The sequence below is a fragment of the Kitasatospora sp. RG8 genome (genome assembly GCF_017813315.1).
Lineage (GTDB): Bacteria > Actinomycetota > Actinomycetes > Streptomycetales > Streptomycetaceae > Kitasatospora.
The window spans coordinates 1-56,676 of the sequence record NZ_JAGIYX010000027.1 but is presented as its reverse complement, the minus strand read 5'-3'; the positions used below and the strand labels follow the sequence as shown (position 1 = coordinate 56,676).

Annotated in this window: 53 protein-coding genes and 3 pseudogenes (1 of these 56 only partly in view); 32 read left to right on the top strand and 24 right to left on the bottom strand. The window is 71.1% G+C overall.

Going from position 1 to position 56,676, the window contains the following annotated elements; translation table 11 throughout:
• From J5Y04_RS31180 to J5Y04_RS31130, 11 genes and pseudogenes are all read left to right on the top strand, one after another.
• Window positions 1-436: the 3' portion of an NAD(P)-dependent oxidoreductase gene (locus J5Y04_RS31180; protein ID WP_209415747.1), read on the top strand. The gene continues 416 nt to the left of window position 1, outside the view; 436 of the gene's 852 nt are visible here — the last part of the coding sequence; its start codon lies beyond the left edge, outside the window; it ends in the stop codon at window positions 434-436.
• Window positions 437-453: 17 nt separating this feature from the next.
• Window positions 454-1,071, top strand: coding sequence for a GIY-YIG nuclease family protein (locus tag J5Y04_RS44045; RefSeq protein ID WP_209415746.1), 618 nt, complete (start codon window positions 454-456; stop codon window positions 1,069-1,071).
• A gap of 1,140 nt (window positions 1,072-2,211) precedes the next feature.
• Entirely contained in the window at window positions 2,212-3,270 is a 1,059-nt protein-coding gene (locus tag J5Y04_RS31170; protein WP_209415745.1) for a helix-turn-helix domain-containing protein, read from the top strand.
• Window positions 3,270-4,109, top strand: coding sequence for a DciA family protein (locus tag J5Y04_RS31165; protein ID WP_209415744.1), 840 nt, complete (start codon window positions 3,270-3,272; stop codon window positions 4,107-4,109). Before J5Y04_RS31170 ends, J5Y04_RS31165 begins: the two co-directional genes overlap by 1 nt.
• Before the next feature lie 62 nt (window positions 4,110-4,171).
• Window positions 4,172-4,522 carry a hypothetical protein gene (locus tag J5Y04_RS31160; protein ID WP_245205795.1) on the top strand — a complete coding sequence of 117 codons (351 nt, stop codon included), beginning with the start codon at window positions 4,172-4,174 and terminating at the stop codon, window positions 4,520-4,522.
• Window positions 4,519-4,779, top strand: coding sequence for a hypothetical protein (locus J5Y04_RS31155; protein ID WP_209415743.1), 261 nt, complete (start codon window positions 4,519-4,521; stop codon window positions 4,777-4,779). The genes J5Y04_RS31160 and J5Y04_RS31155 overlap by 4 nt, the downstream gene beginning before the upstream one ends.
• Before the next feature lie 530 nt (window positions 4,780-5,309).
• Complete coding sequence (locus tag J5Y04_RS31150) at window positions 5,310-6,332, top strand: DUF4190 domain-containing protein (protein ID WP_209415742.1); 1,023 nt, start codon at window positions 5,310-5,312, stop codon at window positions 6,330-6,332.
• A gap of 35 nt (window positions 6,333-6,367) precedes the next feature.
• Complete coding sequence (locus J5Y04_RS31145; protein WP_209415741.1) at window positions 6,368-7,198, top strand: hypothetical protein; 831 nt, start codon at window positions 6,368-6,370, stop codon at window positions 7,196-7,198.
• Between the two features lie 333 nt (window positions 7,199-7,531).
• Entirely contained in the window at window positions 7,532-8,557 is a 1,026-nt protein-coding gene (locus J5Y04_RS31140) for a hypothetical protein (protein WP_209415740.1), read from the top strand.
• A gap of 142 nt (window positions 8,558-8,699) precedes the next feature.
• A pseudogene (locus tag J5Y04_RS31135) lies at window positions 8,700-9,417 on the top strand (IS110 family transposase); the annotation flags it as partial.
• Between the two features lie 500 nt (window positions 9,418-9,917).
• Entirely contained in the window at window positions 9,918-10,298 is a 381-nt protein-coding gene (locus tag J5Y04_RS31130) for a hypothetical protein (RefSeq protein ID WP_209415739.1), read from the top strand.
• Between the two features lie 497 nt (window positions 10,299-10,795).
• Here the strand turns inward: J5Y04_RS31130 and J5Y04_RS31125 are convergent, their stop codons facing one another.
• A complete protein-coding gene (locus J5Y04_RS31125; protein ID WP_209415738.1) occupies window positions 10,796-11,383 on the bottom strand; it encodes a hypothetical protein in 588 nt (195 codons plus the stop codon).
• Window positions 11,384-12,725: 1,342 nt separating this feature from the next.
• Here J5Y04_RS31125 and J5Y04_RS31120 point away from each other — a divergent pair.
• The 5 genes from J5Y04_RS31120 to J5Y04_RS31100 all read left to right on the top strand — a co-directional run bounded on the left by J5Y04_RS31120 (window position 12,726) and on the right by J5Y04_RS31100 (window position 14,708).
• Complete coding sequence (locus J5Y04_RS31120) at window positions 12,726-13,334, top strand: replication/maintenance protein RepL (RefSeq protein ID WP_209415737.1); 609 nt, start codon at window positions 12,726-12,728, stop codon at window positions 13,332-13,334.
• Window positions 13,328-13,708: a MarR family transcriptional regulator gene (locus J5Y04_RS31115; RefSeq protein WP_209415736.1), complete on the top strand. Its 381-nt coding sequence runs from the start codon at window positions 13,328-13,330 to the stop codon at window positions 13,706-13,708. The genes J5Y04_RS31120 and J5Y04_RS31115 overlap by 7 nt, the downstream gene beginning before the upstream one ends.
• 121 nt (window positions 13,709-13,829) lie before the next feature.
• On the top strand, window positions 13,830-14,045 hold the full coding sequence (locus J5Y04_RS31110; RefSeq protein ID WP_209415735.1) for a hypothetical protein: 216 nt from the start codon (window positions 13,830-13,832) through the stop codon (window positions 14,043-14,045).
• Between the two features lie 88 nt (window positions 14,046-14,133).
• Complete coding sequence (locus J5Y04_RS31105) at window positions 14,134-14,418, top strand: hypothetical protein (protein ID WP_209415734.1); 285 nt, start codon at window positions 14,134-14,136, stop codon at window positions 14,416-14,418.
• The gene (locus J5Y04_RS31100; protein ID WP_209415733.1) at window positions 14,415-14,708 is read left to right on the top strand and encodes a hypothetical protein; all 294 of its coding nucleotides are present in this window, start codon (window positions 14,415-14,417) and stop codon (window positions 14,706-14,708) included. Before J5Y04_RS31105 ends, J5Y04_RS31100 begins: the two co-directional genes overlap by 4 nt.
• Before the next feature lie 77 nt (window positions 14,709-14,785).
• On the opposite strand, the gene J5Y04_RS31095 is transcribed toward J5Y04_RS31100, so the two are convergent.
• The 3 genes from J5Y04_RS31095 to J5Y04_RS31085 form a co-directional block, all read right to left on the bottom strand.
• Window positions 14,786-15,004 carry a hypothetical protein gene (locus tag J5Y04_RS31095; RefSeq protein WP_245205826.1) on the bottom strand — a complete coding sequence of 73 codons (219 nt, stop codon included), beginning with the start codon at window positions 15,002-15,004 and terminating at the stop codon, window positions 14,786-14,788.
• A 91-nt stretch (window positions 15,005-15,095) separates the two neighbouring features.
• Entirely contained in the window at window positions 15,096-15,329 is a 234-nt protein-coding gene (locus J5Y04_RS31090) for a hypothetical protein (protein WP_209415732.1), read from the bottom strand.
• A gap of 43 nt (window positions 15,330-15,372) precedes the next feature.
• The gene (locus J5Y04_RS31085; RefSeq protein WP_209415731.1) at window positions 15,373-18,093 is read right to left on the bottom strand and encodes an ATP/GTP-binding protein; all 2,721 of its coding nucleotides are present in this window, start codon (window positions 18,091-18,093) and stop codon (window positions 15,373-15,375) included.
• Window positions 18,094-18,246: 153 nt separating this feature from the next.
• Between J5Y04_RS31085 and J5Y04_RS31080 the strand changes: the two genes are divergently transcribed.
• Complete coding sequence (locus J5Y04_RS31080) at window positions 18,247-18,555, top strand: hypothetical protein (protein WP_209415730.1); 309 nt, start codon at window positions 18,247-18,249, stop codon at window positions 18,553-18,555.
• Here J5Y04_RS31080 and J5Y04_RS31075 read toward each other — a convergent pair.
• Complete coding sequence (locus J5Y04_RS31075; protein WP_209415729.1) at window positions 18,519-20,366, bottom strand: zeta toxin family protein; 1,848 nt, start codon at window positions 20,364-20,366, stop codon at window positions 18,519-18,521. The genes J5Y04_RS31080 and J5Y04_RS31075 overlap by 37 nt on opposite strands.
• A gap of 125 nt (window positions 20,367-20,491) precedes the next feature.
• Here J5Y04_RS31075 and J5Y04_RS31070 point away from each other — a divergent pair, with 125 nt between their 5' ends.
• From J5Y04_RS31070 to J5Y04_RS31050, 5 genes are all read left to right on the top strand, one after another.
• Window positions 20,492-21,007, top strand: coding sequence for a hypothetical protein (locus tag J5Y04_RS31070; RefSeq protein WP_209415728.1), 516 nt, complete (start codon window positions 20,492-20,494; stop codon window positions 21,005-21,007).
• 191 nt (window positions 21,008-21,198) lie between these two features.
• Window positions 21,199-21,495 carry a VOC family protein gene (locus tag J5Y04_RS31065; RefSeq protein WP_245205794.1) on the top strand — a complete coding sequence of 99 codons (297 nt, stop codon included), beginning with the start codon at window positions 21,199-21,201 and terminating at the stop codon, window positions 21,493-21,495.
• Window positions 21,496-21,975: 480 nt separating this feature from the next.
• Complete coding sequence (locus J5Y04_RS31060; RefSeq protein WP_209415727.1) at window positions 21,976-22,884, top strand: CehA/McbA family metallohydrolase; 909 nt, start codon at window positions 21,976-21,978, stop codon at window positions 22,882-22,884.
• Window positions 22,885-23,155: 271 nt separating this feature from the next.
• Window positions 23,156-23,521 (top strand): hypothetical protein, encoded by a 366-nt coding sequence (locus tag J5Y04_RS42305; protein ID WP_245205793.1) that lies wholly within the window; start codon window positions 23,156-23,158, stop codon window positions 23,519-23,521.
• 72 nt (window positions 23,522-23,593) lie between these two features.
• Window positions 23,594-27,778 (top strand): NUDIX hydrolase, encoded by a 4,185-nt coding sequence (locus J5Y04_RS31050; protein WP_209415725.1) that lies wholly within the window; start codon window positions 23,594-23,596, stop codon window positions 27,776-27,778.
• Between the two features lie 79 nt (window positions 27,779-27,857).
• Here J5Y04_RS31050 and J5Y04_RS31045 read toward each other — a convergent pair whose 3' ends face one another.
• The 8 genes from J5Y04_RS31045 to J5Y04_RS31010 all read right to left on the bottom strand — a co-directional run bounded on the left by J5Y04_RS31045 (window position 27,858) and on the right by J5Y04_RS31010 (window position 37,332).
• Window positions 27,858-28,376 carry a hypothetical protein gene (locus J5Y04_RS31045; RefSeq protein WP_209415724.1) on the bottom strand — a complete coding sequence of 173 codons (519 nt, stop codon included), beginning with the start codon at window positions 28,374-28,376 and terminating at the stop codon, window positions 27,858-27,860.
• Window positions 28,369-30,075: a type IV secretory system conjugative DNA transfer family protein gene (locus J5Y04_RS31040; protein WP_209415723.1), complete on the bottom strand. Its 1,707-nt coding sequence runs from the start codon at window positions 30,073-30,075 to the stop codon at window positions 28,369-28,371. The genes J5Y04_RS31045 and J5Y04_RS31040 overlap by 8 nt, the downstream gene beginning before the upstream one ends.
• A 113-nt stretch (window positions 30,076-30,188) precedes the next feature.
• A complete protein-coding gene (locus tag J5Y04_RS31035; protein WP_209415722.1) occupies window positions 30,189-31,739 on the bottom strand; it encodes a type VI secretion protein in 1,551 nt (516 codons plus the stop codon).
• Window positions 31,739-33,271 (bottom strand): SCO6880 family protein, encoded by a 1,533-nt coding sequence (locus J5Y04_RS31030; protein WP_245205792.1) that lies wholly within the window; start codon window positions 33,269-33,271, stop codon window positions 31,739-31,741. The genes J5Y04_RS31035 and J5Y04_RS31030 overlap by 1 nt, the downstream gene beginning before the upstream one ends.
• 3 nt (window positions 33,272-33,274) lie before the next feature.
• Window positions 33,275-35,389, bottom strand: coding sequence for a hypothetical protein (locus tag J5Y04_RS31025; RefSeq protein ID WP_209415721.1), 2,115 nt, complete (start codon window positions 35,387-35,389; stop codon window positions 33,275-33,277).
• The gene (locus J5Y04_RS31020; RefSeq protein WP_209415720.1) at window positions 35,382-36,161 is read right to left on the bottom strand and encodes a hypothetical protein; all 780 of its coding nucleotides are present in this window, start codon (window positions 36,159-36,161) and stop codon (window positions 35,382-35,384) included. Before J5Y04_RS31020 ends, J5Y04_RS31025 begins: the two co-directional genes overlap by 8 nt.
• Window positions 36,161-36,520, bottom strand: coding sequence for a hypothetical protein (locus J5Y04_RS31015; RefSeq protein WP_209415719.1), 360 nt, complete (start codon window positions 36,518-36,520; stop codon window positions 36,161-36,163). Before J5Y04_RS31015 ends, J5Y04_RS31020 begins: the two co-directional genes overlap by 1 nt.
• Window positions 36,517-37,332, bottom strand: coding sequence for a hypothetical protein (locus J5Y04_RS31010; RefSeq protein ID WP_307853386.1), 816 nt, complete (start codon window positions 37,330-37,332; stop codon window positions 36,517-36,519). Before J5Y04_RS31010 ends, J5Y04_RS31015 begins: the two co-directional genes overlap by 4 nt.
• 508 nt (window positions 37,333-37,840) lie before the next feature.
• Here J5Y04_RS31010 and J5Y04_RS31005 point away from each other — a divergent pair.
• Both J5Y04_RS31005 and J5Y04_RS31000 read left to right on the top strand, forming a co-directional pair.
• Window positions 37,841-38,917: a bifunctional lytic transglycosylase/C40 family peptidase gene (locus J5Y04_RS31005; protein WP_209415833.1), complete on the top strand. Its 1,077-nt coding sequence runs from the start codon at window positions 37,841-37,843 to the stop codon at window positions 38,915-38,917.
• Window positions 38,918-38,934: 17 nt separating this feature from the next.
• A complete protein-coding gene (locus J5Y04_RS31000) occupies window positions 38,935-39,549 on the top strand; it encodes a hypothetical protein (RefSeq protein ID WP_209415718.1) in 615 nt (204 codons plus the stop codon).
• Window positions 39,550-39,626: 77 nt separating this feature from the next.
• On the opposite strand, the pseudogene J5Y04_RS30995 reads toward J5Y04_RS31000, so the two are convergent.
• The 4 genes and pseudogenes from J5Y04_RS30995 to J5Y04_RS30985 all read right to left on the bottom strand — a co-directional run.
• Window positions 39,627-39,755 (bottom strand): annotated as a pseudogene (locus J5Y04_RS30995) (IS30 family transposase); the annotation flags it as partial.
• A gap of 57 nt (window positions 39,756-39,812) precedes the next feature.
• Window positions 39,813-40,085: pseudogene (locus tag J5Y04_RS44040) on the bottom strand (hypothetical protein); the annotation flags it as partial.
• Window positions 40,086-40,510: 425 nt separating this feature from the next.
• The gene (locus J5Y04_RS30990) at window positions 40,511-41,014 is read right to left on the bottom strand and encodes a hypothetical protein (RefSeq protein ID WP_209415717.1); all 504 of its coding nucleotides are present in this window, start codon (window positions 41,012-41,014) and stop codon (window positions 40,511-40,513) included.
• A 239-nt stretch (window positions 41,015-41,253) separates the two neighbouring features.
• Window positions 41,254-42,174 carry a DUF6192 family protein gene (locus J5Y04_RS30985; protein ID WP_245205804.1) on the bottom strand — a complete coding sequence of 307 codons (921 nt, stop codon included), beginning with the start codon at window positions 42,172-42,174 and terminating at the stop codon, window positions 41,254-41,256.
• A 250-nt stretch (window positions 42,175-42,424) separates the two neighbouring features.
• On the opposite strand from J5Y04_RS30985, the gene J5Y04_RS30980 reads away from it, so the two are divergent.
• Complete coding sequence (locus J5Y04_RS30980; protein ID WP_209415715.1) at window positions 42,425-42,661, top strand: hypothetical protein; 237 nt, start codon at window positions 42,425-42,427, stop codon at window positions 42,659-42,661.
• Between the two features lie 67 nt (window positions 42,662-42,728).
• A complete protein-coding gene (locus J5Y04_RS42300) occupies window positions 42,729-43,418 on the top strand; it encodes a hypothetical protein (RefSeq protein ID WP_245205791.1) in 690 nt (229 codons plus the stop codon).
• A gap of 29 nt (window positions 43,419-43,447) precedes the next feature.
• On the opposite strand, the gene J5Y04_RS30970 is transcribed toward J5Y04_RS42300, so the two are convergent.
• From J5Y04_RS30970 to J5Y04_RS30950, 5 genes are all read right to left on the bottom strand, one after another.
• Window positions 43,448-43,825: a hypothetical protein gene (locus J5Y04_RS30970; RefSeq protein ID WP_209415714.1), complete on the bottom strand. Its 378-nt coding sequence runs from the start codon at window positions 43,823-43,825 to the stop codon at window positions 43,448-43,450.
• A gap of 46 nt (window positions 43,826-43,871) precedes the next feature.
• A complete protein-coding gene (locus J5Y04_RS30965; protein ID WP_209415713.1) occupies window positions 43,872-44,150 on the bottom strand; it encodes a hypothetical protein in 279 nt (92 codons plus the stop codon).
• Between the two features lie 462 nt (window positions 44,151-44,612).
• On the bottom strand, window positions 44,613-44,861 hold the full coding sequence (locus J5Y04_RS30960) for a hypothetical protein (RefSeq protein ID WP_209415712.1): 249 nt from the start codon (window positions 44,859-44,861) through the stop codon (window positions 44,613-44,615).
• Window positions 44,862-44,895: 34 nt separating this feature from the next.
• Window positions 44,896-45,381: a hypothetical protein gene (locus J5Y04_RS30955; RefSeq protein WP_209415711.1), complete on the bottom strand. Its 486-nt coding sequence runs from the start codon at window positions 45,379-45,381 to the stop codon at window positions 44,896-44,898.
• Window positions 45,378-45,887, bottom strand: a complete 510-nt coding sequence (locus J5Y04_RS30950; protein WP_209415710.1) for a hypothetical protein — start codon at window positions 45,885-45,887, stop codon at window positions 45,378-45,380. Before J5Y04_RS30950 ends, J5Y04_RS30955 begins: the two co-directional genes overlap by 4 nt.
• 311 nt (window positions 45,888-46,198) lie before the next feature.
• On the opposite strand from J5Y04_RS30950, the gene J5Y04_RS30945 reads away from it, so the two are divergent.
• Entirely contained in the window at window positions 46,199-47,437 is a 1,239-nt protein-coding gene (locus tag J5Y04_RS30945; RefSeq protein WP_209415709.1) for a hypothetical protein, read from the top strand.
• Window positions 47,438-47,460: 23 nt separating this feature from the next.
• On the opposite strand, the gene J5Y04_RS30940 is transcribed toward J5Y04_RS30945, so the two are convergent.
• Entirely contained in the window at window positions 47,461-49,068 is a 1,608-nt protein-coding gene (locus tag J5Y04_RS30940; RefSeq protein WP_209415708.1) for a PQQ-binding-like beta-propeller repeat protein, read from the bottom strand.
• 448 nt (window positions 49,069-49,516) lie between these two features.
• Here J5Y04_RS30940 and J5Y04_RS30935 point away from each other — a divergent pair, with 448 nt between their 5' ends.
• The 5 genes from J5Y04_RS30935 (at window position 49,517) to J5Y04_RS30915 (ending at window position 55,368) form a co-directional block, all read left to right on the top strand.
• Window positions 49,517-50,878 carry a hypothetical protein gene (locus J5Y04_RS30935; RefSeq protein WP_209415707.1) on the top strand — a complete coding sequence of 454 codons (1,362 nt, stop codon included), beginning with the start codon at window positions 49,517-49,519 and terminating at the stop codon, window positions 50,876-50,878.
• Window positions 50,879-51,715: 837 nt separating this feature from the next.
• Window positions 51,716-53,251 carry a replication-relaxation family protein gene (locus tag J5Y04_RS30930; RefSeq protein ID WP_209415706.1) on the top strand — a complete coding sequence of 512 codons (1,536 nt, stop codon included), beginning with the start codon at window positions 51,716-51,718 and terminating at the stop codon, window positions 53,249-53,251.
• Between the two features lie 500 nt (window positions 53,252-53,751).
• Window positions 53,752-54,105 (top strand): hypothetical protein, encoded by a 354-nt coding sequence (locus J5Y04_RS30925; RefSeq protein ID WP_209415705.1) that lies wholly within the window; start codon window positions 53,752-53,754, stop codon window positions 54,103-54,105.
• Window positions 54,106-54,163: 58 nt separating this feature from the next.
• A complete protein-coding gene (locus J5Y04_RS30920; protein ID WP_209415704.1) occupies window positions 54,164-54,850 on the top strand; it encodes a DUF402 domain-containing protein in 687 nt (228 codons plus the stop codon).
• Entirely contained in the window at window positions 54,847-55,368 is a 522-nt protein-coding gene (locus J5Y04_RS30915) for an NUDIX domain-containing protein (RefSeq protein WP_209415703.1), read from the top strand. Before J5Y04_RS30920 ends, J5Y04_RS30915 begins: the two co-directional genes overlap by 4 nt.
• Before the next feature lie 309 nt (window positions 55,369-55,677).
• Here the strand turns inward: J5Y04_RS30915 and J5Y04_RS30910 are convergent, their stop codons facing one another.
• The gene (locus J5Y04_RS30910; RefSeq protein ID WP_209415702.1) at window positions 55,678-55,839 is read right to left on the bottom strand and encodes a hypothetical protein; all 162 of its coding nucleotides are present in this window, start codon (window positions 55,837-55,839) and stop codon (window positions 55,678-55,680) included.
• Window positions 55,840-56,676: the final 837 nt, after the last annotated feature.

Sequence of the window (56,676 nt, the reverse complement as noted above, 5' to 3'; positions counted from 1 at the left end):
CCCGTCCAGCGCCACCGCGTTGGTAACGGCGCTGTTCGCCGGTACCGCGGTGTCGACGCCGGTTCTGGGCGAGGAAATCGGCCAGGCCTCCGCGCTGAAGCTGTCCTACACGGCTTACCAGAAGGCCAGCCGCGTGTTGGCCGCGCTCTCGTACGGCCTGGCGCGTCATCACGGTGTCGACCAGGCGCTGTTGGACGTCGCCAGAAAGCGCTCGGGCAGCTACCTGGTCGAGGTCGACTACATCGCCAAGACCGCAGCGAGGGCGTGGCGGTGGGCACCGGAGATGGAGGAGGCCGCCGAAACGCTGCGTGCGGCGGGTCTGCCGGACGAGGTGCTTCGCGCGGTGGCGCACACGCTCCTAGGCTGGACGGATGCGAAGGACGATGAAGGGCTCACCGTAGAGAGCGCCCTGGAACTGCTTCAGGAGTCCAGGTGAGCCGACACCGTGCTGACATGAGTGAACCCTCGGCAGAGGTGCACAGCTGGGTCTACGTGATCGCAAGCGGAGTCGGTGGTCCCGTGAAGATCGGCTGTACCTCGGATATGAAACGGCGGCTGTCTGCACTCCAGTGCGGTTCCCCTGTCAGGCTCACGGTCCTGGCGACCTTTCCTGGCCCTCTGGATCTCGAACGGGCCCTACACCGTTTGTTGAGCGAGTACCGGGTGGCCGGCGAGTGGTTCGATCTACCTGGTGGCGACCCCGTACGCGTCGTTGCCGACGTCATCAAGCAGATCGAGACAGGTAGCCTGCCAGCCCAGCGCAATGCTCGCGTCGCCAGGGTGTTCACAGCATCGATCTGCTCGTGTGGTCATCGTGCTGGTAGCCACGGGTACCACAGCCTGTCAGTCGGCGGGCAACTGATGACCTGCGGCACCGATCATCCCTACTCCACGACCAACGCAGCCTGGCCATGTCGATGCCTCGGGTACGACGGAGCAGGAGGTGAAAGTGCCGTGCCCAAGCGAGAGTCCTACGACCTGCCTCCATCCCGCTACTCAGTTTCGGACAAGCTCGCTGACGGGAGCTGGGGGCCAGATCGGCCCCTCTACGAAGACCCCGCGGGGCTCTGATGATCCATCCACTGGCAGGCCTGCCAGCTCGTCAGTTGACCGCCACCTCAGATCGACACGGCCGCTCGACGGCTGCGTGTGGGGCGCTCCGTAGGGGTAGGCTGGCTCCGCATTTGATCGGCACAAAAGAATTCGCCGTCCGGACCTTGGACAAGTCCGGACGGCGCGAATGGAACGGCGCCCCCTGGCAGGGGCCCTTTCCGTGGTCAGACCTGAATCGTAGGAAGGTCGACGTGATGCAGCGTACCCGTACGCGCTCTCTGGCACACACATGGCACCCCGCCGTGGACGCGATCGCTGGTTGGTCGCTCCGGCGGGGTGCCGTTGTGTCTGTGTGTGGATACACCTCGCCCCCGAAGGGGGTTGTTGAGATGACGTAGCCGTCGAAGGCGGCTCCTGGCCCGTACCACCGGGTCTCCACCGCCTGGCCGCTGCTGGTGTACCACCACCAGCACGTGCGGCCCTCACATCACCGCCACCGAGCTACCAACTCGGGAGCGAAGGCCCGACTCCGGCTACCAACCGGGTGATCAGGCGAATTTTCAGGTTCTAGCCAGAACCAGCACCCACGAGGGGCGCCTTTTGCGTGCCCACCTACTGCTAGGAGGCCCTGCCATTTTGCAGCAGCTCCACGCGGGCTGCCAGTGTCATCGTTCTCGTGGCGTCGTCGTCGACGCTGCGGGTTTCGGTGATGCTGGCGCCGCTCTCGACCGTCCCGTTGGGACGATTCCCGCTTCCTGCCTGGTCTGTGGGGACAGCTCGGTGCTGGCGCAGGCAGCCGCACCGCCGTCTCACCTCCCCAGGGACGTGACGCATCTCACTCTCCTGGGTGAGCCTGGCGGGCTCGCCATTGACGCTCTCGCGGGTGAAACTGCCGCTGCGCCGACGATCCCCGGCCAACGGTCCGCTGGTTGGTGTTCCAAGATCCCCAGCGGCCTGTCCGCGCGGATGCGGGCGCTGGTGGTTGAGGGCGCGGGAATGGATCGGTATCGGGAGGGTGGGTCGGACGGCGGTTCTGGGGCTGGCCGGGACACGCACCGGGTCACCAGTGCGATCGCGTTCGGGTTCGCCCGGGCCGGAGCAGACCGGCTGGCGCTGCGGGACGTTCTGCTGGCCTCGCCGGCGCCTGGTGGTGCGCTGTTGCGGGATCTGTCCCGGGCGAAGGGTTACGACCACGCCGCGAAGTACTTGGACGGTCTGTGGCGGCGTGCGGTGCGTGTGACGGGTGAGTCCGCGCCGATCCGGGAGCGGCGGGACGCGCTGGCGGCCCTGGCAGAGCTGCGTATTGCTGTTGAGGTGTTCCCCTGGGACAGGCAGGCCGGGCAGACGGATCGGGCGAACCTGCTGCACCGGCTGGAGCTGTGTGAGCGGGCCGGGGGAGCGGACCACGAGGTGTCGCAGCGTCAGCTGGCGTTGGGCATCGGGGTGGGGGAGTCGACGGTGAAGCGCTCGGATGCCCGTCTGGTGGCTGCTGGGTGGCTGTGGCGGGCGGAGCAGGGCGGGTCTGGGAAGTCCTCGAAGTGGGTGCTGGGCAAGCCGAGCACGGGGGCGGCTGACGAGGTGTCGCCGGTTGACCCCAACCGCCAGGTGGGGCACGAGGCCCCCGGGTACATGGATGGGGTCAACCGGCGACACGTCCCCGCCACGACGTCCGCTGCCCGCTCAGTCGAGCCCGCTGAGCTGGACTTCCGCCTGCTCTCAGACCTGATGGCCCGGGATGCGTTCCGTGCCCGGGGGCTGGGCAAGACGGCCGCCGAGGTGGTGGCGGCTCTGGCCCACCGGGATGGGCAGACCGCGGTGGAGCTGGCGGCCAGCACCCGGCGGCACCGCGCCACCGTGCACGCCCGCCTGGCTCTGCTGATGGAGCACGGCCTGGTCGTGAAGGTCGGTGAGTTGTACTACCTGGCCGACGGGCTCCTGGACACCCCGGCCAAGCGCCCGCAGGGCAGCCGCCTGCCGTCCTGGCAGCCCGTGGACCGGTGGGACGAGGTGGCCGCTGGCCTGGGTGTTTTCGGGACGGGCTACCGGCAGTGGTGCCTGTACGCCTTCGACCGGATCGCGGCGGACGAGGTGTACCGCCGGGTGCGCGAGCACGCCCGCCCGGCCCGGCCCACCACTGAGCTCACCGACCAGGACTGGGCGTTCCTGAACTCCTGGAGCACCGACTTCGAGGGCACGGACCGGGTGGTGAGCGCCTGATGAGTCAGCCCGCCACCACCGGAGCCGACCTGGCCCGCACCGCCCTGAGAGCCGCCCGCAAAGCCGCCGCCAGCCGCGGCGACACCCCGGCGAAGCGCCCCGTCGTCGGTCTTCGCCGCGCCGACCGACACGGCCGCGAGGCCCGGGAGCCGCAGCCGGTCGCGGACGTGTTCCTCGCCCTGGTCGCCGCCCACGGCTGGACCCTCGGCACCGCTGGCGGGGGCCTGCGCGACCGCTGGCCCTCGATCGTCGGCCCCGACGCCGCCGCCCACTGGCACCTCGCCGGCTACGACCCGCACACCCGCCGCCTGCGCGTGGTCGCCGACTCTCCCGCCTGGGCCGCCCAGCTACGCCTCCACCACCGCCGCATCCTCACCGTCCTCGAGCAGCTGCGCCCCGGCACGGTCCGGGCCATCGAGGTCCGCGTCGGCCCGGCCCCCGTGGTGCAACACGACCAGGACCCCGACGACCGGCCCGCCCGCCGCGACGACCGGCCCACCATGCGACCGGCCCGGCCCCCGCTTGCCGACCACCACGCCTACCAGGAGCTGCGCCGCCGGATGCGTGAGGACGCCGCCGCCCGCCAGGCCGCGCTCGACGAGGCCGCCGCCGAGCGGGAGGCCATCCTGCGTCAGCACTACAACCGGCTGCGTGAGCCCGAGGAAGCCCACCGGCCCGCGATCGAGCACACCCCGGTCACCGACACCAACGAGCACGCCCGCCAGCAGCGCGAGCGCCACCGCGCCGCTCTCGCTGTCGCCCGCGCCACCCAGGCTGGGGCGATCCCGCTGCGCACCGCCTGCCAGCCGAAGCCGGCTCCCGCCCGCGGTGCCGCGTGAGGCAACCGACCGTACGTCCCGGAGCGAGTAGCCTCGCAGCAGACGAGAGATGGAGTGTCGCCATGAGTCAGCCCGTGCACGACGGAGTCGAGCTGATCCCCCGGCCCGAGCGGAGTCCGGCCGCGCTGAAGGCTGCCCTGGCCGTCGTCGCTGCGGACCGCCTTCCCGAGATGATCGACGGGCAGACGAGGGCCATGGCCGAGGCCATCGCCACGGGCAGCGTCCAGCCGATTCGCTCGTTCGTCGCGCACTGGGCCGCTGTCGTGGAGATCGAGCGACACCCGGCCACCGCGCAGGCCTACCACCGGGCGAACTACCTCGCGAACCACGCCGGCACGGTCCAGGAGTGCCGGGAGCACGCCACCACCGTCGCCGAGCTCTACCGTGCCGCCTACGCGGCGGTGAACGCGTGACCTGGAGCTGGGAGTACCTCCCGAGCGAGCAGCACGTCACCGCCGGATGCCCGGCCGGCTTCCTCGCTGCCGTCGAGCAGCGGGCCGCGGAACTCGTTCGCGCTTCCGAGGCGCTCTACCTGGACGGCACCTCCTACCAGGGCAGCGGCGAGCCGATGCGCTACCTCGACGTGGCCGGCGGTCTGCTCGCCTACTACGTCGTCCCGCGCCTGGAACTCGTGGTCGTCTGCCAGGTCACGCCACCGCCAACACCCTGACGCCCGGGTGCGGAGAGGACGTGAGGGCCTGATCCGTGGCAGGACCTATCAGCGGCTGACCCCCGCGCGGGCGGGGGTCAGCCGGTCGACCGGGACATCGACAAGATGACGGTGGACGGCCTTTCCGGTGAGACGTTCGGGCTGTGGCTGGCAGTCGCCGGGACGGCGCTGCAGACGGCGGACGGCTTTGCCGAATCTGACGTGCCATCAGCCGGACAGAAGGCGGCGACGGGGCTTCAGGGGGCGCCCCGTCCACCGTCGAGGACGATCCGGGAGCGTGGTGTCCACGGGGCTGGGGACTCGGCGGCGGAACGGTACGGGAAACGACATTCTGCGGTTCGTCGGTCGGGTTGTATGTTGATCACCTGCCGGCCCTGCCGGTGTCCCGTCCCAGGGGGGGTGACGTGCGGGGTCCGGCCCGGCCGGTGACCGCCGCGCGGACATCGGGACGCCGCAGCCGGGGCCAGAACATATTTCGGCGTCGCGGCCGAACAGCCGCACGCCGCTTCCACGGGCCCGAAGGATTCCGCATGACCGTTCCCGCCCCGCCCGACCACCCGCAGCCCGCCCCGGAACAGGCCGATGCCGACCCGTGGGCACCGCCGGGCCAGGGCCGGGTCGAGGGCCAGGACGCCGCCCCGGCCCCGGCGTCTGCCCCAGCCGCCGCTGCCCAGGGTGCGGCCCCGGGGGTGCCGTACTGGCCGCCGTATCCGGTGCCAGCGCCGCGGCCCCGCAACGGCCTGGGCACCGCGGCCATGGTGCTCGGAATCGTCGGTACCGTCCTCGGCCTGCTCGTCGTCCTGTTCTGGCTGTCCTGGCTGCCGGCCCTGCTGGCCGTGATCTTCGGTGCCATCGGGCTGGGCCACGTACGCAAGGGCCTGGCGACCAACCGGGCGATGGCGCTCGCGGGTGTGATTCTGGGCGTCACCGGCCTGCTGGTCTCGGTCGGCGGCGGGGTGTTCGTCGTGGCGCAGGTGCAGGCGGTCAAGGAGGAGCGGCGGGCGGCCGACAAGGAGCGGCGGGCGCGGGAGGCCGCCGAGCACGACCGCATCGAGTCCGCGCTCGAGGCTGCCAGGGAGCGGGCGGCGAAGGAGAGGGAGCGGATCGAGGCCGAGCGGGAAAAGGCCGCGGCGGACGAGAAGGCCCGGAACCTGACGTTCGGCCAGTCCTACACCTACGGGGACGGGCTGAAGGTCACGATGGCCGCGCCGGTGCCCTACGTCCCTGGCCGGACCACGTCCGAAGTCCCCAAGGACGCCACGGTCATCCAGGTGAGGATCACCGTCGTCAACACCGGTTCGGCGGAGGTCTCGCTCTACGGGTCGGGGCTGCCCACCGTCAGGGACGCCAAGGGAAACCTCGTCTTCACGCTGATCGACGGAAGCGGGCGGATGAAGCTCCTCCCCACCTCCCTCGCCCCCGGCACGGAGACCACCGAGCTGACCGCGTACGCCGTGCCGACCAGCGCGGGCGACCGGTTCTCCGTCCAGTTCACCTACGGATCCGGGCAGGAGCGCAAGGCCGTCACCTGGTCCGGCCCAGCCGGCAGCTGACCAGGGGTGGCCCCCACCTGCAGAGACGGCCGGCGGTGGTCATCGTCACCGGCACCGTCAAAGAGATCCGTTTCCTCAGCCGGCTCGACCCGCCGACCCGCGCCCAGGTCGACCAGGCCCTCCAGAACATCAACCAGTGGTTCGCCACCCAGGCGCAGGCCCGCCGGGACCTGTTCACCCGCCTCGGTCACGCCGTCCGGGAACAGGACAGCGACCGGGTGCACCAACTGCTGCTCCTCGCCAACCTTGAGGGCCGGCGCACCATGATGACGGCTGAGATGTGCGGGCTGGTGGACAGGCTTACCCGGGAGGCGGCCACCGCCGACTCCGAGCACACTTGGGACGACCTGGCTGCCCTGGCTGGCGTCACCGACGAGCGGCTGGAGGATCTGGCCAAGGAGCTCGCCGCCGTCGGTGCGGTCGACTTGCTCGTCCACGGCGCGAGCAAGCGGCGCACCGTAACCCCGCACCGCTTCCGCCAAGACCGGCGACGGCAGGCCTGTACCCGCTGCGCCGCATGCGGCACCTGCGCCTGCTCCACCCATCCCGAGGGCGAGTGCAGCCGCTGCCGACACCGTGCTCACGAGCTGCGCACCGCCGAAGAGGACATCGCCCGTTGGCGCGCCGAACTGGACGCCGGCGCCATCTACGTCATCCCCACCAGCGGCACTCGCCTGCACCGCTGGGACTGCCCCACCCTCCAGGGCCCCGAAGCCCGCCTCGCCACCCTCCAGAAACAGCTGGCCACCGACCCTGACACGGCCAGCTGGGAACGGCTACCGAAACTGCTGGCTACAGAGCAACTGCGCGCCCGCGGCTCCGGACGCCGCCGCTGCGCCACCTACGGCCCGGACCCGGTCGTCTGATCCATCCACCCCGCCCCGCCTCTACCTCGGGCACCTGAAGCGCGATTCCACGGCACCGTCGCCCCCAGCGGCAGCGGCTACCCGCTGTTCACCCCGACACCGGGCCAGCAGACCGGCGACCTCCTGGCCACCACCCCCGCTGATCCCTACACCTCCGTCACCTACTACACCGCCAACGGCACCGCCCAGAGCACCACCTGCCCCACCGGCTGCCTGCTGCTCTACCCCGGCACACCCACCGGGCTCGGTCTGCCCCGACTCGCGTCCATCGGCGACCTGCACACCGTCACCGCCCTCGACGGCGGGCAGAGCCTCAAACTGCCCGTCACCGCGATGACTCGCGCCGCCAACGGCACCCTCGTCGCCGCCAAGACCCTGGCCGACGGAAGCCTGTGGGCCACCAACCAGACCGGCACCAACTCCTCGTTCCGGTCCTGGTACCCGCTCAGCCCCGCGGCCCGGCACACCGGCGACCCCGCCCTGGCTCTCTCATCGGCCGCCGGCGGCACCGTCCACGTCTTCGCCCGCACCCGTGCCGGTGAGATCACCGACTACGCCCAGGCCGACCCGAGCTCCTCGTTCAGCCCGCCGGTCCCGGTCGGCTCCGCGCCGCCGCTGTTCGCCGCCGACCCGGCCGTGACGCTCGCCGCCAACGGCACCATGATCGTCACCGCTCTCGACGGCGCCGGCGACCTGTGGGCGACCAACCAGTCCAGCCCCGGCTCGGCGTTCGGCTCCTGGTACAAGGTCAGCCTCTCCGGCGGCCTGACCGGGCGCACCGCCGAGGTCCTCTCGCCTGCCGCCGGCGGCACCGTCCACGTCTTCTCCCGCACCACCGACGGCCACATTGCCTACTTCGGGCAGGGGACCTCCACCTCCGGCTTCAGTGCCGGCTCCTACCTCGGAAGCAGTTCCCCAGTCTTCGCCGGCGACCCGAGCGCCACCATCTCCGCCAGCGGCGGCATGATCGTCGCGGCCATCGATGTCAACGGCGACGTCTGGGCCATCGACCAGCCACAGGCCGGCGCGGACTTCCGCTCCTGGTACAGGATCAGCCTCAACGGCGGCACCGACGGGGCCACCAGCATCGTCCTGTCCCCCGGCGCGGGCGGCACCGTCAACCTCGTCGCCCGCACCACCAACGGCCACATCGCCGTCTTCGGCCAGGCCAACCCCTCCACCGGCTTCAGCACCGGCAGCTACCTCGGAGACCCGAACATGATCTCCGCCAGCGACCCCCGCGTCACCCTGGCCGCCAACGGATCCATGATCGTCTCAACCGCGGACGCCACCGGCACCACCTGGGCCATCGATCAGCCCGAACCCGGCGCAGCCTTCCGCGCCTGGTACCAGGTCTGACCGCTGGGGGCGCCTCTCCAATGGGGCGCTCCCAGCCATCCCGCCGAAAACTCCGAACCACTTGGGCGACACAGGACGGGAAATTGGTGCGTCCAAAGAACAACGGTGTAGCTCGGTTGGCCAGCGACAGCACAGCTCGTCACTGCCCGTACCGACCATTGACCGCCCCCACGGACTGGACGTCGGCAAGGGCGAACACCACGCCACCGCCGTCACCCCGGCCGGGAAGAAGGCGTTCGACAAGCGGCTGCCCAACAGCGAGCCCAGGCTCCTCGGCAAGCTCCAGGCCAAACGTGCTGGTGGTCGTGGACCAGCCGACCTCGATCGGAGCCCTGCCGCTCGTGGTCGCCCGTGACATGGGCTGCCCGGTCGCCTCCCTACCGGGCCTGACGATGCGGCGGATCGCCGACCTCTACCCGGGCGAGGCCAAGACCGACGCGAGAGACGCGTTCGTCATCGCGGACGCCGTCCGCGTCATGCCCCACACACTCCGTTCCATCGAACTCGAAGATGAGACCGTCGCCGAGCTGGAGATGATCGTCGGGTTCGACCACGACTTGGCCAGCGAAGCCACCCGCGTCTCCAACCGGCTGCGGGGCCTGCTGACCCAGATCCACCTGCACCTGGAGCGAGTCCTCGGCCCGCGCGTCCAGCACCCGGCCGCCCTGGCACTGCTGGAGCGGTTCGGGTCCCCGGCCCAGATCCGCAAGGCCGGACACCGCAGGCTGGTTGCGTTGATACCGCCGCAGGCCCCGCGCATGGCCGAGCGGCTCATCGATGACCTCTTCACCGCGCTTGACGAGCAGACCGTCGTCCCGGGCACGGACGCCGCCGCACTGATCGTCCCGAGCCTGGCCCGGATGCGCCGCGGCCCGCTCCGACCGAGGGTGGGGTGATGAGTCTGATCGTGCTTCTGGAGCCCGAGCTTCAACGGGTGGACCGCCTCGGCAGTGACGGCGAGGCGTACGTCGAGGGCGTGCGTGCCGTGCACGCGGCCGAGGCCGACCCGTCCGTGCCTGGCGGCCCTGGCGGCCACACTCTGTGCGGTGCGGACACTCGGCGGATGCAGACCGTGGACTACCGGCCGTCCACCCCCGGTTCCCCCTGGTACCCGCCGAAGTGGCACGGGAGTGGGAGAGTCTGCCGGGACTGCGACCGAGCCGTCCACTCTGCCTGACCCCCGCTGCGCGTGGACGTCGAATCCATCCCGGTCGGGGGCTGAAGACGTCCTGGCTCGTCTGGCGGGCCTTGATCTTGCCGCCGCGGGTGAGCAGCATGGGGCGGGCCCGGCCGAGAGCAGGCTTCCCGACGCAGCAGGTCGCCTCCTCCTTGTCAGTCCTGCCCCGTAGGCTCCTCTCCCGTGCCTGATGACATCTCCGTTCCCGACGACCTGATCCGGTTGCAGTTGGCGGCCCGGGCCGCGCAGCGCGCGGCTGAGGAGTTCTCCGCCGAGATCGCAGCCGAAGCCCGTACCAAGTTCCCGGCCCCGGAGCAGTGGCTGGAGCGGCTCTGCTGGCCCGCCGACCCTCCCGTTGGTGGTCTGCAGGACGGGCCCGCCACCTCGTTCTGGCCCGCGGATCTCACCGAGCGGCTGGGGCAGCTGCGGGAGGAAGCCACCATCGCGTGGAAGAAGGCGGGCGAGCACGCCGCCTTCGACGGCGCCCGTGCTGCCGGCCAGTACCCGAAGTTCCTGGCTGTACTGCACGAGCGCATCAGCGAGGCTGAAGCGGCGACTGTCTAACGCGGATGGCCGGGTCCTCACGCGCGAATCGCGTGAGGACCCGGCCATCCGCTTTTTGGCCTGACAGGCGGCGGCTGTCAGGGGCGTGCTTCGGGGCTGCAGTCGTCCAGGACCACACGCGGCCTGTTGTCCTGTCCGGGCCATCCTGCGCCCCCGTGGCCCGCCTGGTGGCGTTGACCACCTCGGCGATCCGCTCGTTCGCCGTCACCGCGAGCGCCCACGTCTCGATACCGCCCTGCGCGTCCAGGCCCTCGTGCACCGTCGTGTGCAAGGGACTCAGCAGTGCCACCGCGCTGCGCCCGGACAGGACGATCTCGGGCTGCTTGTCGGGGTCGGTGCCGTTGCGCCCCCAGTCGCGGCGCTGGTCGCGGTCGGGACCGGTCCGGCCCCGCTCATGCGGTCCGACCAGCGACGAGCATCAACCTCGGATATATCCCCACCCATGAACGGCCCAACTAGCGAACCCAACAACCTTCGCGGGAAGCACCGTTGCAGTACTAGCAGACGGCGCCCTGCTGGTCAGCCAGGACCCTCTCCACCAGCTTGCCCAGCGCCTTGGTCATGGCGTCCCGGCCTGCGGGCGTCCCTGGGATGATGCCGGTGTCGGCGCTCACCACCACCATGACGCCCTTGGAGTGGTCTCCCGCACAGTAGTCGATCACTGAGCCGCCCGGCCCGGCCGCCATGACGCCACGGCCGATCAGGTCCTTCGTCTCCGCGTGACCGGGCTCCGCCGGCTTCTCCGGATCGAAACCGGTCACGACGACCCTCAGGGCGGTCTCACCGTCGACCTCGATCTCGCAGGAGACACCATTGGCGTCCCTTGTCTCACGATGTTCGATACCCGGACGCCCCTCCGGCAGCACGGTGGCGAGCGGCGTGCCGTCGGCCCGCTCCAGCCCGCAGAGGGTCTGTTTCGGTCCCGACCCTTCACTACCGCCGAAGACCAGCACCGACCCGACCACCACCGCCGCGACCGCGACCGCGGCCCCGCCGAGCAGCCAGAGCCGACGGCCCCGACCGCCCTCCGAACCGGAGATCGTCTCGGTCGTCTCCGATGCGGCGTCCGGCTGAATGTCCGTCATGTGTCGTGTCCCCCTGATTCGCTGGGCTTCCGCCAGGCTGCCAACTGCACGGATGCGGCGCGGAGCCTATCGCGGAACGGACGCCACAATCATCACTTTATTCACACAAGTCCCAGGAAACTCCAGGGGTTCTGGCATGCACCGCCTAGCCAGGGGTCAGCCCCCGGCATAGATCCCGTACGAGATGGCGACGGGCTAGTCGCTGGTGATGAAGGTGTGGCACTCCACCTTGATCGGGTCCTTGCCCGGCCTCCGTGCGGCCGGGTCGGTCGCCACTGGACCTCGCTCGCCCGGCTACCACCACTTGCTGGTAGGTGGAGCCCTCCCCTCAGCCTCCCCACCCCTGCGGTAACCGCACCTGCCCTACCGGTCGGCCGGGTACGGGCCACAACCGGCCCACCGTCGCGGACTGCTGGCCGGGGCCTGGCTGGGCGCGGCGTGCTCCGCCCCCGCACCCGTGGCCAGCGCCCGGCGGCGCTGGACCCGCCATCCTGCCGCCTGCCCTGCGCCGCCGGTCCGTCGTCAGGGCCGTGGCCGGCCCCGCCGTCGGCCCGTCACCGCACCGGCCGGACCGTGGACGGTCCGGCACTGGGCAGTTGCCATCGAGAGGGTGGCCCGCGCTCGTGCTGGGCGGAGCCACCTGCTGATCTGGCCTGCACCGAGTACCGCGTGTTGCCTACCGCCCAGCCGACGCGGAGGTCACCACCCACCTGACTATCAGGATGTTGCCCACCTTCACGACCGGGGAACGCTGTCCAGGACCGCCCTCAGCCCGCACTGGCCTACCGGGCTGCAGCGCCAGCAGCGGCAGGGCACGGGCGCCAGCCGCCGGAACTCGTAGGCATGGAAAGGGCCGTCAAGGCCCGGGTCCGGCGGCAGCCGGACTTCCATGACTGGCGCAGTGACCTTGGTCCGCCGCGGTGAGCAGGTCGACCAAGGTGCCTGGCCCGGGTAGCGGCAGCGGCACGGACAGCCAGCCCGCCGGAGGCAAGCATCCGGTAGGCGACGGCGGGCCTTTTTATGTAAGAGGGCATTCGGGGAATCAGGCCCTTGACCTGCAAACTTGGAAAATCAAAGGTCTGGCTGGGCCGACACTTGGTGTGTTCCTGTGCCACGCGGCGCCGACATTAGGGCTCAATGTTTCGCAATTCTGCGAAGCATTGAGTTTGAGGTGACGCAACGCCCCTTGCGTCCGCATGATCATCTGACCTGGGCGGAAGAACTGCACGCGGGGCAGGCGCTCGTTCCCCTGCGACACGTGCTTCGCACCCCCGCGCAGAATCCTTCGCACCATCGCGAAGAACGTGTAGCCTGCTGCCGACACGAGCAAAGGATCACGGTCTTGGCACAGGCAGAGGCAGGGCGCGGCAGCTCCCGCAGGCAGGCACCCGAGCGCACGCGTCAGCCGAGACTCCAGCCGGCCGGGCCCCAGCACCAGCGGGACCTCGCCTCCGAGATCGTCCGCGGCTACGCCGGACACATCCCCGACAACATCTACGAAGCCCGGACCCGGTTCTACCGCCGTGCCCCCCACGAGGTCCTCGGCTCTGACGGCTACGCGCTCCTCAGCCGCTACTTCGCCCGCTTCGTTCTCCCGCAGGCACTCATGTCCGGCGAGATGACCAAGCTGCAGTGCGCCGTACTGTCCAACATCGTGGGCCGCGCAGAGCGGGGCGTTTGCCACGCCATCCAGCGTGAGATCGCCGACGAGATCGGCACCAGCCGCTCCAGCGTCAGCCCCGCCCTCAAGCACCTTTCCGCCCGCAACTACATCCGCAGCGTCGGCCGGGGAGTCTGGCAGCTCAACCCCCTCATCGCGTACAAAGGCAATGGGGACGAGCAGCAGTCGTTCCTGGCCGAACTCCGAGCGCTCGCCCTGGAGAACGGATTCCCTGACATCATCGGACTGGCAGCCCTCCAGACCGGGGACGAGGAGTCGACAACATGCTGATGGTCACCGACCTGTTCGGGATGTTGCCACGCCTCGAACTGACCCCCACCGCCACGAACGTCCTGTCCGTCATGGTCCGTATGCAGAACCCTGGCGGCGTCGTCCCGCTCACCCAGCAGGACATTGCCGAGGAGCTGCAGATCCTCCCGTCGGTGGTCAGCCGTGGGATGACCCTCCTCGTCGAACGCGGCCTCGTGCTGCGCAAGGGATACCGCTACCGCCTTCACCCCGCCGTCGCCGGCTACAGCTCCGAACTGGAGATGCAGGCCGCCATGGCCCGCGCAGCCCGTGAAGGCGTCCCGCCCATCCTGATCCCCGACTACCAGGCGGCCCCTCCCAAGGCCGGCCGATCCCGGCTGCGCGCGGTCGGCTGACCGGCCAGCCGACCGCAGTTCGGGCGGGAATCAGTGGTAGCTCTGGCTTGACCGCTGTGTTCTGGAGATCTGAAACGCGGTATGGCCTCTCCAGCCCCGTCAGGGCTGCGAGACTTGGATCATGACCGACCGCCGCCCCCTCTCGCTGCCCACCTTCTCCGAGCCCGCTGTCGACACTCCCGTGCCGGCCCAGTCCGGCGGACGCCGGCTGCCTCCGGTCGAGCAGGGCGCCGACTTCCGCCAGCCGCCCGGCGAGACCGTAGCCGTACCCGCAGCGATCCGGCGCCGCCTCTCGCCTGGGGGCCTGACCTTCTCGGCCCCAGACCGACAGATCTGACCGGCTCCGACCAAGCCCCGGGTACCAACCGATGCCTCTGGGAGAGGACACTGGTACCGGTCCCGCCCGCACGAGACTTCCGGAGGACATGGTGAGCGCCGCACCCCTGCACGGCCACCACGACGGCCAGCAGCCCATCCCGCGTACCCAGGACGGCGTCGCCGCGGCGTTGCCGCCGGCGCAGCGTATGGAGTTCTACCGGGAGATGGGTGAGGCCGACGTCGAGACGATCGGCGGCGTGCTGAAGCGATGGTGGCTGCGCGCGGAGCTCTACCGGGACCCGGAAGGCGACCGCATCCACGCCACCGTCCAGGCCGGCACCGCCCCCGGCACCTCCGCCTCCGCGGTCCTGCGCCGCCTCGGGGCCCTGTGAGCGACTACAGCGACTTCCTGGACGACGAGGACGACCCGCTCACCCTCTCCCCGGCCGTCGAGGAGTTCCTCGGCGACCCTGGCACGCCAGCCGACGTCTTCTCCGCCGTCGTGGCGTTCCTGGTCGACCTGCGCGAGAACCCCTTCCCCCACCTGAGCATGCCCATCCCGGGCCGGCCCGGCATGCACTCGGCGCCGCTGCGCCGGGATCTGGGGCTGGTGGAGTACGTGGTGAACGAGGACTTGGACCCGCCGCGGATCTACGTCTCGCGGATCCTGCGAGCGGACTGATCGGCAGGCCCGCCCCCCGAGGGGCGGGCCTCTTCGTTACTGCCGTGCGGGGTGGGTCTGCCGGGCGGTGACCAGGGCTATTCGTTGGCGAGAAGCTGCTGGAAGAGTGTGCAGTCCACAGCGTGCCACTCGCGAACCATGACGTCGGAGCCGTCGCGGACGACCTCGAAGTGCCAGGGGTAGCAGTCGTTGCAGGGCCAGATCTCGTACGGCGTGCCGTCGTCGTCGAAGGCTGGCAGGTCGATCGAGCCGACGGGCGCGGTGTTGACGATCTTGTGCGTTCGGGGTGATGTCACGGTGTCCTCGCTCGGATCTGCCAGCGGCTGCTGGGGCGGGGCAGTCTTGTCGGCCGGTGTCGAGCCGGCACGGGAGAGGCAGGGTTTCGGGTCACTGCCGTTTCGGCGGGAGGTCGAGGGTGATTTCGCAGCCGGGCGAGACGAGGGTGACGGTTCGCTCGCCGCGGCCGATGGCTTGGTCGATCTTCCTGATCTGCGTCCAGCTGAAGCCCTGGCGGCGGTAGCGGTTGCGCTGGCTGGGCTTCATGTGGCGGATGTCGTCCTTGTCGGCGGTCGTCATTCCGGGGTGCCAGGCCGCCGCCGGGCGGCTGGTCATCTTGCTCATCGGAACCCTTCTACCTGCGAACCGGACTGGGAGGGGGCTGGTGCTACCGCGCGCCTTGTGTGCGGTTCTGCCGGTCGGTGACGAGTGCGCGCCAGCGGGAACGGACCGGGTCGGGGCCGTCGAACCAGCGCGCGGGCGAGGGGAACTGGAGGGGCCGGCCGGCCATGAAGTGGGCGATGTCGGTGTAGTAGGCGTAGTCGTGGTCGCGGGTGAGCTGGTCGAGGTCGCGGATTGCGGTGTCCAGCGTGTTGTTGTCGTCAAGGACGGCGTGGTGGAAGCAGCGCGCGAGGGCGAGGGCGGTGCGGGCGGCGCGCACGCCGGAGGCGCGGACCTCGGTGTCGAGGACGGCCGCTCGTTCAGGGATGTTGTCGCCCGGGGTTCCGGCGTCGCGGATCAGGGCGGCGATGCGGGTGGTGAGGGCGGTGGCGCGCAGGTCGAGGCCGGCGAGGAACTGGTCGGCGAGGTCGAGGTCGTCGTCCGCGAGGGCCGGGTCGGTGAAGGCCCGGACGAAGGCGAGCTGGGCCTGGGAGGTGGCACGCTCCCCTGCGACGGCGTGGTGTTCGGCGTCGGTGCGAGCGGCTTCGTAGGCGGCCGCGGCCAGGTCCATCTCGGCGTGGACCCACCACAGGTCGCCCAGGACCCGGTGCTGGCGTCCGGTCCAGCCGAGGTTCTGGGCGGCCGCGTGGGCGGTGGGGAAGTCGCCGTCGAGGCGGGCGAGGTGGGCGAGGCCCCGGCGGGCGGCGGGGGCGAGGCGGGTGGTGCCGGCGGCTACCTGCTGCATGGCCTGGCGGGAGGCGTTGGTGCGGCCGAGGTCGCGGTGGGCCTTGGCCCGGTAGTAGAGGGCCATGTCGGTCAGGTCCTCGGGCAGCAGGGCGCTGTCGATGACGCGGGTGAGGCGGTCGGCGGTGTGGGTGCGGTGCTCGCGCTGGCGGGCGGCGAGCGCGCTGAGGGTCTCCACCAGGGCGTCGGCCGGGGTCTGCAGGACGGCGGTATCAGCCGGCCCGCCCGTAGTCGCCTGCCCGGCCGGGACGGCGGGCGCGGGCGGGGCGAGGGGTTCCCACACCGAGTCGGAGACGTACGCCCAGGCCGCGCCGGCGAGCCAGCCGAGGTCGAGGCGGTGGTCGCGGGCGAGGGTCAGGCCCTGGCGCAGGCAGGCGACCAGCAGCAGCCGGCTGCTGCTGGTGCTGCCGGCCCACTGGTCGCCGAGCGTGTCGAAGGCCCGGACGGCGGCGCTCGCCCAGTCCTGGTCGGACCAGCGGTCGTCGGTGTGGTCGTCGGCCCGGCGGATGGTGGAGCGCACCACGGCGTGCAGGTGGTAGGGCCACAGGGCGAGCTGGTTCTCGCGGACGAAGGGCCGTTCGACCAGGCGCAGGGCGGCGGCCTGGTGGGTCATGCCTGAGGCCTTGGCGGCGAGCGGGATGTCGAAGGCGTCCAGGAGGCTCACTGCGCGCAGGACGTGCCGCTCGTCGGGGGTGAGGTCCTGCAGGGTGCGGGAGACGAGGGCGGGGAAGTCGTGGTCGAAGTCGGCCGCCTCGGGTTCGCGGGTGCGGCGGATCTCCAGGAAGCGCATCACGGCGAGGTCCAGATACAGCGGCAGGCCGTGGGAGCGGGCGGTGATGACCTGGCGCAGTTCTTCGCCGATGAGGGGCCGGCCGTTGGCGGTGAGGCGGCGGGCGAGGTAGTCGTCGCAGTCCTCGGGGCTGAAGTCGCCGATCAGGACCTGTCGGTCGGCCGCCGTGCCAGCCGGGGCGGCGGGGACGGCTTCGCGGGCGGAGGGGATGTGGGCGGCCAGCTGCGGCCAGGCGGCGGGCCCGGTGTAGTCGAGCTGGCCCTGCAGTGCGTTGTCGGCCCACTGGAGGCGGCTGCGGCCGGTGATGACGAACAGGGCGTTCGGCATCAGCCACACCGTGCGCTGGATGAGGCGCTCGAGGTCGCGGTTGGTGCGGTTGCCGGTGTCTTCGAAGGTGTCCAGCAGCACCACCGGCACGACGGCCTTCTTTGCGGGCAGTTGGTCGATCTCGTAGGCGAGCAGGTGCGGGTAGTAGGAGAGCGCCTCGAGGTCCGGCTCGGCTTCCAGCAGGTCCGCCAGCCGTGGGCAGCCGGCCAGCGCGCGGGCGGTGGTGCGGCGCTCGCGCACCGCCCGCACGACGGCCGTGGTGACCTGCCCGACGGCGGAGCCGACCGCGCCGGGCAGTGCGAGTTCCTCGGCGGCCTTCGACAGCGCGGCCTGTACCTGGCCTGGCAGTGCCTTGGCGAAGCGGGTCACCAGCCCGGCACGGCGCAGGTATTCCTCCAGGCTCTCGCCGGGGTGGTTGTGCTCCCAGTACCGGCCGAGCGCGAGGTCGAACGCCGGCAGGGCCCGGTCCAGGCCGGCCAGCGCGAGGCGCAGGGTGAGGATCAGGCGTTCGAAGTCGATGCCGGCGGAGCGGGCGAGGTCGATGCGTACCGGCAGCAGCCGGGGCGCCGTCGGCCAGGTGGGCTCGCCCCACTGCGCGGGCCGGTGCTCGGCCGCGGCGAGGGCGGCTTCCAGCTTCCGCGACAAGGTGGTCTTGCCGACGCCGCCGATGCCGTGGAAGACGAGCACGTTGCGCCGCGCCGTCTCCAGGTCCTGGACGTCGAAGCCGTCAGCGGTCACGTGGGCGAGGTGCTCGGCGAGTGCAGCCCCGACCTGCGTCCACTGGCCTTCCCGGTTGGTGAACGCCTCCTCCGTCCCCAGACTCCGGTCGTTCGAGCCGAACAGCGCCCGCAGATCCCGCCCCGCCATCGAAGACTCCCCTCCGCACAGATCTGACCAGGCATCAACCTACGCCCTCACGGCCTACGGGCGGCCCGGGCAGGCGGAACCGGGCAGGGACCGTAGGCTCCGAGTTGTCAGGCCACCCTGGCCTGCGCACTTTCGAGAACGAGGCGGTTGACCGTGCACGACCCTGAACTCCCCGACCCCTCTCCGGCCGACACCGGCTCCGGCACGCCGGAAGACACCGGGGACTACGGTCTCCTCTATCGGATCGCGGAGAAGATGGAGACGGTCGCGGCCTGGTACACCGAGCAGATCCACGCCGAACGCCAGCGCCCCGGGCCCAACCCGGACCGCGTCGAGCAGTTGCTGGCCGTGCGTGCCGCCATCACCAGGGTGCTGCGCGAGCTTCCGGAGATGACCGGGGCGGAGCTGGAGCGGATCGAGGCCCTCTACGACGCCAGGCTCAGCGAGATCAACGGCGCGTAGGAGCGCCGCGCCGGGAGCGCGGCGGGCGGGGTGAAGGCGAGCTGGCCGGGCTGGAGCGCGGGCGGCAGCAACGGCCAGGCGAGGCGGGTGATCGCGTCGACGTCCCGCCGGTACTGCGGCAGCGCTATGCGCAGCTCGCGCTGGTGGGCGAGGAACCGGCGGGCCTCCTGCTCGGTGTAGGGCCGGACCTGCCCCGCCCGGGCGGCGAGCGCGGCACCGGCCGGACCGGTCCACCGGCCGTGGGGGCCGAGCGTGTTGCGGAAGACGGCGGTGCCATCGCGCCGCACCACGCTGAGGTGGTCCACCAGGCGCTGCTCCTCGACGGCCTGGACGCACTCCAGCACCGCCGCCAGGCACCGGTCGTGCCCGCTGGCGGTGGTGAACCGGCCCGGGCGGGTGCCGCCCCGGCTGACCTCGGCGTAGCGCAGGGCGGTGCCCTGGCGGCTGTCGGCCGCGCGCACGTCCAGCACCAGCAGCTCGACGCGGTACCCGGCCCGGCGCCACGCGGCGGCATCGGCGAGGAAGGCGTCCGCGCTGCCGGGGGCGATCTCGATCACCGCGTCCGCGCGCCGCTCCCGCACGTACGCCTCGGCCCGGGCCTGCCACGCCTTGTAGTCCGCGCGGATCCGGGCGGAGGCGGTGCGCGGATGCTCGCGCAGCAGCCGGAAGTAATCAGGGTGGGCCGCCTTGAACATCCCGCCGGAGATCCACACCGGCCGCCGCTCGCGCAGCGCTCGGCGCACCATCATCGTCGCCTGGGTCTTGCCCGCGCCAGGTGCCCCCATGACGTACACGACGACGGGCCGCTCCTGCGCCGCGATCTCCCCGAGGTCCGGGACGATCAGGTTCAGATACGTCCACTCGTGTTCGTCGGCGGACAACCGGTGGTAGTCGACGCCGGGCGGCCCGGGGATCGGCTGGGCGGTTCGGCGCACCGGCTCGGCCAGCGCGGAGCACCGCTCCGCGTCCCGTACGACGGCCAGCACCCGGTCGGCAGGAAGCCGGGTCTCCGCCCGCACCAGGGCACGCTCGGTGCCGGTCAGGGACCGGCGGAAGCGAGCGGTTTCCACCGCGTCCCACCACCGGGCCCGCTCGGCCTTCACCGCCCGCGCCGCGCCGGGCAGCCGTACCCACGTCCCGTCGATGAGCTCGTTGCTGTAGAGCGGCTCCAGGCCGCGCAGCACCACCATGACGCGGTCGACCAGGCGCTCTTCCTCCAGCACGTCCAGGGTCCGGGCCAACTGGCGAGCGCACTCGTCGTGGTTGGCCCACGACACCCACCGCCCGGCCCCCTCGGCGTTGCCGAGGTAGCGCTCCAGCACACCGAGCTGGCTCCAGGCCAGGGCACATGCCACGGCGATCACCTCGATCCGGTGCCCGGCCGCCCGGTAGGCCAGCGCCTGGGCCCGGGCCTCGTCCGGATTGGCGAGCGCGGTCTCCACCACCGCGTCCAGCCGATGGGCGCGCACGTACTCCTCCACGGCGGCCTGCCAACGCCGGGTGTCCGACCGCACGCCGACGCCTGCGGTGCGCACATCCTTCGCCAGCAGCGTCTCGTAGTGCCGGTGCGCGCTCTTGTAGAGGTCCGCGCCGACGCGCACCGCGCCGCCGCGCCGACCGAGGACCGGCATCAACAGGTCGCCGAGGGTGGTCTTGCCGCTGCCGGGCGGGCCGGCCACCAGCAGCACCACCGGCTCCTCCTGCGGCACCGCACCACCGGCCCAGGACGGAAGGATCACCCCGCTCAGGACCCGGCTGATCTCGGCCTCCGACAGGACTGCCGGGACAGCCTCCCGCTGCTCGCGCACCATCGCTCCACTCCACCCCGAATAGTTGATAGATGAGGCGGTAAGGAGTAGCAACTATCCGCGCTCTGAGGGGAAGCATAACGTCGAATACCCTTGACGCTAAGCAGAGCCAGGTGTCGGGAGGATGGATGATCCACATCAAGCTGGGCCCCCGCGCCGCAGCCAAGACCGACGACCCCCTCGGGCGCAGCCGCATCGGCTGGGAGCCGGGGATGAGCGACGAGCAGACCTACGAGGCCGGCCGCGGCGCCTGGGTCCTCGGGGCCAGGGCCGACCGTGAGCGCTACCTGCTGCTCGCCGCCGACGGCGTCGTCCGCCAGGCGGTCGAGATCGACCGGCTCGTCCAGGTCCCCGGCGGCCGCCGGGCCGTGGAAGGCACCGTCCTTCCTGCCGGCCACCCCGTCCACGACAGCTACGTCGGCAAGTCCTCTCCCGTCCCGGCGTCCGTGCGCAACCCCGTCACCTACATCGACTCCGCCCACGACACCAAGGCCTGCGCCTGCGGCTGCGGCGTAACCACCACCACCGGCTGGTTCGTCCCAGGCCACGACCAGAAAGCCCTGCATGAACGCGTCGCCCGGATCGGCACGGTCTACGAGTTCATCCAGTGGTTCGACCGGACGCACGGCGATTCGGACCGCTGAAACCCCACCCTGGGGAGGTGCGCGGCCCCGCCGAGGCTGCCCGGCCCTCGACGTCGGCCCGATTCCGCTCTGCGACGCCGCGCGGTACGCGGGCCTTACGACGGTGTGATGACGAGCAAGGAGGTTGCGTTGTTCAGGAGCATCCGTACGGTGATGGTCTTCGCGCTCGATCCCGAGGCGTTGGCCCGGGGGTGGGCGACCTGCTGAACATGCCGGTCAAGACGGAGGTCAGCGACGCGGGCGCGGTCTACGCCTGGGTGGAGCGCGGCGGGGTCGAGCTGGGCTTCCACCCCGCTGACGACGAGCGCAACCCGCGGGGCGGCAGCCCGATCGTGTACTGGTCGGTGGACGACGTGGACCAGGTACGGGAACGGCTGCTCGCGGCCGGCTGCTCGCATCACCGTGGCCCGCTTCGGATCGAGCCGGGGCGCCGCATCGCCCAGCTGATCGACCCCTTCGGCACGGTGATCGGGATCGACGGTCCGTAGACCGCCGGTTGCGCAACCCGGGGCCCCGACGGTTCGTGGACAATCTCTGGTGGATGGGGGCGGACAGGAAAGTGAGCAGCAGGCAGATGTCGGTCGCGTAGTTGCGGCGGGTCTCCACCTCGAAGCCCCGGAACCGGGAGGACTGTCCGAACCGGCACAGCAGAGGGTCGATTCGGTGGCCCGGCCCGACGAAGACCGTATCCCCCTGCTGCATCTCGATCTCCGGCCAGCTGCCGCTCGCCAGAACGGGCGAGGGCACCCAGCTTGGCCTCACCCAGAACACCCTCCAGGACGACGACTACCTTGCCCGCCGCCTCACCACCGAAGCGATGGAGCCGCCCCCGCCCCGCCCCTATCGCTACGGTGGTGCTGCGTTCGCCCACGCAGTCGCAGTCGCCGGGATGACAGGGGGAACCAGTACGGTGGCGACAGGACAGGCCGACGGGGCGGACGCCCCGACCACGCCCACGAGGGGATAGCGTGACCGAACCACCCTTCAATCAGCCGGGCCGCTTCTGGCGCGGTAATCTGCACGCACATTCCAACCAGTCCGATGGCGCCCTGTCACCCGAGAAGACCGTGGCCCACTACCGTGAAGCTGGCTACGACTTCCTGGCAATCACCGACCACTTCCGCGCCAAGCACGGGTTCCCACTGACAGACACCCGACCGCTACGAACCCCCGGGTTCACCACACTGCTTGGCGCGGAGCTGCACGGCCCAAGCACTGAGTTTTCTTCGGAGTGGCACATCCTCGCCGTGGGGTTGCCGCTCGGATTCCCTCCTCCCGGGCCCGGAGAGACCGGCCCGCAGCTAGCGCGCCGCGCACGAACCGCTGGCGCGTTCATCGGGATGGCCCACCCTGCCGCATCGCTCCTCACCCTCTCCGACGCGGAGAGCCTGGATGCGGCACACGCGGTCGAGGTCTACAACGCGCTGTCCGCCTACGAGGACCGGGGCGACAGCTGGCACCTGACCGACGTGATGCTCAACCGCGGTCACAAACTGAGTGCCTACGCTGCAGACGACTCGCACTTCCAGCCCCAGGATCCACCAGCCTGTGCAGCCTGGGTCCAAGTCCGCTCGGAGTCGCTCCGCCCGGAGGCGCTCCTCGCGGCACTCAAAGCAGGCCACTACTACTCGAGTTCTGGGCCCGAACTACACGACATCCAGCTGAGCAACGACCAGATCTCGGTGAAATCTTCGCCGGTACGCAAGGTGCTGATCACCGGGAGCAAGCCGGGCAAACAGGTTCTCGAAGGCACAGACCTCACGGACTGCTCGCTGCCTGTAGCGATGTTCGCGGGCGGGTACTGCCGAGTCACTGCCGAGGACGCGGCTGGGCGACGGGCCTGGAGCAATCCGATCTACCTGGGACCGCAAGCGTAAGTCCTGGCGCAGCTGTCTGCTGCCACACCATTCCTCTGGTCGCCTGACCGATGAAGGAGCCTTCACCATGCTCTGGCCCGCACTTCGAGTGCTTTCCCACGGAGACCTGACTTCGCACCAATTCCAGGAACTGCTCGGCGTACTCCAGCTCGAACGGACCCCTCGTACGGAGGGGCCCGGGGCGACCAAGAGTGTCGCTCACCGAGCTCTGGCGAGTGACACTGCCACCCGCCTCATCCTGGACCTCGCCCGTACCGGCACGTCTGGTTGGGTGTTCAGCCTCTTCTTCGACGGGGAACCACCCTCGACTGCCACTGTCGAGGACTACCGGGTTCTGCTCCGAGGCACCGTCGAACGGTTTGGTCTCGCATTGGTCGAGATCACTCCCGCTGCCAGTGCCGACGAGGTCCACATCGTGCCCTCGGAGCCGGTCGGCGCGCCGGAATCCACGCTCGGTCCTGCGTGGGACCTCCCGTACGACGACTTGAGTCAGATGTGGTCACACATCGGCTTGCGGAGGGACGCGCCCCGGGAGGTGAAGGAGATCAAGCTGCGAGAGGTGATGCGCAGCCCTGCCTGGCCCGCGGCGCCGGCGAAACTCCGTCGTCAAGCCGAGTCCTTCCTGCGTGGGGCCTGACGGGCCGCAAGCGGTAGAGGGCGCGTCGGACAGCCACGGAACTGTAGAACGAATCAGCGAGGGGGGATTGTGATGAGTGAACAGCCGGTCGACGAAGGGGGCGTTCGCAGCTGGGCACGTTCGCTGCCCGCGATGCTGGGAGACGGCTGGGTGAACTGCGCTCAGGGACACGCGCACTGGGGCCGCTTCGGCGCAGCCGGGCTGTTGCTCGTGCACCGCGCTGCGGACGGAGAGGTCTACGCGCTCATGCATCAGCGGGGCGCGGACACCGACCAAGGGGGCACCTGGGCGCTGCTCGGTGGCGCGCGGGACAGCCACGAGTCTGCGGCTGACGCAGCCGTCCGCGAAGCCGTTGAGGAGAGCGACCTGGATCCGGCCCAAGTCCGTGTTGAGCGGGTTGTTCGAGACGATCATGGCGGATGGTCGTACGACACCGTGATCGCCACCGTCGATCGGCTGATCACAGTCCAGCCCGTCGCGGGGGAGTCTGTTGCAGTGGCCTGGGTTCCCTTGGCCGAGATCCAGAACATGGATCTCCACCCTGGGTTCGTTGCAAGCTGGACGAGCGTCCAAGCCGAGCTGCAAACAGTGCTGGCTGGGGAGCCGCGCGCCGATGTCCCGGGGGCGCTTGCGCTTCCGGCACACCCAGTTACCGGCGCCCGTGTGGTTGACACGGTGGTGCTCGACCATGGGAGTGACTTCGAGAACAGGGAGCTGGTCAACTTCGAGGACGGCACGTGGGCCGTGTACGAGTCGTTCGCCCGGTCCGAGGACGCGAGGATCAAGGTGCTCGATGCGTATGTCGGCCGAGCAGTTGGCGCCCGAGTCCCGCTGTCGCACCCGGTGGGGCCCCGTGGCGTGTACACCGATCACATGCCCGGTGAGCCGACCCGCGATCAGGGCTTAAGTGGGTTGGACGAGCGTGGGGCACCCTCAACCCGCGACGGCGTGTTCCTCGGACTGCACTATGCCCTGACCGCAACCCACCGCATCAATGCCGACCACATCCTCCTGGGCGCAGGGCAAGGCCTGATCGCGGTCGGCAACGGTGTCGGCGCCACCTCGCATGGGTTGGTCCCCGACGCCGCGAACCCCTTCGTGCGCACCTTCTACCGACAGGTCGAACCGCACGTCTTCGCTTGGGTGGACAACCCGATCCCCCCAGGTGACATCGCGATCATGCGCCGCCAACTCGACGACCTGAACGCCTTGTTCGAGCAGCTGGGCCGTCCTGACCTCTTCGACGCGGTCATGGAACGGTTCGACCGGGTGACGGAGCACGCTGTCGGCACCGCGCCGCTCCTGTCCCGGCCACCCGGGGAACACGTCGTGCTGTCCCAGGCGGGGGCGGGGCAGCACCATCCCCTGGCGTCGGCGCTGGGATCCCCGGAACGAACCGACCAGCAGCGGATCAGCGAAGCGCTACTGACCGATGACGGCCGTATCACCCACACTCCCCAGGCCAAGACCATCGCCATCCAGGCCCTTGCCGAGTGGATGCGGTCGCCGACACCAGAGCTCGTCCTCGCTGCGTTTGGACTGGGTGTCGGTACGGACATGGGACACCGCCTGGGCGATGGCCGCTACGTCCTTGTGCCCCACAACGAGCAATACCCCTCAATGGGGGCAGACATCTTCCACATCGACGAGCTGGACCCGGCTGATCCCCGGCACGCTCCGAACAGGGTGGTGCGCATGGACGACCCGCGCGCCGAAACGCTGGTCCGATGGATCGCGGTCAGCGAGCTGATGGGGTCCTGGTCCTACGGCTCCAACAACAACGTGCGCGTGTTGGCCCTGCAGGAGGCCGCCAAGGAGGAATTCGGTCTCACCCAGGTCCTGGAATGGCGGATGGACCCCAAGACCCGCTTCGCCGTGGACTTGGAGCTCGACTACAACCGCAACGCACTACGAGATTTCCTGCGCAGCCAGTACCAACTGACCCAGGAGCTTCTCGCCAGCCGGGGAATCACGGAGCTGATCTCCTACCGGGCACTGGCCTGGCAGGGAGGATCGGAGCGGCCGGACTGGTTCGGCTTGAACGTCGGCGACACCTTCGAGGCACGTCAACGTCCGCTGGCGAGCTGGTCGTCGGACCGCCAGATCGTGTCTGATTGGCTGGAGCAGCGCGGCGGTGGCCATGCTGTGATCCTCGTCGACCGCAAGCCGGCGAAGGACATCCTGTCCATCCCAATGACCGGTATGGGTTACTTAGGCCAGAAGGAATGGGTGACGCTCCCGGGGGACGGCCGGGTCACGTTGGACGGCATCTTCACCAGCGCCGCCCCGGCTGCCGACACTGAGCAAACTGCGGCAAGCACGACCGTGCTCGGCGGCCCAGACGTCCGGCAGACTGAACTGGGACAGGTCAGCGCCCGGCCGGAAGGGCCGGTCCTCACACTCCCCGACGCAGCCGGTCGGTGGCACCCCCTCGCGATCACAGCCCAGCTTGACCCTACCGACCCGCTCGACAGCCAAATTATGAGGGTTCTCGGCGCCGAGGAGGGAATACCTGAGTGGTGGCCTCGGGACGACTCCGGCTACGCCATCAGGAAACGTGACCTCGACTTTCTGGGCATCAACCCGGTCCAGATCAAGTGGATGCTCACAGGCGAGGCGCCCATGGGTATGACGCCGACGCTCTACCGCCAATTCGGGGAGGAGATGCTGGAAGCGCTCGGGCGCGATGGCATCGACCCCTCTGAAGTCGACATCCGTCTCAAGGGAACCGGCGCCGGGTTCTTCTCCGGGATCCACAAGATGCTGCCGCGTGAAGAAGATCTGGCCGACAACCCCGCAGCTGCGCAGCACCTTCGCGAGTGGTTCGGCACCAGTCAGGACCGCCCCCTGCGCCGCCCGTACGATGCCATGTGGCGGTTGGGTCTTGAGTCAGAGCCCAGCGACTTCGACCTCGACATCAACAGCACCGCTATGGTCCGGGCAGCCCGCGCGCACTGGCTTGCCCATCAGTCCGACCGATACCCGGGCGACTTCATGGGCGGCCACGGTTACCTGGACAAACAGACGGTGACGGGATCCCACTCCGCGCTCGCCGCGTGGGCGGCACGGTGGGAAGTGAAACTGGGACGGCCGCTGTCGCTGGGTGTCTTCGAGTCCAGCGGGCCCTTCGACGCGACTGTACTCGGGCGTGCTCTCTCATCTCACTTCCGCGACACCGACTGGATCATCCACGGTTCTGACACTCCCATGGCATGGCGCACGCCTCGATCCGGGATCGACGTCGCCCCGCAGCAGGTCTCGGCAGCTGCGGCAGCCTCCCAAAGCTCGACCCGACAGCCCCCGGACGAATCCCACCCGGGTGCCGCGAGCCCCTCAGCGTGGGCAGCCGAGGACACGATCCGCGCGAGCGCCCAGGCGAGCGCGGAGGCTGACCGGCGGGCCGGGTTGCCGCCTGAACAGCGTCACACGGAAGGGAAACTGCGAGACCGCCTCCAGGAACAGCAGGCGGCCACCGGAGCGGACCCGCTCCCCCCTTACAGGGAGGTGCCGGATGCTGACCTCAACGCGACGCTTGCCTACACCGTCGAGCAAGCGGACGCCGCCCGGGGACAGGCGGCACAGGCCTGGGCACGAGTGGCCGAGATCGCCGACTCCATCGCTCCGGGCGGAGAGGCCGAACAGCGCGTCACCGCGCGCGCCAAGCAGGTGGACGCCATCCTGCAGGCCCGCAGGGACGCCGCCCAGGTGAAAGACCTGGCTGCCGACGTCGAGCGGACCCGTCGGCAGGCCGATGCGGTGGAACAGCAGCTGGCTGAGCGCGGCGTGCTCGGCCTGCCGGTTGTACGCGGAGCCGATCGCGAAACCCTGGAACAACAGCTTGACGATCTGCGGGCGGCCACCAGGCAGGGCGAACAGCAGCTGGTCTCCGCCCGGGAGCAATCGGCGTCCAGCGCCCGGGCTGTCGGCCCTCCGCCCGAAGACGACGCCATTCTGGCGGCCTGGCACGAGGCCGGCGGAAGCGTGGCGGAGGTGCTGGCGCGTACCACCGCAGCGCGCGAGCGGAACCTGGCCGCTGCCCGGACCGAGGCACAGACCGCACACCTGCGCGCCGCTGGCCTGGAGACCGCAGCCAGGCAGATTCAGCAGGAACTGGGCAGACGCGAGGCCCAGCCTCCCACCCAGCGCGCCGCCGAGGACGCTCAGCGGGCCCAGGCCGTCCAGCAGCAGTCCCAGCAGTCCCAGCAGCACGGGCCTGGGCCCAGCCGAGGGCAGGACCGGGGCGGGGCTTCGCGGTAGAGCGGGCGTGTGGGCGGTGCAGGCGAACAGCGGGGCACCGCCCACACGCCGTCAGGCCCGGGCGGTGTCCCCAGTGCCCCTATGCCCCGTGCAGGGCAGCGGCCAAGCGGTTCGCCTCAGCTTCGGCCGGGTGGTAGGGGGCGGCGGTAATCCGGTCCGGACTGGCGTCGATCCAGTCGGACAGGGCTTTGCCGGTCGGCCCCGGCCGCGGCGGCTGGGCCTGGTGGCCCGCGTCGCATGCCGGGGCAGCGAGGTGCTGGGTCAGCAGGTGCAGTTCCTTGAGCCAGGCGATCTCGCCGAGGGCGGTGGCCTTGGCGGGGTCTCCGCAGTAGGTGCGGACCCAGCCGAGGTAGAGGGCGGTCAGGATCTCCAGGACGGGTTCGTGGCCGTCGCGGTACCAACAGCGCGGGATCTTCCGGTGCAGGTGATGGTGATCGATCAGCCAGTCCACCCACTGCCCCAATTCGAGGAGACGTTGCTGCCGGTCGGCGGGCGTCATCGCCGACCAGACCCACCGCCTCGGAGGCGGGGCGGCCTCGGCCACCGGACCTGAAGCCTGCCCGGGGACGACGGTGATTCCGATGAAGGGATCAGACATCGGTGGCCTCCCTGGCCTTTTCGAGCGACGGAGCCGGTCGCGGTACCGACGTGGCCGCCGGCCGGGCCAACCAGGCCTTGACGTCGCGGTCGCGCCAGGTCAGGCGCATGCGCACGCGGATGGGCGGGCGGTTGAAGTACAGGGCTATCGCGGTGTGCTCGGGGATCTCGCGCAACTGGTGGACCGGCAACAGGTCGGACTCCACCACGTTGGTCGAGGTGGACTCTCGGCCGCTCCCACTGGTGTGGCCGGTGCGTTCCACCAGCTCCTTGCCGAACAGGAACGACATGTAGCGCAGCGTCTCGTCGTCCGCCAGCCCCGGCAGGAGCAACCGCAGCGTGCTCGCCGAGATGATGGTCTTGGCGCCCTCGCGGCCCATGCGGGCGACGAGCTGCGAGTAGTCGTGCCAGATGCTCAGCACGGCGATGCCCATGCCGCGTCCGGTGGTCAGCACGTTCGGCAGCTTCGGGTAGCGCAGGAAGTTGCCCGCCTCGTCGACGAACAGGCCGAGCGTGCGGTCGGGGTGCCGGCCCACCCTCTCGTACCGCGCCTCGGCCGCGTGCAGGACCGAAGCGATCAGCGAGGTGAAGTACGGCGCGAAGCGGTCGGCCTGCGAGGGCGCCGCGATCAGCACCAGCGTACCGTTCCTCGCCAGCAGCTCCTCGGCCCGGAAATCGGTCCGCGAAGCGGCCGACCGGATGCCCTCGCTGCGGTACGTCGCCGCCAGGACGTTCATGGTGAATTGCACGCTGCCCTTGCCGTCGTCGTGCAGGTTCGTCCACGGCTGGGCGTAGTCCAGCGCCGCCTCCGGGTAGCGGGCGTCGAGGAGGGCACGGACGTGGTCGACGGCCGCCTCGCCCTGGGTGAGCCAACGCCGGAACGACGCGATCCCGCCCTCCGAGATCCGGGCGGCCAGCAGCAGCCCGGCGACGATGGCGCGCGCCTGGATCATCCAGGGCTCGGCCTTCGGGTCGTACGCCTTCTGGGACGCGTCGGCCATCCATTCGGCCATCCGCTCCGCGGCCTCCTCGTCGACCGCGTAGTCGACGGGCGACCAGTGCGCGGTCCGCCAGGGTCCCGCGGGGATGCCGGCAGGTGCGATGACCCACACCGGGCCGATGTGACTGCGGGCGGCGTAGATCTCCTCCAGGTCGGCGGCCTTGGTGGTGGTTACCAGCGCCGGGCCCTGCCACTCCGCGGCGTTGGGGGCAAGGAGGCCGGAGGTCTTCGCGGAGCCGGGCGGGCCGAACGCGATCGCCGAGGCGGAGCGCTCGATAACGCCGACGACCTTCCTGGTCTGCTTTCCCCGCCCGGCGGTGATGCGGTCCGGCCGCTCGGCCGGGTTCTCCGGCAGGGCCATCTCCTTCTCGGTCTTCGCCCCGCCCCAAGTCGCACCGCCCGCGAGCGAGCGACGACGACGGCGGCCCAGGCGCCGCACGACCACCCCGGCGAGAACGGTCAGCAGCACGACCAAGAGCCCGAATACCGCGAAGAACAGCCAGGCGGGCGGCGCCGGTTGGTACACCGACGCCGGACCCTTCACGACGGACAGCAGCAGTGTCTGCGGCACGGACGCAGTCATCCGGGGCAGACCGCCCCCGGACAACAGCCCGGCCAGGGCACCGGCCGCCAGCGACACCGCGCCCAGGGAAACGACCGCACCGGCGGCCAGCCCCGCAAGGAAAGTGCCGTCGTCCACCCGGTTGTCCGAGGCCACCTCAGGCCCCCGCCATCGTCGGTCCGCTGCGCACCATGCGCTCACTCCCTGGATTCGGCTCAATCTCTTCCGCAGTCACGAACCAACCCACCGTCCTAGATCACCATCTTCTCGTCGGTCTCGAACAGCTCCTTCTCGGTGCGGGAGAGTAGGAGCTGCACGGCGTGTGAGCCGCCGCCGCGTCCGACCTTCCACAGGGCGCGGCCTCGCTGGCCGGCGCCCCAGCTTCCGATCAGGTCGCACTCGGCGTCGGTGAGGCCGATCGCCTCGCGGGTGAGGTTCAGCGGCTTGGTGTCCTGGGCGAGTTGGATGCGGGTTTCGCAGCTCGCGATCAGGTCCTTGGCGATGGCCACCGCCTCGGAGCCGGCCGCGCCGACCGCCTCGAAATCGCTCAGCCGGTGTGTGGCGAGGAGCTGGATGGTGCCGGTCGCCCGGCTGAGCCTCAGGTCGGCATCGATCTTGCGGACCATGGAGGGGCCACCGGACTGCATCTGTCGCCATAGCTCGTCACGGACGACGATCCACGGCCGGCCGGGCCGGTCGATGGCGGACTGCGCCCACGAGGAGACGCAGGTCAGCACCATCGCCACCACCTCGTCGCCGTACTGTTGCAGGGCGGCGATGTCGACGGACTGGATCGGGGCGTCCCAGTCCAGGCTCACCGAGGTCTTCTCGTCGAACAGACCGCCCAGGTGGCCGGAGATCATGCTGCCGAGGGCGGAGCGGATGCTGGCCATCTGCTCGCGGGCCGTCTGCACGTCGTTCCCGCGCACGCGCAGTTCCCGCGCCATGGCGGTGGTCGGGTCCTTGAGGACCTGGTACACGGACGGCAGGGTCGGGGTGTCCAGACGGGTGTGCCCGGCCCCGCCGAGCGCGCCGGTCACCTCGCGCACGGCAACGTCCAGGCACTCCTCCTCCTGCGGCAGCAGCACCCGCTTGAGCTGCAGTTCCAGCAGCGCCTTGCACAGCGTCAGCCGCCGTCGGTGGATCTCGGTCAGCCGGGACTGCAGCTCGGCGCCGTCCTTGATCAGGTGCAGGTCCGCGCCGAGCGGGCCGGCGTCCAGCGGGTTGAGCCGGCCCTGCAGGCCGGGACCGAGCCGCACCGGCTCGACCCCCAGGTGCCGGCACAACCGCGCGTACTCGCCCTTGACGTCCCCGGCGATCAGCGTGCGGTGCCCAAACGCCATCAGCCGGAAGCACAGCGCCTTGACGTGCGCGCTCTTCCCGCTACCGGGGATGCCGGTCAGGATCACGTTCGGGTTGGTCGCCAGCCCCTCCTTCACCCACACGCTCGGATGCGCGCTGAACGCCTGCATCGTCAGCGTGTTGAACCCGATGTAGGCGCCGACCGGCGGCAGCGACGCCGCGTGCAGGAACGGGTAGATGCCGCTCGCCCGGCCGGTGTCGGCGCGGAAGACTTCGGCCTTGGCGTGCGAGGCAGCGCGGCCGGCGTAGGGCTGGTGCCATCCCTTCTTCGGGGCGATCCGCATCGCCGTCGCCGGGTCCTCCAGCAGGCGGGCCCGCCGCAGCTCCCGCGCGGTGGGCTGGCGCTGCTCGGGCAGCTTCTCGGCCAGGTCGAAGAGATCGGCGACCTTGGTCGCTTCGAGAGCGGTGTCGCTGCGCTCACGGCGGAAGGGGAAGGCCATCAGATCGCCATCCTTCGCGGCGGCAGACCCATGCCGAGCGGCAGCGCGGCCGCGGCGAAAGCGTCGTCCTGCGCGCCCCAGCAGCGCCGCAGTTCGAGGCCGGCGTCGCTCGCGTCGGCCTGCAGCTCGGCACAGGCCGTCTCCAGTTCCTCCAGGTCGGTGACCGTGACGGCGATCAGCGCGACCATGCGCACCACGCCCTGCCCGGAGGCGCGGGCGATGTCCTGCGCCCGGGCGATCTCGGACTCGCGCCGCTCGTCCTCGCTCTCGGCCCGGCCGGTCTTCGCCCGCAGCGACCGGGCGGCCTGGCGCTTCGTCTTCTCCTTGCTCAGTTCCTTGCGCGCCCGGGCCGGGCCGACCGGCTCGTACACCAGTGACATCGAGCGGCGGGCGTTCGTGCGGGGCCTGAGCAGCGGCTGCAGGAACGTCGCGTACACCTGGGACTGCGGGAAGTTGCGCACCTGGTAGGTGACCGTCCATGCCCCGTCGTGCCGGTACAGGCCCCAGGTGTACTCGGCGGCGGCCGGCCCGGCGAGGGCCGGGTCGACGCCGGGCAGCGCGCCCTTGTACGCGGCATCCTCGGCGGCCGCGCCGCGGGCGGCCAGCATCTGCTGCGCTTCGGGGTCGTACGCGGTGCGGATCGTGGCGGCCACCCGGCGCGGGTCGAGGAGCTCGACCACCTGCAGGCCGGCGCTGCTGAGCGAGCCGTGCATGGCGTGGAACTCCCGCACGAGGACGGCGGCCGCGCCGACCTGCCCGCCGCCGGCCCCGCGCACGGCCAGGCGTGCGCGGGTCGCCGACAGTGTCACCGACAGGTACGTCTCGCGGATCGTGGCGGCCGGCCCCGCGGAGACCATCAGTTCGTCCAGCGCCTGGACGGCGGCGGCGGGGGCGTCCGGGGTGGCATGCCGTACGGTCCACGACCGCAGCGCCTCGCCATCGTCCGGCAGGCTCCGCTGGTGCACCTGGATGCGGACGACCACGCCGTCCTCCTTGCACTGGCCGCGCAGGAACGCCGCCCACTGGCGGACCCTGGCGTTCTGGCGCTCGGTGTCGACCAGGGCCAGGCCCGGGAACGTCACCTTCGCGATGAGGGTGTACGTGTTGTCGATCGGGTTGTGGACGACGCCGAGCGTGCCGCCCTGGCCGTCGGGCGCGGTGAGGATGCGCAGGCGCGCCAGCACGCCGGGCAGGTCCATCGGCTGGTTTCCCTCCTTGTCGGCGGGGGCGAACACCCCGCTGTAGAAAACGTTTCGCTTGGTGGCGACGGCGAGCTGATGCCGGACGGCCAGCAGCACCCATTCCTCGGCGGCCAGGCCCATCACCCGGCCGTAGGCGAGCAGCAGCAGGACGCCGGCCAGCGGCAGCGCCACCAGGGCGGCGGTCCAGCTATGTGCGTAGACCGGGACCAGGGCGACGACCGAGGCCGCGGCCATCAGCGCGAAGCCCACCCCGGACAACTCGCCGATGAACCCGGACTTCTCGCGCTGCCAGCCGGTGTAGGTGTCCGGCTCACTGTGGGTCAGGGACATGGGTCAACTCCCCTCGGGTGTCGGCGGCTGCGGAGCGGGGCCCGACCGCGGAGCCCTGCCGGGCATGGTGTTGTGGTCCGGCATCCACGCGGGTGTTCCGTACGGCGGCGTGTCGGTGCTGGAGGTGCTCGGCGGTGCGGCGGGTGCTTGCGCCGGGATGACGGGGGCGGCGGCCTCCGGCGGGACAGCCGTCCCGAACGCGGGAGTGGCCGAGCCGTCCGGGCCGCGCGGCGCCGGCATCTCGGCCTCCGGCGACCCCGCGGCCGCCGGGCTCTGCGGGTCGGCGGCCGCACCGGCGCCCTCGCCCTCCGGCCCGCCGACGGACGGCGCGGTGCCGCCCCTACGGGGCGGGATCACCGTGGCGTGGCCGCTCCCGGGGGCACCGAGGCCCGCGTTCGCGGACGCGTTGGCCGCCGCGCCCTCCAGCGTGCTGGCCCCGGCGGCGGCGAGCTGGGCGCCGAGCCCGACGGCCCCGCCCAACTGCGACAGGAAGGAGCGTTTCGAGGAGCCGGTCCCGAACCTCCCGCCACCGCCCGAGCCGGCCGGGGAAGCCTCGCCCGGTGCGCCGTCGGGTGCGGCGGGGCTGGTCTCCTGTTCCAGGGCCTTGGTGTAGCCGGACCCGCCGCCGACGGCCCCGGCCCCGGCCACGGCGAGGCCGCCGCCGGCGAACCCGCCGAACATCGCGCCGACGCTGGAGCCGACCGAGGAGACCATCCCGGCGGCAACCGAGTTGCCGCCGCCCGCCTCCACCATCGTCAGGAACCGGGCCAGCACCGGCCAGGCGAACGCCGCGAGGAGGAACACGATCAGGCCGACGATCACGTTGCGGATGCCCTCGGCGTGGTTCATCGCGTTGAAGCCGATCGCGAAGCAGACCACAATCGCCAGCTTCGAAAACGCCATGGCGGTGAACGCCCGCCGAGCCTTGGGCCACCACTCTTGCGTTTCGTCGCTGAGCTGGCCGGCCAGGGCGATCGGCATCGAGGCCATGAGGACCATGATCCCGGCCTGCCGGACGAACATCTCGATCCACAGCGCGCCGATCACCAGGATCGCCAGGATGCCGAGGACGATGACCGCGCCGATCGCCTGGCTCATCACGCCGCCGCCGGTGATCAGCGCGCCCCCGGCGGCACCCCCGCCGCCGCTGGCGACCAGCCCGGAGAACAGGGTGCCGAGCTGTTGCTTCATCGCGGCCGCGGCGCTCGCCTGGTCGGAGCCACCGCCCGTGAAGGAGTAGTTGATGATCCAGATTGACACCTGGTCGATCCAGTCCAGGATCACCTGCGCCGCGCCCGCGTACACCCCGAGCACGACGGCGTACTTGCCCAGGCCCTTGAGGACTGTCGCCAGCGGGGCGCCTTGCTGGCTCACGGCGACCTTCGCGAACTGCACCAGGGCGAGGAAGACGGCGATCAGCACCGACAGCATGGTCATGATGCCCGTGACCTGGCCGATTCCGACCTTTCTCAGGTCGATGGTCGAGGCTTCGTTGAACGAGTCGGCGAACTGCTGCAGCAGCCACACCACGCCCGTGCCGATGGCGCCGGCCAGTTCCTTGAGCGCGTCGGCGGCCAGCTTGGAGATCTTGCCCGCGACCCAGTCGCTCAGGCCGCCGGGCGGCGTCATCAGGCTCGCGTTCTGTTCCCGGCAGCTGTGGAAGGTTTCGCCCTTGCTGACGCCGTCTTCGATGCACTTCCGAATGGCGTCGTCCATCTTCTGGTAGCCGGCCAGGCCGTGGTCCGTGGCGGCTTCCCAGTCCTTGAGGTTTTTGAGCTCGCGCTGTTTGCGGGCCTCGGTGACGGCCGGATCGTCACAGCCGACGTTGTGCTCCTCGCACGAGTCGAACACGTCAGGCTGCTTGTAAAAGGTGCAGTTGTTGGCCTCGGGCAGCATGCACCAGTGGCCGTTTGTGTCGCGGCCCAAGTTGCCCTCGGAACGGTCGTTCCACTGCTTGAGCCATTCCGGATTGGGCTTGTCCGGGGGGCCGTTGGGGGCGTGAGCCTTTTGTTCGCTGGTCGGGGGGTCGGCCACCGCGGCCGGGACGGCCGCCACCCCGACCGACATCAACGCGGCGAGCAGGACGGTGAGCAGCCGGAGGAGTTTGCGGTTAGTCACGGATCACCACCAGCCATCCGTCCTTCGCGGATGCCGGCGAATCGGGGTTATAGGGCATCGGATCGCCCTTCTTGGCCGTCCACTTGGGATCCGTGGTGATCTTCCAGTCGCCGTCTTCCCATTGCAGGATCATGTTGGCCAGCTGGTTCCGGAGTGGGCTGTCGTCCGGGCCGCCCTTGGGCAGCGTGGCGGTGCGGCTGTAGTGCATCCATACGGTGATCACGGAGCCGTCGCTGTTGAGCGCCCAGGCCTGCGCGGCGTCCACGGTGGTGGTGATCGTCATCCCGGCCGGGGTGCCGCCGGAGGGCGGCAGACCCACCTGCTCGCGGAGCTTGCGGACCTCACTGACGGCCTTGTCGATGGAGTCCTCGCTGCCCTTGGCCGTGATGACGGTGAGCTGGCGTCGGACCATGTCGTCGTCCAGCACCGACAGCTCGTCCAGGTGGTAGACCGCAGCTGCCATCGGCCCGTAGCCGTAGCGCGGGAAGCCGATCGAGGCGCCGTCCTTTTGCCCGGCCGGCTTCGGCAGGTGCGCCGGTTTGGCCGTGTTCGGCGTCAGCGTCCTGGTGGCCGACGGGCTCGGCGACGATGTCGGCCCAGGGCTTGCCGTCGCGGTCGCGGTCGGGGCCGCGTTGGGTTTGGGGTCGTCGCCGTCGTCCAGGCCGTGGAGGAGCGCGACGCCGCCAGCGGCGACGACCGCGCCGGTCACCACCCCGATGCCGATCAGGCGCAGGCGCGCCCTGCGGGCGGCGCGGTCGTGGCGGTCCAGCATCAGGACGCCATCGAGTACGCGGCGAACACCAACCCTGAAGTGCAGGCGATGCCGACACCTGCGATCAAGGACATGATGATCGCCTTCTTGCCGCGCGCGGCCATGCCGCCGCGCTCGGAGTTCTCGCCGATGGCAACCGCCGCCCAGCCCAGCAGCCCGCCGAGGACGGCGAGCGCCAGGCCACCGCCGGCCACCCAGCCAAGGATCGTGCCGGTCGGCTTGGAGACGTTCGTGGGCAGCTCCGGCTTGAACGGCGGGATCGGGTTTGGAACCGCGGTAGCCGGCGGCGGGTCTTCCGCGAGGATGTGGGTGTGCGGGTCGTTCAGCAGGGTGGTGACGGCGTGCAGGATCTGGCTCACAGAAGGACCTTCTCTGTCGGGTGTACGTGGGACGGGGTTCGAGGAGCGGCCGGGGCGGGCTGCGCGGCGGCCGGCAGCGGGTCGCCCCAGCTTTCACGGGCGGAGGTGACGACGGCCTGGACGAGCTGCTCGGCGGCCTGTACGGAGCGGGCGCCGAGCCGGGAGGCGTTTCGCAGGCCGTGGGCTCGCAGGTCCGGGTCGTAGGGCACACGGACGACGGCGGCGACCCGTGGCGCGAGCATCGTTTCGCCCGCCCGTACCGGGGCTGGCGCCCGGCCGTCGCCGGTCGCCACCAGGGCGACGACCATGCGCTGTAGCGGCAGTCCCTCGGCGGCGGCCGCCGACAGGGCGGTCTGCAGTGCGGCCACCCCCGAGCCGGTCGCGGCCGCGCACACGACCGGCACGCTCACCGGCAGCGCGCACCATGCGGCGGTCAGGCCCTGGTCGCCGCCAGTGCGGGCGGCGACCAGGTCGTGAGCCATCGGGTGGCAGGTGTCGGCGACCACGGCCGGCCAGCCGCCGATGGCAGCCAGTTGGTACCAGGCTGCGGGTGTGTCGACCGCGGGCAGCGGCGGCGCGCTCCACTCCCGGTGGTCCGTCAGGACCTGCCAGGAGGAGCCGCCCGGTCCGGGAAGCCGGGCCGCTGCGGCTTGCGCCTGCGCGCGGCTGAGCGGACGGTCGGGCGGGATCGACGCCAGCCCGGTGCCGGGCTCCGCCGTCCAGGCCGGCCACGGCGAGGCCAGCCGGGGAGCCAGGTCGAGCACCACGCTGGGCGCCGCCCTGGCCAGGACGGCACCCAGGAGGCCGGCCACCGTGGACCGTCCACTGCCGCCTGTGGCGGCCAGGACAGGAACGACGAGTCGGCCGTGGAGAGGCAGCTCCACCACCGGGACAGTTCTGCGCGCCACCGCACCCCCCAGTCTTCGTGTTCAGCGTGATCAGGTTCCCGAGCGGTCACCTGCGTTGTCATGAGTACGTGTACTCATGACAACGGGGCTGCCTGCCCGTTGAATGGGCCCCGCCGGCCCCGGTCACCCCCCAGTCACCGTGCGTGTCGGCCGCAGTCTAGTCTCGACACCTGACACATGTCTCAGTCGCTTAGCTCCTGACCATCCGTCACGTCTGTAGCAACCTGCGAAGGTTCGGGAGGGGCTTAGTCGGTTTAGCGCCGAAATGCGTTTGTTGGCACGCGTCTTATGGGCCAGCATGTCTCAACCAGCAGTGATGCGTGCCGCGGACATGTCCTATGCGAATGCCAGAATGGCGCACCCGAACTCGCGCTGTTCGCACGGAGTTCTTGACCGGGGGGTCTAAGTGGGGATGAAGACGGGCGTGGTGGCCGCCGTCGGGGTGGCTGGCGTGAGCCCGCTCGCGCTGGGGGCCGGGCTGGTGATGTTCATCGCGGTTGCCGCGCAGGACCAGGGCGGCACCGTCGGCGGCGGGGTGGCGCCGGTGGCGTCGTCCGGCACCCTGCGGGTGGGACCTGGAGGAGTGCCCGAGCAGTACGCGCAGTTCATCAAGGACGCGTCCGCCGCGTGCGACCAGGGGCTGAGCGCGGGCGTGCTGGCCGCGCAGATCGATGCCGAGTCCGCGTTCAACCCGCGCGCCAGCAGCGGCCAGGCGGACGGGATCGCCCAGTTCACCCCCGAGACGTGGGCGACGTGGGGCAACGGTGGAAGCGTCTGGGAGCCCCGCGACGCCATCGCGGCCCAGGGCCGCTTCATGTGCAGCCTGCTCAAGACCGCCAAGGGGCACCCGGACTACAACGGCAGCCCGATCGAGCTCGCCCTGGCCGGCTACAACGCCGGCTGGGGGCGCGTCGACCAGTACAAGGGCGTGCCGCCGGCCTCATTCGCGGCCGGCCAGACCTACGACTACGTCAAGAAGATCATGGAGAACGTCCGCAAGTTCACGACCACCGACGACACCGTGACCGTGGACCTTCCCCCGGACTACCAGCTGCCCGCCGACACCCCCCAGCAGATCAAGACCGCCGTCGCGTGGGCTCTCGCCCAGCGCGGCGGGTGGTACCAGTGGGGCGGTGACTGCACTGACCCGCTCGGCACCAACCCGCAAGGCCGGTGCGACTGCAGCTCACTGATGCAGCAGGCCTACGCCCATGCCCAAGTGACTCTCCCGCGGACCACGTTCGAGCAGGTCAAGATCGGCACCCGAGTGGGCGTGGACGACGTCAAGCCCGGCGACCTGGTGTTCAACGCCGGCACCGACGGCAGTGACGACTCGCCGGGCCACGTCGGCATGTACGTGGGCAACGGCTGGATCGTGGAGGCGCCGAGGACCGGCGTCCAGACCCGCACAGTCGCCTACAGCGGCTGGCGCAACAGTACGAAGGCGATCACCCGGATCACCCACGTCGTGCGCGTGGTCCCGTGGTGAACGGCAGGGAGGCGGCAGTGCTGCAGGACGACCAGCAAGCCGGCCCGTGGGGCATCGTGACACCCGAGTTCTGGGCCAAACCGGACGCCAAGCCGGACCCCGGTCCGGCCGAAGCGGCCGAGTGGGAGGACGACCTGCGATACGAGGAGCCGGCCGCCGTTGCCGCCGCCCGTACCGCCGCATCGCAGCGCCCGCCGCTGCCCGAAGCCGGCCACGCCGCACGGTTCGCCGCGTTGGCGGGCAAGCTCAGCAAGCCGCAGACCGGCCTCACGTTGCTGCTGGCCGCCGCGGAAGCCGTCCAGCTCGACCAGGAGCTCAGCGCCGCGCGCGGCCCCAGCGACCCGAACGTCATCGGGGTGCGCGAGCTGCGCGCGCTGATCGCTCACCTGCAGGGCCAGCGCGCCGAGGCCGCCCGCCTGTACCTGCACGTCACCGGCCTGCAGGCCACTGCCGCCGGCCTCGGACACGACCTGACGAAGGCCAACGCTCAACGCGCGTTCGCCGAGTGGCGGTCGATCGCCGACCCGGTCGAGCGCGCCGCCGTCGGCCGCGACATCCTGCCCATGCTCACCGCGGTGGCCGGACCCAAGGCCAAGCCCACCCGAGAGGTGCAGGCCGCCCTCGGCAAGTAGCCCTCCGCAGCCCGTCCGCCACCCCCCCCGAGCCGACGGCGGTTTCTAGGGGTCGTTGCAACACGTGGTCGGTTTGATCAGGCCGCGATGAGTTTATGCAGGCGCTCGGCTGGGGTGTCCCAGCCGAGCGCTTTGCGTGGGCGGTCGTTGAGTTCGGCGGCGACGAAGGCCAGGTGTTCGGGGCCGTGGACAGCCAGGTCCTTGCCGTGTTCCAGGGTCATCCGCAGATAGTCGGTGGAGCTGCTTGTGTGCCCGCACAGCAGGGCCCGGGCGATACCGCGCTGGCGGTAGTCGGGGTGGACGGCGATGCCGTGGACGTGGGTGGGTGATGACCCACTCCGGGACGGAGACGCTGAGCGCGCCGATGATCCGCCCGTTCTCGCGGGCCCCGCACGAGCAGCACGCGCGTCGCGGAGTACGGGTCCGCGGTGTCCGGGTCGGCGAGGACGAGTACCTCCATGAACGGCTGTTCGTCCTCCGCAATGGGCGGCTTGATGTTGAACGGGGTCGGCTGGGGGCTTCCTGCGCTTGCTCATCTCTCCCCTGATGTCGCGGCTGCGTCGGTGCCCGGTGATCCTGCCCGCAACTCTGCGGCCCGCATGCCTCATGGCCCGGCCGGCCTTCGCACCCGATGTTATTAACGGGGCGTCAGACGGCTGCGGCGGGTGTTCAATGGCCCGGTCGCCGCATGCTGAGCTGGGAGGACACCAACTGTGGGACGCAAGAAGCCGGAACGTCCGGTCCGCCGGACGCAGGCGTGACCAGCATGCTTGGAATGCCTCGGATCCTTTCAAGGAACGCTATTTCAGGGCTACTCACATACATGACACCTCGGAGCCATCCGAGATAGCCGCGCCCTGGCCCGCCATTTCGACTTGCGTCAGAGGGCGCCCTCCGTGACGCTCGACGTGTGCGGGCCGGGCCCACCCTACCCGTGGGCCCGGCTCGTGCTCCTTCGGGACTACTTCCGCCCGGCGGCTCCCGACGCTCTCCGGCCCCTACCCGCTGCCGTGGACGTTCTGGGCCTCTCCTGGGCGGCTTCCGCAGCGGCCTGTGCCGAGAAGCCTGCCTCCTCCAGGAACTTCATCGCGGCGAAGATGTCGTCGCATGTCTTGAGCAGCACCATGATCGACAGGTCACTCTTGGCATCCGGCGGCAGATTCGCCAGTGCGCACTTGTAGAGACGCTTAACCGATTTGAACAAGGTGTCCAGCCTTGTTGTCACGTAGAGCTTGTTCATCTCGACGTTGTTCGTCACGGCGTAATGACTGTGTACCAGGACGAAACCTGTCTTCTTGTTTCCGCACTGATAATCGCGGATCCACGCCTTGCCCCGCTCGAACTGGGCGGGCGTGTTCCGCCCGATGGCTTCCTCTCGCGGAAGGCCGTCATCACCGGCCTTGACTACCCGGTTCCATATGTCCTGTCCACTGTCGTGCGCCGCCTGGCGGCGCGTCGTGGCCATGGTCACTCACCTTCGTCCTCGTCGCCTGCCATCGCATAGCGTCCGTCCACCGGGACGAACTTCCTCGTGGTCGCGGGCAGGTAGTCACGGATCCACGCCATGCCCAGCTCGAACTGGGCGGCTCGTCAGCCGCCCGATGGCCTCTTCTCGTGGAAGGCCGTCATCACCGGCCCTGGCCACCGGGTTCCAGATCTCCTCTCCAAACTCGTGCGCCGCCCGTCGACGCTGCGTGGCCACCTTCACTCCCCGTCCTCGTCCTCCAGCAAGCTCGCCAACGCCTTGTCCATGTCGGTCCGACCTGTCGTGATGGCGCTCTCACACCAATCGAGGAGCATCCGAGCCTTGTGGACGTTTTCGAGCACTGCCGCCTTCGTGTCCTCGTTGTAGTCCTGGGCGTGGATCTCGGGGATGATCCGCTGCAGGGAGACAAAGAACGACGCGAAGGTCCCGATCAGCCGGAGAATCTCCAGGGGCGCGTCCTTGTAACTGACTGCGGGTACCGCCTCCTCGGCAGCCTCCTGGACCTCTGCGGCGTCCTCGGCCGGCGCGAGCTCGGCCTCGGCCTCAATCTCGCGGTCGACTTGCTGCCAGTGCTCGTACTGGGCTTCCCGGAGCAGGTTCCGCGCGCGCTGGTCCGCGACTACCCGACTGCGAACATCGGGCCGGGTGAGCATCTCCTTCACGACCTCGGCGGCGTCCTCATCGCTGTGCAGGAGCCGTCGGGTCCTGGCCAGCCGTTCCTCCTTGTTGCTCGGCGTGTCGAAAGCCCGATTCGCGACCTTCTCCGCCTCGTTCACCGTCCAGCGGTTCTCTTTCGAGATCGGGTCGTACGGGTCCTTCCGGATCAGGACATACCGGCTTCTCACGTAGGCGAGTGTCCTGTGCACGCTCCAGCAGACGTCCAGCCGCCGCTTCTCCTCCGGCCACTGTCCCGCAATCTCGTAGTACTCACGCAACGTGCCCACGTTGATCCCGATCTGGTGAGCCAGAAGGTCGAGGACCTCTGCCACCTCGCCGTGCCCACGGGGGTGGTCGACCAGTGCGTCGATCACGAGATCGCCCAGCGCGAACTGGATGCTGGACTTCTGCTTGATTAGTTTTCGTCCCTTGCGGACGATTGGCTCCCATTCGGCCTTCGTGTAGCCGGTGGGAAGTGTCATGGTTGCCACGAGGAGCCTCCTCACCCGTGTGCCGAACACCGCTGAGCAGACATTCCCTGGCTGCCCCGTCCACCGGGCTGTGGGAAGCAACAAATCCCCGTGACAGCCACGAATGCCGTCTACGACCCAATCTACCTCCGCTCAGCGCTCCTGCTTTGTGGCGCGACGGATAACCGTCATTGCCATTGGAAGGCCGTGGGAGCGATGCTGGAGTCGAGAATTTACTTCGATTGCAAAGGAGGTGTCCTCGATGTACGACTCCCCCGTGGTCAGCGCCATCGACCCTGCGGTCTGGGAGGAGTTCGTCCGTCGGGGCAAGGCGCTTGTGCGCGAGAAGCACAGGCTGCAGCTTGCGCTCGGCAACCTCGTCCTCGAAGCCCTCGGGCCTCGTTCAGAGGACGATGCCGACCTTCGGCTCCTCGCTCACCAGATCGGAATCACCCCCGCGCGGCTCGCCTCCTACGCGCGGCTCGCCGCTACCCCGTAGTGTCTCAAGCACGACCCGTACCGGGAGTGTGGGCCGAACCACCGCACATCCGGGGAGAGCCCAGCGCGTGTCTCATGAGACATCGAAACGGTGGAGAACAGATCTCTACCGGCTGATGAGCGCCGGGCTGATCTCCAACAGCCGCTCCGCCTACCGGCACCTGTCCTCGCACGTGGCCCAGGCCCGCCGCGACGCGACTTCCTCGACCTGGTCGACACCGTGCGCGAAGTCCATGTGCCGCAGGCCTGGTCCGACCCGGGCACGATGCTCGCCGAGATGCCCTCCTGGTTCCGCCTGGATCGCAAAAGGCCAGGAGGTCGCGCTGTACGCGGCGGAGAAGGACACCCTGCGCCAGCAGTTCACCGCCTGGCTGGACGAGGCCGGCATCCCGGTCCTGGTAGTCCGCGGCTTCTCCAGCCAGTCCTACGTCCAGGTCGTCGCCGAGCGCACCGCCCGCACCCGCTGCTGGGCCCGCGTCGAGCGCGTCCTGCTCACCAACGAACAGAGGCTCGCGTGCGGCCTCCCCGCCGCCGAGGGCAAGAAGGGCGACCCGCGCTGGCCCGCCTTCGCCGCCCGCTACGGCTTCGACCCAGCCCACCCCGTCCAGTCGGAGGTCGAGGCACTGGAGCCGGACGAGCTGCGCCGGCTCCTGGAGGCTGCGGTCGAGCCGTACATCGACCGCTCCGTCCTCGCCCAGGTGCTCGTCGAAGAGCAGCAGCAGCGCCGCGCACTGGCCGAGTTCCTGCGCCGCTGGTAACTGCGAGGCGGCGGGGGCCGTCGGCCCGGTCACAGGAACGGGCAGGCGAGGATGCGCAGCTGCTGGTCGGCGATGGCGCGCACCGGCAGGACCAGGTCGGTGCTGTCCCACGCGTGGGACACCCCCAGCTCGGCGGTGACCGTGGCCTCGATCGCCTCCGCGACGGCCGCCAGATCGAGCAGCCGGTACGCGGTCGAGCGGCCGATCCCGAACTCGGCGAGCGCGTAGGCGCTCCAGCTCGGGTGCCCGAGGACGGCCCACACCTTCGCCTGGTGGGCGGCGCGCACCCGGCGGGCGAGGACCAGGACGGCGGCGCGGACGTCCTCGATCGCGGTGCGCAGCTGCTCGGTGAGTTCCCGGGCGCGCGCCGCGTCGACCGGGCCGGCCTGCTCCTGGTCCTCGTCCATGTCCGGCCCATTCCCGCGGTCGGCCGGGGGAACGCGTAGGCCGGGGCTACAGGAACGGTCGGGCGAGGATGCGCAGCTGTTGTTCGGCGATGGCGCCCATGGGGCCGGCGGTGCCGAGGTGGGCCACGATGGTGGTCTCGAACAGCTCCAGCATCGACTGGGCCTCGTGCACGGACTGCAGGGTGAAGCCGGCGTGCTTGCGTCGGTCGCCGTCCAGGGCGGGGATGCGGCCGGTGATCACCGCGCTGTGGATGCTCTCGCTCGTCTGGATGCTGCGGCGGTACTTGTCGCGCAGGAAGTCGACCATCGCCTGGGTGTCGTCCATCGCGTCATCGTGGCGCACCACCGTCCGGAGCACATCCCCTTTGACGTACTCGGTCCAGCGGGTGGAGCAGTGCCCTGCGGATGGCATGTTCGCGGCCGAAAAATCCCAGGTCAGAACACTTCTCACCCCGGCGTCCGAGGCCTAACATTCCCGGCACGGCGGCCCCACCACAGCACCACCGGGCCGCCGAGCAGAGCAGCCGCGCCCCGGCCCCCGGCGCTGCTGACCTCCCACCGGCCGGATTCCGCGGAACACCCCCCTGCTTCCCCGGGACCGGTCGGGCTGCGCCTCGCACTGCCCGACTCCGGGGTTGGGACAGGCTGTCCCAGCTCTGTCCTACCCGTGTCTCAGGGTGTCCGTTTCGGGCCTTTTGCTGGGACGGATCTGGGACTGTCCCACCCTGTTTCGCCTGGTGGGAGTGTGTCGCGGGGGTGCTGGGACAGAGCTGGGACAGCCAACCGGCTACCGGCCGGGGGCGGCGTCCTCGATGGCGGCTAGCAGGTGGGCGTGAACGGCGCCAGCGGCCTCGCGGGTGGCGGCGTCCGGGTCTTCGAGCTGCGGGGCGATCAGCGCGGCGGCCGCGGCGAGGACCGGCACCGGCACGGTCGCGGACCGAAGGTGGAGGAGCTGGGCGGCGGCCTGTTCGCCGGGCGTCGTCTGGGCGCGAGTGGGGATCAGGGAGCCTATGCCGCGCGGCTGGGTGCTGGTCACCCGGCTCATTCTCCCGTGCGCGGACCGGTGGTGATCACCACGGCCGCCCCTCCGGTGCGTCGTCGGGCAGGGCGCCGTGGTGGTGGCGGGCGACGGCTTCGAGCAGCGCGGTGCGGGCCTGGCGCCAGCGGACGTCCTCGGTGCGGCCGGCGTCGGCCGCCCACTCCGGCAGCGGCCGCTCCTGCGCGGCCGCGGTGAGGTCGCGGCCGAGCGCGCCGATCGCCTGCTGCCAGTCGGTCAGCTGGTGCAGCAGGGAGCGCACCAGCTCGTCGACCGCGGCCACCGGGTCGGTGCCGAAGGCCCGCGCTTCGGCGGCGGCCTCCGCCAGGGCGTCCTCGTCCAGTTCCTCGAAGGCCTCGCGCCACGGCGCGGCCGCCTCGTCGTAGGCGGCCAGGACGGTGTGCAGCTCGGTGTCGAGAGCGGCGGGCGACCACGGCAGCGGGGTGCGGGGCGGGCGGACGGCGGCGGACAGCACCCGCCCGGCACCCGGGGCGAGCCCACGCCGGGCGGTCCTGCTCATCCGGTCGCCGGCTCGGCGGCGGCCCGGCCGGCGTCGGTGGCGGCCTCGAGCTCGGCGGCCAGCACCTCGAGTTCGCGGGTCAGGTCGCCGAGTACGCAGGACGGGAAGGTGGCGGCGATCGCGCAGACGGCGATCAGCGGCATCCGCTCGCCGGGGTGGAGCTCGGGCAGGGTGCCGGTGGTGTGCGAGGCGCCGAGTACCACATCTGCTGCCAGGGTGTAGCGCAGCTCCTCGGTCAGCAGGCCGAAGCTACCCGGGATGATCTCGCGGCTGCTCGCCTGGACGATCGCCTCGGCCACGCGCTCCAGCAGCTGGCCGTGGTCCTCCTCGCCCTGGCGGCTGGCCAGCTCGCGCACCCACGTGGCCGCCGCCTCGCCCGCGTCGGCCGCCCGGTGCAGCGCCGCCAGCTCGGCAGCGCGCTGCGCCTGGTCCTCACCACCGTCGGGGGCCTCGGTCTCGTGGGTGTCGGAGTGCAGCGGCAGCGCGGGCAGCGGAGAGGTCGTCATACCGGTGCAACCGGCGCGGGGCCCGGGCGGTCACGGGTGCAGCAAGGGCACCCTTGCTGCACCCGGACGCCGCTGCACTCGCGTGTAGCAAGGGTCACCTTGCTACACCCGGTGCAGCGCTGCGCAGCGCACCCGCCCACGCTGCGCAGCACCCGTTGCGCATGCGCAGCGCGGGACAACCTGCTGCGCAACGGGGACAACCTCGCTGCGCACGACCCAGGCCGCTGCGCAACGGGCTGCGCAGCACCTTGCTGCCCGGCCGTTTCACCCCGGGGGGAAACGGCGTCGGTGGTGGGGCTTAGCATCCGGGCATGAGTTTCTCCCCGGGGGTTAATGCGGTGTCCGAGCCGATGCTGTTCGGCGCGCCGGCCTGCGCGGTGTGCGGAAAAGAGATGGAGCCGAGCGGCACGGGCCGCCCGAGGAAGTACTGCTCGAAGAAGTGCTCGTCGAAAGCCGACCGTGTCAGGGAGAAGGAGAAGCAGACCAGGGCCCTCGCCGCAGCCGCCGAAACGCCCCGGGGCGAAACAGGACTGCCCGACGGCCTGGCCGACGACCCGGCCGCGGCCGAGCTCCTCACCCTCGGCGAGGAGCTGCTCCGGCACGATCGGCTGCTGCTGCTCCAGCTGGAACGCGCCGCCCGGGACAACGACCCGGCCCTTGCGCGCCAAGGGGTCAGCGACGTTCTCCACGCTGCCGACGTGGTGATGCAGCGCCACCGGGAGCTGGTCGAGCGGCTGCTCGCCGAGCACCCGACCCAGGCCCCGGCGGCGGGACAACCTGCCCCGGAGCCCGCCGAAACGCCCCGGGGCGAAACCCGCCCCGGTTTCGGGAGCACCCCAGGGGCGGCCGTCGCCGTACCTGCCGCCGCGCCCGTTCCCCGCCCCTCAGCCGTCACCCCGGGTCCGGCCAGCAGACCCGCCGACCAATTCCCCCGGGGAGAAACGACGACGGGACAAGGTGCCGCCTACGCCGCTGAACAGGCCCCGCCGGCGGCCGTTGCCCCCCGGGGAGAAACGACGCCCGCCGCCGACATCCCCGAATTCGCGCCCGCTGCGCCCCGGGGAGAAACCCCGGCACCCCCCGGCGGCGCCGGGCCACGCGACCAGGCCGGCCCGGCCGCGGAGGGCGGCCGGCTGCGGGACCTGGTCGACCGGAGCCTGGCCCAGCAGACCACCCCCGCCCCCGAGCCCGCAGAGCAGAAGCCCCCGGCCGGGCCCGCGGACCGGGAGGACCGGACGGTGTCGGTGCCGCGCGACCCGCTGCTGCGCGGCCTGCCCAGCAGCATGGACGTCCACATCCCGCTCGACCCGCAGGTGTTCGGCTACGACTGGGCGCTGGCCGGCTGGACGGTCCAGCCGGACGTGATGCTGGTCCTCGGCGAGGGTCATCAGGTCGGGTGGGTCGAGCGGGGTCTGGACGGCGGGGCGGGCTGGGTCGCGGTCTACGAGGGCTACTTCCTTGGTGACCCCGTCACCCAGCGGGCAGCCCTGCACGACACCCCGGAGATGGCGACCCGCATCATCCACCAGGCCCATGTCCACGGCCTCTGAGCGGCCCGCCAGAGCGGCGCGTGTCAGCGCTGCAGGGCGATGAGGTGGCCGGTGAACGACCCGTCGTCCTTGACGGTGGCGACGTAGACGGTGTCCTTGCCGACCGCGGGCCCCACCGGGACCTTCCCTTCGGAGGTGTAGGTCCAGCGAGGTGTGCCGGTGGCGGCGTCGACGGCGTAGAGCTTGCCGTCGCGGCTGGCGAAGTAGATGACGCCGTCGGCGGTGGCCGCGTTGTCGTGGATGTAGTCGCCGGTGGTCACCGACCAGACCTTGGTCCCGGTTGTGGTGTTGAGGGCGTAGAAGGTGTTGTTCATGCTGCCGAAGTAGACCGTGGTACCCAGCACCAAGGGATCCGTGGCGATCTGCCCGTCGCCGCCCTCGGTCCGGAACTTCCACCGCTCGGTGCGGCTGGTGATGTCGACGGCGAAGAAGTGGCCTTCAGAGCCGCCGAAGAAGACCGTGCCGCCCGCCACCACCGGGGAGGAGTCGTACAACTCCTCCCCGGCCGCGTAGTGCCACAGCTCGTGCCCGTCCCGGTCGTCCAGGGCGTAGAGGTTGCCGTCGCGGCTGGTGGCGTAGACGACTCCGTTGTGGACGGCGGGTGAGGAGGAGATGCGGCCCTTGGCAGTGAACTTCCAGCGCAGCGTGCCGGTGGTCGCGTCGACGGCGCTGAGGCGCCCGCTCCCGCCGCCGACGTAGACCGTGCCGTCGGCGACCGTCGGGGCCTTCAGACCGTAGTTGGCGGCGCCGGTGGGGTAGTGGAAGAGCCACGTCGTGCCCTGCCCGCCGTGCAGGATCCCTCTGTCGTCCACGAAGTAGAACCGGTTGCCGGAGACGGTCAGCGGGCTGGGTGATCCGATCCCGTCCATGGGCAGTGAGCTCTCCACGGTGCCGCCGGCCGCGTCGACGGTCAGGAGGTTCATCGTCGTACCGGTGAAGCTGATGTAGTAGATCCGGTCGTCGGCCAGGACGGGTTCGGAGAACACCCAGGGAGGCTCGGGCAGCGACCACCGCTGGGCAGGCTGTGCGGACTGGCCCGCGGGCGAAGTCGTGGCCGGGACCGCCGCGGGTGTTGGCGTGCCTGCCGCAGGGCTGCCGGCGGCGGGCGACGACGCTCCGGTCGCCGGACGGTCGTCGGTGGAGGGGCTGCCGCCGCTGATGATCTGTGCGCCGCCGTATCCGGCGAGGGCCAGCACGATGATGATCACGGCGAGGACCGCGAGGGTGCGGATGTCACCCTGCCGGATGTGGTTGATGACGTCGCGTCCGGCGAACGTGCCGCGCAGCTGGTTGTTGTTGCCCTGCACCACGGCTGCGCCCGCGAACGCGGAACTCTGGGGGCCAGGTGCCGGGTTCGTGGCAGGCACCATGGTGGTCAGCTGGACCGTGAAGGGCTGGTCTGCCGTCATCACGGTCACCAGGGCGGTGTGCAGCGCGGCCTGCGCGGCGGGCTCCTGGGGAGCCACGTCGAAGGTCGCGACCGCATCGCCCTGTCCCGCTCCGGTCAGCCGGGTGCGCACAAGGTCCCCGACCTGTGCGGCGGCGGCCCCTCCGATTCCGGTGGCGGCCGCGGTGGCGGAAGTCACCATCAGCTGGACCACCGTGGACGCAAGTTCCTCTAACACGCTCATCGAGATGTCCCCCCTGGACGTTGCCGGTCATGCTCATGCTTCCAGCGCTGCCAGTCACTTAAGCCAGGGGAAGCCCAATCGAAACCTGCCCGCACAACGGGCCTCCTCTGACATCGCCGAGGCCTCGTAAGTCCGGCCACGGATAAACCGGGAGGACAAAGCCTCTGCCTGGGACAGAACGGGCGGGACAATGTCGGGACAACCCGGTACTCAAGGGGCTGCTTCGTGCTCACGACCTCCTTCGCCGCCGCCTTGTCCAGCTCCGATAGCGACTGCCAGGCCCACCTCCAGGACTTCTGACCACCAGGGAAGGCCCGGCGCGGTGGCGGGACGACATTGCCCGCTGTCGCGCCGGGCGGCGGGACACCCTGGTGCGGCTTTCGGCCTGGTGCGGCTTGCGGGCCGAAATCCCGGACGCCTGGGTGGCCGTCGGGGCTACGATCCGGGCATGAAATACGGATCGGTCCGAAATTCCGGCACCTCTGACGTGCTGTTCGAGGTGGCGTCGGGCGAGGTGTGCCTGCGCGCGGGCTGCGGGAAGTCGGTGCCGGTGCCGGAACCCGGCAAGCGCGGGCGCCGCCAGAAGTGGTGCTCGACGGCGTGCAAGTCCAAGGCCGCGCGGGACAAGCTCAAGGCCGACGCCCTCCGGTCGGCCGAGGGCGTACGGGCGGAGGTGCTGCGGTGCGCGGAGGCGGCCGTGGACGCCGCGCGCGCGTTCCTGGACGCGGTGGACGCCGACCCGGTGGCCGCGTACGAGGAGTTCCACCGCCTGCACGGGACGCTGAGCGCCCGGGCGGCGGAGGCGGCCGAGGACGTGCGGGACGAGGTCCGCTGGCCCGACCTGACCGAGCAGCAGCGCCTGCTGCGCCGGGCCGAGGAGATGCTGATGCGCCCGGACGTCCTGGCCCGGGTCGACCCCAAGGTCCTGGCCGAGGCGCCCGCCGCACCGACAGTTTCGGATCGGTCCGAAAATCCCGCCCCAGCCACGCCCCCGACCGGCCCGGCTGTTTCGGACCGGTCCGAAAAGACGCCCGTACCGGCCCAGGCGGCAGCACCCGCTATTTCGGACCGACCCGAATTCGGGGCGCCCGTGCGAGTGCCGGCACCCGCAGCCCCGGTCCAGCAGCGGGCGCAGGACTTCGAGACGCTGCGCCGCGCCGCGTGCACCAACCCGAGCCTCCGGTTCGGCGAGCCGGACCGCCTGGACGACCTGAGCCCGACGCTCGGTGAGGACTGGCTGGTGGCCTCCTGGGACGACCCGCAGGCCGAGGACGTCCACCAGCTGCTCCACCGGGGCCGGCCGATCGGCTGGACCGCGCCGCTGCCGGACGGTCCCTGGGGAGAGGCCGGGCACATCGCTGCCGAGCACCAGGGCGAGCAGACCGCCGTGGTCCGGCCCCGCACCCATCGTTCCGTCGGCCAGGCCCTGGACGTCCTGCACCGCGCGCACCTCGACCGGCTGCGTGCCGAGCGCGCGATGCCCGACGTGCAGTACCTGGCCCTCAAGCGCCCGACCGGCTGGAGCGTGCCTTCCGCCCGCGGCCTCGGCGACCCCGACCGCGCCGCGTTCGGCGACGGCCTGGTCCACCTCACCTGGCCCGACCACCCGGGCGTCCAGGAGCTCCAGCAAGGTGGCCGTCCGGTCGGCTGGATCGAGGAGTACGACGTCCAGCGCGGCATCTGGACGGCCCTGATCGACAGCAGCCTCGTCGCTGACGCTGCCAGCGGCGAGCCCCTGCGCTGCCCCGGCGCCGAAGGCGCCCTCGCCTTGCTGCGCCGGGCGCTGGGGGAGGACCTCACCCGCTGGTAGGCCGGGCCGGCCGACGCGGCCGCGCGCCGGCCCGCGCGTGATGGACAGTCCCAGCAGTGCGCGGCGCGCCTATGGACAGGCCGCGCGGGTTCCGACCGCGCGCCCCGGCCGGGGCGCACCGCACCGCGCCGCGCGGTCCGCACCGCACGGCTGGTGCGGTAGTCGCGCCGCTACCGCACCGCACCATCCGGCCCGCGCCCGCGCCGCGCGCCGGCCCGCGCGCGATGGACAGTTCCAGCAGCGCGCGGCGCGCCTATGGACAGGCCCTGCAGAGTGCGTCGCGCGGTGGTCCGCCGCACTGGTGCGGCCGCGCGTTTCCCCTGGACAACGGCGCATTTCCCCTGGACAAAGTGCCGCGCGCGGTGCCGGAGGAAGCCCGGCGACCGCACCGCACCGGCCGGTGCGCCCTCGTCCCGCACCGCCGCGCCGCGCGGACCTCGTCCCGCACCGCACCGCGCGGTCCGCGCGCACCCGCACCGCATCGCGCGCACCCGCACCCGCACCCGCACCGCCGCGCTGCGCGGACTTCGCTCCGCACCGCACCGCGCGCGTCCGCACCGCACCGCGCGGTCCGCGCGCACCCGCACCGCGCGCGTCGGCGCCTGGGCGCGCGGCCTGACGGTCTGTGGTGTCGGTCACGGACATACCGGGAGGACAAGGCCCAAGACCTGGGCGAATCGGGCGGGACAACACGCTGGTCAAGGGGTCGGACAAGGGGTGTGGTCAGGCCGCGGACAAGGGGGTGGTGTGCAGTGTCGGCCGCACCCGGGCGCTGGTCCGGGTGCCGGGCCGGCCACCGCGCCGACCCCGGCTTCCTGCTGACGGAAGGCCACCTTGATGTCCACCACCTCGCTCGCCGCGCCCGGTCCGGACGACGGCGACCAGGCCGCCGACCACCACCAGACCGGCCAGGCGAAGGCCTCGCCCGGCCGGGGCAAGGGGCCCGGCACCGCCTCCGCGGGCACCTCCGCCGGCACCTCCGTGCCCGCGGCGGCCGACCGGCCCGTTTCCGCAGGCCAGCAGCCCCGGACAAGGGGCCGAAGCCGTGGCGACAACCCTCTTCCTGCCGCTGCCGAGGTGCGGTGGAAGGCGGACTCGACGGAACCGGTGCGGCGTGGGGTCTTGGTGTCGCTCGGCCTGTTCCAGCGCGCCACCGCGAGGGAGCTCTGGCATCTGGTCCTGCCGGGACAGCGGAACGACAAGGCCACCCGCGACGCCCTGGTCGACCTGGCGGCCGCCGGGAGGGTGCGGGAGGAGCTGCGCCTGCCGGACAACCGCAAGCTGTGGACCCTGACCGCAGCCGGCCGCCGCGAAGCCGCCCGACTGCTCCCGGCCGGGACGAAGCTGTCCAAGCTGCGCACCGAACGCGACGGCCGGGCAACGGCGTACTCCGAGCACGCCCTGGACGTCGTCGCCACCGCCAGCCTCCTCGCCCGCGCCGGCCTCGGGCACCTGGAGGCGTTCACTACCGAGGTCGAGCACCCGATCCCGCACCGCCGCTCCCTGTTCACCGACCTCGTGCTGCGCGACCCCGGCTCGGACGTGCCGGTGCTCCTGGTCGAGGTCGACCGCGAGAACGAGGGCGTCGGCACCCTCGTGGAGAAGCTCACCTCCTACCGCACCTGGTGCGAGCTCCCGGCGAAGGGCACGGCGAAGCCGGCGTTCGAGGCCTCGCTGCGCCGCCGGGGCGCCCGTACGCACGGCCTGCGGCTGTGGCCCACCGTCTACCCGCCGACCGGCCGCGAGGGCCTGCCGCCGGTCGCCCTGGTCCTGGAGGCCGGCCGCAAGCGCGACCGACCCGACGCCAAGCGGCTCACCCCCCAGCAGAAGGCGGAGAAGGCCAAGCGCGACCACGAACGCCTGCTCAACCGCATGACCGAGGTCGAGACCGCCTCCGAGGACATCTGGCACGCCCCCGCGTACGGCGGCGACGCCGTCCACGCCCGCGACCACCACCGCGCCCTGCCGGTCGTCGCCACCACCCTGCCGCTGCTACGCCGCCACGGGGCCGACGCGGCGGTCTGGTACCGCTTCGGCCGGGACGGCTGGCACACCCTCACCGACGCGCTCGACAACCCGGACGGCGACGAGCTGCTGGCCGTCGAGAGGGCGGAGGCGGATCGGGCCCGCCGGGCGCGGGAGGCAGCGGAGCGGGAGCGGCGCCGTCCGGCCTGCCGCCGCTGCTCGGCGTCGTTCTCGGACGAGCGGTGGGAGGAGAAGGAACGGGGCTGGAACGACGACGGGCTGTGCGCCGGCTGCCGCCAGGCCGACGCCGACCGGAAGGCGCGGGAGGCCGCCGAGCGCGAGCGGGCCGCTGCCGAAGCCGCGGCCGCCGAGGCGAAGCGCACCAGCTCCTGGTGGCGCCGGTCCTGACCCGGCCCCCTCCCCGGTGCAGGCCGCTGACCTGCACCGGGGAGTTTCGGCACCCCCGCTGACCTGCGGTGGGGAGTTTCGCCCCGGGACCGGTGAGTTTCGCCCCGGGGCGCTGGTGAGTTTCGCCTCGGACCCGGTGAGTTTTGGGTGTCGTCGCAGTTCAGCGGCCGGTTAGAACGGGATTGCGGTACGCCGTCCGGGTGGCGGCGGGGTTCGGCACCGCGGCGCGGTGGGCAGAGCCTGCGACATGACGACACCCCAGACCAGGCGCCGCCGTCGCCGCCGTCCGGCTGCGCCCACCGCTCCGGTCCGCGCCGGATGGCCGCCGGCCCCGGTCCGGCCGGACGGCGGCGGGTGCTGCCGGACCTGGTCCAGCGAGCATCTGACCCCGGGCTGGATGGTCGTCCGGACGACCTGGCACGAGCCCGTCTGCTCGACGTGGGCCTGGCCGTCCTGGCGCGGATAGGCTCGGCGTACTGTCGCCAGGGAGGGGTGGACCGATGACGCAGCCGATGGGGCCGGATCCGGTGGCCGAGTGGATCATCGAGGTGTGCGGCTGGCAGGACCAGGCCCGCGTCCTGCTCGGGCACCTGCCCTCCCAGCTGCGCGTGGTCCACGACGGCTGGTGGATCGGGATCGACGCCTTCGCCCCGTACCTGCGCGTCCAGCTGTGCGCCGGCCGCCTCGGGGAGGACGGCACCTTCGCCGACGTCTCCGCCGTCTTGGACGGCACGGTCAACGCCACCGACCGCGAGGAGCTCGCTCAGGCCGTCCAGGAGCTGCGCAAGCGCCTGGACGCCCCGCAGCCGCCGAACCGCTGGGCCGCCGAACGCTACGGCTTCCCCAAGCCCTGACCCGCCGTCACACCTTCGAGCGGACTTCCCGGCCCCCAGGCCGGGAACACTCTCCGCCATGACCGACACCGCCCTGTTCCAGCCCGGCACCACCGTGATCCGCCGCGATGTCCACGCCGATCGGGTGTGGACCGCGATGCCGCAACGGGTGATCGACGACACCGGCCACGTGCTGACCCTGGCCTACTGGCCGGGGATCGAGAGCCTGGCCCCGACGACCTGGATCACCTCCACGCGAGCCGGCGACGACACCGCGCGTAAGCAGGGCTTGGCGGACCTGGCGGCTGGCACCTGGGCCCTCGGCCCGTACCGGTGGGAGGGGACGGAGCTGCTCTCCCACTTCCTGGCCGGCGAGTGGTTCTCCGTGCACCGCTTTCAGGACGCGACCACCCACGAGCCGCTGCGCTGGTATGTCAACTTCGAGATGCCCTACCGGCGCCGCCCCGGTCTCGGCATCGACACCATGGACCTCGCCCTCGACCTGGTCATCACCCCCGACCTGTCGGGGCACCACTGGAAGGATACTGAGGAGTACTCCCAGCTGCGCCGCCTCGGCGTGGTCGACGACTACGTGGGCCGCCAGGTCGAGCAGGCCCGAGGCCGGGCGATCAGCATGCTGGACAACCGCACCGGGCCCTTCGCCGGCGGCTGGTCGACCTGGGCACCGGATCCGTCCTGGCCGCTGCCGACGCTGCCGCCCGGCGCCGACGAAGCGGCCACCTCGGCGACCCCGTACCGGCCATGACGAGCAGCGGTGTGGTGACCGGGCCGGTCCGCGTGCGGGTGTGCGCGGTCCTGGTCCACGACGGCCGGGTGTGCCTGATCCGCCGCCAGCGCCCGGCCGGAGTACAGCTCACCTTCCCCGGCGGCGTGCTCGAGGACGGCGAGGACCCCACCGCGGCGCTGCGCCGGGAGCTCCTCGAGGAGCTCGGCCTCGACCTGGCCGTGCTGCCCGACCCGCCGGTACTCCGCTTCGTCCAGGACCAGAGCACCCTGCGGGCGGGCGAGGTGGAGCCGTTCCGTCGTCGGCACCTGGTCTTCACCGCCCACCTGCCCCACCACCTGGTTGAGACCGTCGCCCAGGCCGAGCAGGACGACCCCGACCAGGCACCGGTGGTGTGGCTGCCGGCGGCCGACGCGGCCGGTCTCCACCTGTACCCGGACATCGGCACCGTCCTCGACCAGGCCGTCCGGCCCGACACCACCGCGGGCGGCCCCGTGCTGCTCCCGGCGATGACCACCACGTCCTACCAGTGGCGCTGACCACCTTCGGCAGGGTCCGCGAGGCACCGTGCAGGGGTTGCCTCTGAGGTTGCTTCTGGAGGTTGCGATGTGACTGAGCACCGTAGATGGCCACGGTTTTCACCGTAGTTGGCCAGATGTCGGACGACGAACGTCAGTGGGTCGCGACGTGAGATGTCAGTCATCGGCGACATGAGGCACGAGAAGTGACGGTCACAAGGACCAGCCGTGCGGCAACACGCTCCTCCGGTCTACCTGGCGCTCGCCCATGGGGGGCAGTCCCCATGGGGCGCTCAAAAGGGCCATCGCCGAGGGTCGAGAGGCGCAGGCTCAGTGCAAGTCGCAGGAGGCCATGCAGCCGGACGGGCCGGGCGGGTCCTTCGCGGTCCCCCCCAAGAGCATCAGGCCAAGCACGATCACCGCCAGCACCACGGCCATCACCGTTCCCGATACGTCGCGTCCGCCGTTCGGTCCGTCGGCCACCGTGACCACCTCCCCGCCGTCCTTCCATGAGAGGGGCTGTGGGGGTGTGCGGTCAAGGGGCGGTTAGGCGGAGAGCCGGCGCTCGGCCTTGCCGGACAACATCCGGTTCAGCGAAACGACATGAAGTGTCAGCGGCGCGGGTCATCGGTGCGTCACCAGGCCTGCCGCCGATCACGGTTGAGTCGCAGGCCGTGCCGCAACCGAGCGCGCGGTACGGCCTGTCGCCAGCCACTGACAGTTCGCTGTCGTCCGACACCAGACCTCGCGGCCGTGAGCAGCGCGGATGCATTCGATCTTGGCCAAGTAGCCTGAAAACTTTGGCCATCTACGGTGCTCAGTCACATGCGACTGCAGGTTGCTACTCGGGGTTGCTACTTGGGCTTGCTACTCGGGGTTGCGTCAGGCGGTGCCGCTGGAAGCGGCGTTTCAGCAGCTCAGAGCCCGTTTGTCCATGGGTCGCTGGGCGCCGACTACTTCTCCCTGGGCACCTCGGCGGGTGCTGGGTGAAGTCCGGGCACCGGAGCGCCGAAGAAGAGGAGCAGGAGAATCGGCGCGCAGAGCAGGAGCGGAGACAAGATCCCGGCCACCTGATGCTGCGCGCCGACGGCGTGATGGTGTGTCCGCTGCGCGGTGGCCCGGCGGCCCCGCTTCGCGGTGCCACCGGTCGGGAGGAGGAGCGAGGAGGAGGGCGGCCGGGACGGCCGGCGGCAGGCCGCCCTGCCGCCTACAGCTCCGTCCACCCGCACGCCCGCCCGCTGCTGCTGAGCGGGTGCCAGACCGGGGCGGCTGGTCCGCGCTGGACCAGGTCCTCGATCGGGGCGGCGCCGGCCGGGACGGCGGCCAGCA

Coding starts and splice junctions, on each gene's coding strand:
- J5Y04_RS30935 (WP_209415707.1), top strand. CDS start 49,517: ATGAAATACGGATCGGTCCGAAATTCCGGCACCTCTGACGTGCTGTTC.
- J5Y04_RS31160 (WP_245205795.1), top strand. CDS start 4,172: ATGAGTCAGCCCGTGCACGACGGAGTCGAGCTGATCCCCCGGCCCGAG.
- J5Y04_RS30920 (WP_209415704.1), top strand. CDS start 54,164: ATGACCGACACCGCCCTGTTCCAGCCCGGCACCACCGTGATCCGCCGC.
- J5Y04_RS30965 (WP_209415713.1), bottom strand. CDS start 44,150: ATGGACGACACCCAGGCGATGGTCGACTTCCTGCGCGACAAGTACCGC.
- J5Y04_RS31115 (WP_209415736.1), top strand. CDS start 13,328: ATGCTGATGGTCACCGACCTGTTCGGGATGTTGCCACGCCTCGAACTG.
- J5Y04_RS31140 (WP_209415740.1), top strand. CDS start 7,532: ATGACTCGCGCCGCCAACGGCACCCTCGTCGCCGCCAAGACCCTGGCC.
- J5Y04_RS31070 (WP_209415728.1), top strand. CDS start 20,492: ATGATCCACATCAAGCTGGGCCCCCGCGCCGCAGCCAAGACCGACGAC.
- J5Y04_RS31165 (WP_209415744.1), top strand. CDS start 3,270: ATGAGTCAGCCCGCCACCACCGGAGCCGACCTGGCCCGCACCGCCCTG.
- J5Y04_RS44045 (WP_209415746.1), top strand. CDS start 454: ATGAGTGAACCCTCGGCAGAGGTGCACAGCTGGGTCTACGTGATCGCA.
- J5Y04_RS30970 (WP_209415714.1), bottom strand. CDS start 43,825: ATGGACGAGGACCAGGAGCAGGCCGGCCCGGTCGACGCGGCGCGCGCC.
- J5Y04_RS31035 (WP_209415722.1), bottom strand. CDS start 31,739: ATGGCCTTCCCCTTCCGCCGTGAGCGCAGCGACACCGCTCTCGAAGCG.
- J5Y04_RS30980 (WP_209415715.1), top strand. CDS start 42,425: ATGTACGACTCCCCCGTGGTCAGCGCCATCGACCCTGCGGTCTGGGAG.
- J5Y04_RS30990 (WP_209415717.1), bottom strand. CDS start 41,014: ATGGCCACGACGCGCCGCCAGGCGGCGCACGACAGTGGACAGGACATA.
- J5Y04_RS31030 (WP_245205792.1), bottom strand. CDS start 33,271: ATGTCCCTGACCCACAGTGAGCCGGACACCTACACCGGCTGGCAGCGC.
- J5Y04_RS30930 (WP_209415706.1), top strand. CDS start 51,716: ATGTCCACCACCTCGCTCGCCGCGCCCGGTCCGGACGACGGCGACCAG.
- J5Y04_RS31020 (WP_209415720.1), bottom strand. CDS start 36,161: ATGCTGGACCGCCACGACCGCGCCGCCCGCAGGGCGCGCCTGCGCCTG.
- J5Y04_RS31005 (WP_209415833.1), top strand. CDS start 37,841: ATGAAGACGGGCGTGGTGGCCGCCGTCGGGGTGGCTGGCGTGAGCCCG.
- J5Y04_RS30925 (WP_209415705.1), top strand. CDS start 53,752: ATGACGCAGCCGATGGGGCCGGATCCGGTGGCCGAGTGGATCATCGAG.
- J5Y04_RS31090 (WP_209415732.1), bottom strand. CDS start 15,329: ATGAGCAAGATGACCAGCCGCCCGGCGGCGGCCTGGCACCCCGGAATG.
- J5Y04_RS30945 (WP_209415709.1), top strand. CDS start 46,199: ATGAGTTTCTCCCCGGGGGTTAATGCGGTGTCCGAGCCGATGCTGTTC.
- J5Y04_RS30915 (WP_209415703.1), top strand. CDS start 54,847: ATGACGAGCAGCGGTGTGGTGACCGGGCCGGTCCGCGTGCGGGTGTGC.
- J5Y04_RS31110 (WP_209415735.1), top strand. CDS start 13,830: ATGACCGACCGCCGCCCCCTCTCGCTGCCCACCTTCTCCGAGCCCGCT.
- J5Y04_RS30955 (WP_209415711.1), bottom strand. CDS start 45,381: ATGAGCAGGACCGCCCGGCGTGGGCTCGCCCCGGGTGCCGGGCGGGTG.
- J5Y04_RS31125 (WP_209415738.1), bottom strand. CDS start 11,383: ATGACGGACATTCAGCCGGACGCCGCATCGGAGACGACCGAGACGATC.
- J5Y04_RS31075 (WP_209415729.1), bottom strand. CDS start 20,366: ATGGTGCGCGAGCAGCGGGAGGCTGTCCCGGCAGTCCTGTCGGAGGCC.
- J5Y04_RS31050 (WP_209415725.1), top strand. CDS start 23,594: ATGAGTGAACAGCCGGTCGACGAAGGGGGCGTTCGCAGCTGGGCACGT.
- J5Y04_RS31085 (WP_209415731.1), bottom strand. CDS start 18,093: ATGGCGGGGCGGGATCTGCGGGCGCTGTTCGGCTCGAACGACCGGAGT.
- J5Y04_RS31150 (WP_209415742.1), top strand. CDS start 5,310: ATGACCGTTCCCGCCCCGCCCGACCACCCGCAGCCCGCCCCGGAACAG.
- J5Y04_RS31045 (WP_209415724.1), bottom strand. CDS start 28,376: ATGTCTGATCCCTTCATCGGAATCACCGTCGTCCCCGGGCAGGCTTCA.
- J5Y04_RS30950 (WP_209415710.1), bottom strand. CDS start 45,887: ATGACGACCTCTCCGCTGCCCGCGCTGCCGCTGCACTCCGACACCCAC.
- J5Y04_RS31105 (WP_209415734.1), top strand. CDS start 14,134: ATGGTGAGCGCCGCACCCCTGCACGGCCACCACGACGGCCAGCAGCCC.
- J5Y04_RS30985 (WP_245205804.1), bottom strand. CDS start 42,174: ATGACACTTCCCACCGGCTACACGAAGGCCGAATGGGAGCCAATCGTC.
- J5Y04_RS30940 (WP_209415708.1), bottom strand. CDS start 49,068: ATGAGCGTGTTAGAGGAACTTGCGTCCACGGTGGTCCAGCTGATGGTG.